The sequence below is a fragment of the Bartonella sp. AC70YNML genome, from assembly GCF_042196545.1.
Lineage (GTDB): Bacteria > Pseudomonadota > Alphaproteobacteria > Rhizobiales > Rhizobiaceae > Bartonella.
Genome location: NZ_JBHIQK010000006.1, coordinates 1 through 57,671 on the forward strand (window position 1 = coordinate 1; position 57,671 = coordinate 57,671).

At 35.9% G+C, this 57,671-nt stretch carries 46 protein-coding genes, 2 tRNA genes and 1 other RNA gene (1 of these 49 running past the window's edge); 30 read left to right on the top strand and 19 right to left on the bottom strand.

Features of this window, described 5'->3' with window-relative positions; genetic code table 11:
* Positions 1 to 192: 192 nt before the first annotated feature.
* Positions 193 to 269, bottom strand: a tRNA-Met gene (locus tag ACFIMU_RS05335).
* Positions 270 to 430: 161 nt separating this feature from the next.
* Here ACFIMU_RS05335 and ACFIMU_RS05340 point away from each other — a divergent pair.
* Together ACFIMU_RS05340 and ACFIMU_RS05345 are read left to right on the top strand one after the other, a co-directional pair.
* A complete protein-coding gene (locus tag ACFIMU_RS05340; RefSeq protein ID WP_375606925.1) occupies positions 431 to 1,387 on the top strand; it encodes a Gfo/Idh/MocA family protein in 957 nt (318 codons plus the stop codon).
* A 49-nt stretch (positions 1,388 to 1,436) separates the two neighbouring features.
* Positions 1,437 to 2,555 carry a DegT/DnrJ/EryC1/StrS family aminotransferase gene (locus ACFIMU_RS05345; protein ID WP_375606926.1) on the top strand — a complete coding sequence of 373 codons (1,119 nt, stop codon included), beginning with the start codon at positions 1,437 to 1,439 and terminating at the stop codon, positions 2,553 to 2,555.
* Positions 2,556 to 2,869: 314 nt separating this feature from the next.
* Here ACFIMU_RS05345 and ACFIMU_RS05350 read toward each other — a convergent pair whose 3' ends face one another.
* From ACFIMU_RS05350 to ACFIMU_RS05360, 3 genes are read right to left on the bottom strand one after another with little or no spacing between them, the layout of a single operon-like run.
* Entirely contained in the window at positions 2,870 to 3,136 is a 267-nt protein-coding gene (locus ACFIMU_RS05350; RefSeq protein ID WP_375696880.1) for a hypothetical protein, read from the bottom strand.
* Entirely contained in the window at positions 3,126 to 3,512 is a 387-nt protein-coding gene (locus tag ACFIMU_RS05355; RefSeq protein WP_375606928.1) for a hypothetical protein, read from the bottom strand. The genes ACFIMU_RS05350 and ACFIMU_RS05355 overlap by 11 nt, the downstream gene beginning before the upstream one ends.
* 27 nt (positions 3,513 to 3,539) lie before the next feature.
* On the bottom strand, positions 3,540 to 4,136 hold the full coding sequence (locus ACFIMU_RS05360; RefSeq protein ID WP_375606929.1) for a DUF1134 domain-containing protein: 597 nt from the start codon (positions 4,134 to 4,136) through the stop codon (positions 3,540 to 3,542).
* Positions 4,137 to 4,350: 214 nt separating this feature from the next.
* Between ACFIMU_RS05360 and chpT the strand changes: the two genes are divergently transcribed.
* Complete coding sequence (gene chpT / locus ACFIMU_RS05365) at positions 4,351 to 4,989, top strand: histidine phosphotransferase ChpT (protein ID WP_375608212.1); 639 nt, start codon at positions 4,351 to 4,353, stop codon at positions 4,987 to 4,989.
* A gap of 221 nt (positions 4,990 to 5,210) precedes the next feature.
* Here chpT and ctrA read toward each other — a convergent pair whose 3' ends face one another.
* A complete protein-coding gene (gene ctrA / locus ACFIMU_RS05370; RefSeq protein ID WP_375606931.1) occupies positions 5,211 to 5,912 on the bottom strand; it encodes a response regulator transcription factor CtrA in 702 nt (233 codons plus the stop codon).
* 563 nt (positions 5,913 to 6,475) lie between these two features.
* Here ctrA and ACFIMU_RS05375 point away from each other — a divergent pair.
* A complete protein-coding gene (locus tag ACFIMU_RS05375) occupies positions 6,476 to 6,862 on the top strand; it encodes a flagellar export protein FliJ (protein WP_375606932.1) in 387 nt (128 codons plus the stop codon).
* A gap of 139 nt (positions 6,863 to 7,001) precedes the next feature.
* Here ACFIMU_RS05375 and ACFIMU_RS05380 read toward each other — a convergent pair whose 3' ends face one another.
* The gene (locus ACFIMU_RS05380; RefSeq protein ID WP_273790817.1) at positions 7,002 to 7,277 is read right to left on the bottom strand and encodes a DUF1153 domain-containing protein; all 276 of its coding nucleotides are present in this window, start codon (positions 7,275 to 7,277) and stop codon (positions 7,002 to 7,004) included.
* A 404-nt stretch (positions 7,278 to 7,681) separates the two neighbouring features.
* On the opposite strand from ACFIMU_RS05380, the gene mnmA reads away from it, so the two are divergent.
* Positions 7,682 to 8,905 (top strand): tRNA 2-thiouridine(34) synthase MnmA, encoded by a 1,224-nt coding sequence (gene mnmA, locus ACFIMU_RS05385; RefSeq protein ID WP_375606934.1) that lies wholly within the window; start codon positions 7,682 to 7,684, stop codon positions 8,903 to 8,905.
* A gap of 280 nt (positions 8,906 to 9,185) precedes the next feature.
* Here mnmA and ACFIMU_RS05390 read toward each other — a convergent pair whose 3' ends face one another.
* Entirely contained in the window at positions 9,186 to 9,995 is an 810-nt protein-coding gene (locus ACFIMU_RS05390; RefSeq protein WP_375606935.1) for a TrmH family RNA methyltransferase, read from the bottom strand.
* Between the two features lie 754 nt (positions 9,996 to 10,749).
* Here ACFIMU_RS05390 and ACFIMU_RS05395 point away from each other — a divergent pair.
* Positions 10,750 to 11,658 carry a cation diffusion facilitator family transporter gene (locus ACFIMU_RS05395; RefSeq protein ID WP_375615069.1) on the top strand — a complete coding sequence of 303 codons (909 nt, stop codon included), beginning with the start codon at positions 10,750 to 10,752 and terminating at the stop codon, positions 11,656 to 11,658.
* Positions 11,659 to 12,951: 1,293 nt separating this feature from the next.
* Here ACFIMU_RS05395 and ACFIMU_RS05400 read toward each other — a convergent pair.
* Positions 12,952 to 13,791, bottom strand: a complete 840-nt coding sequence (locus ACFIMU_RS05400) for an N-acetylmuramoyl-L-alanine amidase-like domain-containing protein (protein ID WP_375606937.1) — start codon at positions 13,789 to 13,791, stop codon at positions 12,952 to 12,954.
* A 547-nt stretch (positions 13,792 to 14,338) separates the two neighbouring features.
* Here ACFIMU_RS05400 and ACFIMU_RS05405 point away from each other — a divergent pair.
* Positions 14,339 to 15,559: an MFS transporter gene (locus ACFIMU_RS05405; RefSeq protein WP_375606938.1), complete on the top strand. Its 1,221-nt coding sequence runs from the start codon at positions 14,339 to 14,341 to the stop codon at positions 15,557 to 15,559.
* Positions 15,560 to 16,415: 856 nt separating this feature from the next.
* On the opposite strand, the gene carA is transcribed toward ACFIMU_RS05405, so the two are convergent.
* Positions 16,416 to 17,612, bottom strand: a complete 1,197-nt coding sequence (gene carA / locus ACFIMU_RS05410; RefSeq protein WP_375608215.1) for a glutamine-hydrolyzing carbamoyl-phosphate synthase small subunit — start codon at positions 17,610 to 17,612, stop codon at positions 16,416 to 16,418.
* A 258-nt stretch (positions 17,613 to 17,870) separates the two neighbouring features.
* Between carA and ACFIMU_RS05415 the strand changes: the two genes are divergently transcribed.
* Positions 17,871 to 18,323, top strand: coding sequence for a GatB/YqeY domain-containing protein (locus tag ACFIMU_RS05415; RefSeq protein WP_375606940.1), 453 nt, complete (start codon positions 17,871 to 17,873; stop codon positions 18,321 to 18,323).
* Between the two features lie 676 nt (positions 18,324 to 18,999).
* On the opposite strand, the gene ubiC is transcribed toward ACFIMU_RS05415, so the two are convergent.
* From ubiC to ACFIMU_RS05435, 4 genes are all read right to left on the bottom strand, one after another.
* Positions 19,000 to 19,506 carry a chorismate lyase gene (gene ubiC, locus ACFIMU_RS05420; RefSeq protein WP_375606941.1) on the bottom strand — a complete coding sequence of 169 codons (507 nt, stop codon included), beginning with the start codon at positions 19,504 to 19,506 and terminating at the stop codon, positions 19,000 to 19,002.
* 1,153 nt (positions 19,507 to 20,659) lie between these two features.
* Positions 20,660 to 20,911: a GlsB/YeaQ/YmgE family stress response membrane protein gene (locus tag ACFIMU_RS05425; RefSeq protein ID WP_375606942.1), complete on the bottom strand. Its 252-nt coding sequence runs from the start codon at positions 20,909 to 20,911 to the stop codon at positions 20,660 to 20,662.
* Between the two features lie 869 nt (positions 20,912 to 21,780).
* Positions 21,781 to 23,472: a Na/Pi cotransporter family protein gene (locus tag ACFIMU_RS05430; protein WP_375608216.1), complete on the bottom strand. Its 1,692-nt coding sequence runs from the start codon at positions 23,470 to 23,472 to the stop codon at positions 21,781 to 21,783.
* Between the two features lie 69 nt (positions 23,473 to 23,541).
* Complete coding sequence (locus ACFIMU_RS05435; RefSeq protein ID WP_375606944.1) at positions 23,542 to 24,759, bottom strand: mechanosensitive ion channel family protein; 1,218 nt, start codon at positions 24,757 to 24,759, stop codon at positions 23,542 to 23,544.
* A 135-nt stretch (positions 24,760 to 24,894) separates the two neighbouring features.
* Between ACFIMU_RS05435 and dnaG the strand changes: the two genes are divergently transcribed.
* The 3 genes from dnaG (at position 24,895) to ACFIMU_RS05450 (ending at position 30,268) form a co-directional block, all read left to right on the top strand.
* Entirely contained in the window at positions 24,895 to 26,832 is a 1,938-nt protein-coding gene (dnaG, locus tag ACFIMU_RS05440; RefSeq protein WP_375696881.1) for a DNA primase, read from the top strand.
* Positions 26,833 to 27,185: 353 nt separating this feature from the next.
* Positions 27,186 to 29,201, top strand: a complete 2,016-nt coding sequence (gene rpoD / locus ACFIMU_RS05445; RefSeq protein WP_375606946.1) for an RNA polymerase sigma factor RpoD — start codon at positions 27,186 to 27,188, stop codon at positions 29,199 to 29,201.
* A gap of 605 nt (positions 29,202 to 29,806) precedes the next feature.
* Positions 29,807 to 30,268, top strand: a complete 462-nt coding sequence (locus ACFIMU_RS05450) for a YcgN family cysteine cluster protein (RefSeq protein WP_375606947.1) — start codon at positions 29,807 to 29,809, stop codon at positions 30,266 to 30,268.
* 28 nt (positions 30,269 to 30,296) lie between these two features.
* Here the strand turns inward: ACFIMU_RS05450 and ACFIMU_RS05455 are convergent, their stop codons facing one another.
* Entirely contained in the window at positions 30,297 to 31,034 is a 738-nt protein-coding gene (locus ACFIMU_RS05455) for an SIMPL domain-containing protein (protein WP_375606948.1), read from the bottom strand.
* 181 nt (positions 31,035 to 31,215) lie between these two features.
* Here ACFIMU_RS05455 and ACFIMU_RS05460 point away from each other — a divergent pair.
* Both ACFIMU_RS05460 and ACFIMU_RS05465 read left to right on the top strand, forming a co-directional pair.
* A tRNA-Ile gene (locus ACFIMU_RS05460) sits at positions 31,216 to 31,292 on the top strand.
* Positions 31,293 to 32,976: 1,684 nt separating this feature from the next.
* Positions 32,977 to 33,159 (top strand): hypothetical protein, encoded by a 183-nt coding sequence (locus tag ACFIMU_RS05465; protein ID WP_273790801.1) that lies wholly within the window; start codon positions 32,977 to 32,979, stop codon positions 33,157 to 33,159.
* Here the strand turns inward: ACFIMU_RS05465 and ACFIMU_RS05470 are convergent.
* Positions 33,083 to 33,397, bottom strand: coding sequence for a helix-turn-helix domain-containing protein (locus ACFIMU_RS05470; protein ID WP_007347852.1), 315 nt, complete (start codon positions 33,395 to 33,397; stop codon positions 33,083 to 33,085). The genes ACFIMU_RS05465 and ACFIMU_RS05470 overlap by 77 nt on opposite strands.
* A gap of 609 nt (positions 33,398 to 34,006) precedes the next feature.
* Here ACFIMU_RS05470 and ACFIMU_RS05475 point away from each other — a divergent pair.
* The gene (locus ACFIMU_RS05475) at positions 34,007 to 34,132 is read left to right on the top strand and encodes a hypothetical protein (RefSeq protein ID WP_375606949.1); all 126 of its coding nucleotides are present in this window, start codon (positions 34,007 to 34,009) and stop codon (positions 34,130 to 34,132) included.
* A gap of 576 nt (positions 34,133 to 34,708) precedes the next feature.
* Positions 34,709 to 35,020, top strand: coding sequence for a hypothetical protein (locus tag ACFIMU_RS05480; RefSeq protein WP_273790799.1), 312 nt, complete (start codon positions 34,709 to 34,711; stop codon positions 35,018 to 35,020).
* A gap of 753 nt (positions 35,021 to 35,773) precedes the next feature.
* Here the strand turns inward: ACFIMU_RS05480 and ACFIMU_RS05485 are convergent.
* Both ACFIMU_RS05485 and ACFIMU_RS05490 read right to left on the bottom strand, forming a co-directional pair.
* A complete protein-coding gene (locus ACFIMU_RS05485) occupies positions 35,774 to 35,953 on the bottom strand; it encodes a DUF1508 domain-containing protein (RefSeq protein WP_142416545.1) in 180 nt (59 codons plus the stop codon).
* A 391-nt stretch (positions 35,954 to 36,344) separates the two neighbouring features.
* Complete coding sequence (locus tag ACFIMU_RS05490; protein WP_375606950.1) at positions 36,345 to 36,884, bottom strand: helix-turn-helix domain-containing protein; 540 nt, start codon at positions 36,882 to 36,884, stop codon at positions 36,345 to 36,347.
* A 361-nt stretch (positions 36,885 to 37,245) separates the two neighbouring features.
* On the opposite strand from ACFIMU_RS05490, the gene ACFIMU_RS05495 reads away from it, so the two are divergent.
* Positions 37,246 to 38,298 (top strand): DUF475 domain-containing protein, encoded by a 1,053-nt coding sequence (locus tag ACFIMU_RS05495; RefSeq protein ID WP_375606951.1) that lies wholly within the window; start codon positions 37,246 to 37,248, stop codon positions 38,296 to 38,298.
* Between the two features lie 471 nt (positions 38,299 to 38,769).
* Here the strand turns inward: ACFIMU_RS05495 and pncA are convergent, their stop codons facing one another.
* Together pncA and ACFIMU_RS05505 are read right to left on the bottom strand one after the other, a co-directional pair.
* Positions 38,770 to 39,378 (bottom strand): bifunctional nicotinamidase/pyrazinamidase, encoded by a 609-nt coding sequence (gene pncA, locus ACFIMU_RS05500; protein WP_375606953.1) that lies wholly within the window; start codon positions 39,376 to 39,378, stop codon positions 38,770 to 38,772.
* A gap of 47 nt (positions 39,379 to 39,425) precedes the next feature.
* Entirely contained in the window at positions 39,426 to 39,962 is a 537-nt protein-coding gene (locus tag ACFIMU_RS05505; RefSeq protein WP_375606954.1) for a hypothetical protein, read from the bottom strand.
* A gap of 160 nt (positions 39,963 to 40,122) precedes the next feature.
* Between ACFIMU_RS05505 and ettA the strand changes: the two genes are divergently transcribed.
* From ettA to ACFIMU_RS05575, 14 genes are all read left to right on the top strand, one after another.
* The gene (gene ettA, locus ACFIMU_RS05510; protein ID WP_375606955.1) at positions 40,123 to 41,772 is read left to right on the top strand and encodes an energy-dependent translational throttle protein EttA; all 1,650 of its coding nucleotides are present in this window, start codon (positions 40,123 to 40,125) and stop codon (positions 41,770 to 41,772) included.
* A 672-nt stretch (positions 41,773 to 42,444) separates the two neighbouring features.
* Positions 42,445 to 43,383: an ArsR/SmtB family transcription factor gene (locus ACFIMU_RS05515; protein WP_375696882.1), complete on the top strand. Its 939-nt coding sequence runs from the start codon at positions 42,445 to 42,447 to the stop codon at positions 43,381 to 43,383.
* Positions 43,384 to 45,547: 2,164 nt separating this feature from the next.
* Positions 45,548 to 45,925, top strand: coding sequence for a hypothetical protein (locus ACFIMU_RS05520; protein WP_375615072.1), 378 nt, complete (start codon positions 45,548 to 45,550; stop codon positions 45,923 to 45,925).
* Positions 45,926 to 46,742: 817 nt separating this feature from the next.
* On the top strand, positions 46,743 to 46,934 hold the full coding sequence (locus tag ACFIMU_RS05525) for a hypothetical protein (protein WP_375606958.1): 192 nt from the start codon (positions 46,743 to 46,745) through the stop codon (positions 46,932 to 46,934).
* 350 nt (positions 46,935 to 47,284) lie between these two features.
* The gene (locus tag ACFIMU_RS05530) at positions 47,285 to 47,794 is read left to right on the top strand and encodes a lytic transglycosylase domain-containing protein (RefSeq protein WP_375606959.1); all 510 of its coding nucleotides are present in this window, start codon (positions 47,285 to 47,287) and stop codon (positions 47,792 to 47,794) included.
* Between the two features lie 83 nt (positions 47,795 to 47,877).
* Positions 47,878 to 48,268, top strand: an RNA gene (gene rnpB / locus ACFIMU_RS05535) — RNase P RNA component class A.
* Positions 48,269 to 48,528: 260 nt separating this feature from the next.
* The gene (gene rsmH / locus ACFIMU_RS05540; protein ID WP_375606960.1) at positions 48,529 to 49,527 is read left to right on the top strand and encodes a 16S rRNA (cytosine(1402)-N(4))-methyltransferase RsmH; all 999 of its coding nucleotides are present in this window, start codon (positions 48,529 to 48,531) and stop codon (positions 49,525 to 49,527) included.
* Positions 49,524 to 49,928: a hypothetical protein gene (locus ACFIMU_RS05545; protein ID WP_375606961.1), complete on the top strand. Its 405-nt coding sequence runs from the start codon at positions 49,524 to 49,526 to the stop codon at positions 49,926 to 49,928. The genes rsmH and ACFIMU_RS05545 overlap by 4 nt, the downstream gene beginning before the upstream one ends.
* Complete coding sequence (locus ACFIMU_RS05550) at positions 49,928 to 51,670, top strand: peptidoglycan D,D-transpeptidase FtsI family protein (protein ID WP_375696883.1); 1,743 nt, start codon at positions 49,928 to 49,930, stop codon at positions 51,668 to 51,670. The genes ACFIMU_RS05545 and ACFIMU_RS05550 overlap by 1 nt, the downstream gene beginning before the upstream one ends.
* 23 nt (positions 51,671 to 51,693) lie before the next feature.
* Positions 51,694 to 53,145 (top strand): UDP-N-acetylmuramoyl-L-alanyl-D-glutamate--2,6-diaminopimelate ligase, encoded by a 1,452-nt coding sequence (locus tag ACFIMU_RS05555; protein ID WP_375686624.1) that lies wholly within the window; start codon positions 51,694 to 51,696, stop codon positions 53,143 to 53,145.
* Positions 53,142 to 54,563 carry a UDP-N-acetylmuramoyl-tripeptide--D-alanyl-D-alanine ligase gene (murF, locus tag ACFIMU_RS05560; RefSeq protein ID WP_375686623.1) on the top strand — a complete coding sequence of 474 codons (1,422 nt, stop codon included), beginning with the start codon at positions 53,142 to 53,144 and terminating at the stop codon, positions 54,561 to 54,563. The genes ACFIMU_RS05555 and murF overlap by 4 nt, the downstream gene beginning before the upstream one ends.
* A 22-nt stretch (positions 54,564 to 54,585) precedes the next feature.
* Positions 54,586 to 55,656, top strand: coding sequence for a phospho-N-acetylmuramoyl-pentapeptide-transferase (mraY, locus tag ACFIMU_RS05565; protein ID WP_375606965.1), 1,071 nt, complete (start codon positions 54,586 to 54,588; stop codon positions 55,654 to 55,656).
* Positions 55,657 to 55,660: 4 nt separating this feature from the next.
* A complete protein-coding gene (gene murD, locus ACFIMU_RS05570) occupies positions 55,661 to 57,055 on the top strand; it encodes a UDP-N-acetylmuramoyl-L-alanine--D-glutamate ligase (RefSeq protein ID WP_375609265.1) in 1,395 nt (464 codons plus the stop codon).
* Between the two features lie 141 nt (positions 57,056 to 57,196).
* Positions 57,197 to 57,671, top strand: the 5' portion of a protein-coding gene (locus ACFIMU_RS05575) for an FtsW/RodA/SpoVE family cell cycle protein (RefSeq protein ID WP_375606967.1). 680 nt of this gene lie beyond the right edge of the window; 475 of the gene's 1,155 nt are visible here — the first part of the coding sequence; the start codon lies at positions 57,197 to 57,199; its stop codon lies beyond the right edge, outside the window.

Sequence of the window (57,671 nt, forward strand, 5' to 3'; positions counted from 1 at the left end):
CCCTTTGAGAACACCTTTAAAACTCTTTGAAAAAAAATGAATTGGTACAAAACCTAGTGGCAAAATATACAAAACCTGCTGGCTAGCTACAATGAATTGGTACAAAACCTAGTGGCAAAATATACAAAACCTGCTGGCTAGCTACACAAGCTACACTGGCAAGCTACAACAAAACCCGCTGGAAAGCTACAATGGTAGCGGAGGAGGGATTTGAACCCCCGACACAAGGATTATGATTCCTCTGCTCTAACCTACTGAGCTACTCCGCCAAAATAAGCAATCATAATTGTCAATAATTACATCTTTTGCGGATATAAGGGGTAGAATAGTAAGATGTCAAGCATCGTTTTGAAGCTTTTTTCTTGTCATTCTATTTTATCCTCGATATGTAAGTGTAGTTTTATATGATAAAGTAAGGTAAGGCGTAAAAATGGTGCCACGTGTAGCGGTTTTAGGATGCGGTCATTGGGGTGGAAATCATATAAAGACACTTCACTCTCTTGGGGCTTTAGCAGCAGTTTCTGATATTGATAGTGATCGTGCTGCCAGTTTTGCAACACTGTATGGTGTGGAGATTATTAAACCAGATGATCTTTTTGCTCATAGAGATATTGATGCACTGGTGTTGGCGCTGCCTCCACAATTTCACACGCAAAATGTGCTGCGTGCTGTTAAAAATGGTAAAGATGTTTTGGTGGAAAAACCAATAGCCTTGAATGTTTCTGATGCTAAACGCCAAGTTCAGGAGGCTGAGGCCTATGAGCGAGTTTTTATGGTGGGCCATATTTTGCGTTTTCATCCAGCTTTTGAAAAAATGTGTGAATTGGTGAAAAACGGAGATGTGGGAGATGTGCGATATATTTATTCTCATAGATTAGGCTTTGGAAAATTTCACACACACAGTGATGCTTTATGGGATCTTGCCCCTCATGATCTCTCAATGATTTTGGCGTTGACAGGATGTGAGCCTTCCGAAATTCGTGGTGAGGGCGCTGCTGTCGTTGATCAGATTTCTGATTTTTCTCATATTCATATGACTTTTCCAAATGGTGTGCGTAGTCATCTTTTTACTTCACGCTTGAGTTCTTATCGTGAGAGGCGTTTAATTGTTGTTGGAACAAAGGCTATACTCGTTTTTGATGATATGGAACCGTGGAGTCGTAAATTGGCAATGCACCATTTTGCCGTTTGGAAAGAAAATCAAGAGTGGGCTTTTAGCATGGATGAGCTGAATTACATTGATGTTTGTGAAGATTTGCCGCTTACTTGCGAATTACGGCATTTCCTTCATTGTATTGAAACGCGTCAATCGCCTCGTACAAATGGTGATGATGCTATTGCGGTTTTACGGATTTTAACAGCTGCTGATATCAATTATGATAGATAAAAGAGATAGGTAGCGCTTTTGCATTCTTGTGATGATCAATGGAGTTAATATGCAATTCATCGACCTTGGGGCGCAGCGTGCGCGTATTGAAGATAAAATTAATTCTGCAATTGCGCATGTAGTCGCTAGTGGTAAGTATATTTTGGGGCCAAAAGTAACAGAATTTGAAGAGAAATTGGCAGAATATCTTGGCGTTAAACATGTGATTGCATGTGCTAATGGAACAGATGCTTTGAAGATGCCTCTTATGGCTAAAAATATTGGTCCAGGGGATGCTGTTTTTTGTCCTAGTTTTACGTTTTCTGCAACGGCTGAAGTGGTTGCTTTGGTGGGGGCTAAACCTGTTTTTGTTGATGTTTTACCTGATACATTCAATATTGATGTTGAAAAACTTTCTCATGCAATTGAAATGGTAAAAAAAGAAGGACGTCTAAAGCCAAAAGCTCTTATTGCTGTTGATTTGTTTGGGCTGCCTGCTGACTATGTGCAAATTGCTCAAGTAGCAGCAAAGGAAAATCTTTTTGTGATTGAAGATGCTGCACAATCTATGGGCGGAAGAAGCGGTAATACTATGTGTGGTGCTTTTGGTGATGTAGCGGCCACAAGTTTTTATCCTGCAAAACCATTAGGATGTTATGGTGATGGAGGTGCTATGATGACCAATGATGATCATTTGGCAGAACTTTTACGTTCTATTTTGTTTCATGGTAAAGGTGAAACGCAATATGATAATGTCCGTATTGGTATGAATTCGCGCTTAGATAGCATTCAAGCTGCAATTTTATTAGAAAAGTTTGTTATCTTTGAAGATGAAATGCAAAAGCGTGTAGAAATTGCTCAACGTTATTCCGATGGCTTAAGAGATATTGTTACAGTTCCAGAAATAGGAGAAAATATTCGTTCTGCTTATGCACAATATACGATTAAGGTAAAAGAACGTGATAAACTAAAAGATTTTTTACAAAAAAATTATATTCCTACAATGGTTTATTATAAAACTCCTTTACATAAACAGCCTGCTTATAAACATTTTCCTTATGTCACAGATTCTCTTTCTGTTTCAGAGTCTTTAGGAGATTGTGTTTTAAGTTTACCCATGCATCCTTATTTAACGCAGAATGATCAGGATATGATTATTCAGAAAATAAAAGACTTTTATTATTCTTGAGAGAGTTCTTTTATCTTTAAAAATATGTAAAAGCTTTATGAATGGATCCATTTTAGAAAATATTTTTATTAGAGTGTGTGGCAAATGTTTTTAAGTATAATTGTCTGGACTCATGAAATGTTGTCTTTTAGGGCGGTGATATGATCAGCAAGGAGAACCAGCGAGACAAGAAGATGTTTTTTTTACAAAACGGCGTGGATTTAAGAAAATTTGTTCTTTCGTTTAGTGAGAAAGCCACGTTTAATAAAAAATATTTCGGTTATGAGAGCTCTTTGTTGATTTCACTCTTCATTTAAGGTGTTTTTAAAGACAACTTATTTAAGGGGGACTTGGGAGAGAAGCTTTATTTTTTGGCGAATACGTGATGCTAGGTCATTTTTGCTTTTGGATTTTTGAATCAATGTGTTGATGGGTGATGTATTCCCCTCTTGTAGTGCTATGTGAGCTGCCAATGTTGCTGCAAGTTCTTTTGTTTCTTCTCGGAGTTCTTCTAGCAATTGCTGGTTAGCGGTCGTGTCCAGCTCATGAGTTTGGATTTTTTGTAAGTGTTGCTGATAGTGTGCGACTTTTTCACGCATCATTTGTCTTTCCTTTGGAAGTGTGTAGTGTGGCGATATTTTGTTTGATTGCTATCGCTTCTTTGGTGAGAGTATCTTTTGTGGGGAGGCATAGCCGATAAAATTGTTCTGTTACTTGGCTCAGTTGTATTTTTTGTTGGACATATTTTTTTTGCAAAAATTCGTACTTTTTTTGGTTGTTTGCTAATTCTACAGCATGTTGTGCACGAAGAAAATCGTGATTTGCTTCTATTTCCGCGAGTGATAATGGCATTTTCGCACAAACATCTTTATACGCAAAATGAACGGCTTTACGCCAAATAAAAGGAGATAAAAGCACCAGTAACCAGGAAGTAAAAGCAACTCCAAGTATAAAAAAAAGAAATGATTGAATAAGCATAATACCCCTTTTCAAATAAGAAACCGTTTAAAACGGATTCCATGTCGGTTTAGGTGTTAATTTTAAATATCCTATATTGATACCAAGGCGAGCGCCGACTCCTGTACGTATTGGGATTAACAAGGTATTATGGTATTTGAGGACATGAAAACCAACACCTGCAATTAAATAGGCCGAACCTGAAATACCTCCATAGCGTCTCCATAAATTATTTATGCCATTAAGATTGTAAACTAAGATCATTAAACGGGAGCCTTGTCCGCCAAAATCCCATCCTACTGAGGGACCTTGCCAAAAAACTTTATGTTGACCATAGCTTTTGGTAAAAACCATTCCTTCGCCATAGGTTAATCCAGCAAAAAAGGCACCAGAAGCTTCTTCTCCTAAAATATAGGCATTGGGATAACCGTATTTTGAAAAAATATTTTGAATTGCAACAGCCAGACCACTGGCTGTTTTTCCAAAAAAAATATGACCAGAATCAATAATTTCTTGGAGTGAATAATGAGGTTCGTTTTGCTCTATTGGTTTTAGTCGAGCTTGTGTAGTGTTTATGGTGATGAATAAAAGGAAGATTAAAGATATAATATTTTTGTACCAGTATTTGAGCAGAGAGAGAGCCATAGAGTTTTCTCCTTTTATTAGTGATAAACAAAAAGATAATATTAGAATTTTCATTCTATTCAAATAAAAAATAAGATATAAGGTTATTTAAATTCTTGAATTTATTTCTAAATTTTTTAGCATGATTGTTAATGTTTCCTATTATGCATCAGATGTTAAGAGTTTTTCTTTAAAATAAAGTTTGTTTTTTTGAATCTAGGAGTTTTCAATCATTATGACGTTAGATATTTTTTTGAAGCCTATGGATCTTGCTGCTTTGCTTTGTAGTCGTATTTGCCATGATTTGATTTCACCTGTGGGGGCTATTCAAAATGCAATGGAGCTTTATGATGAAGGAGGAGCTGAAGAAGATGCTTTACAATTGGTGCGTTTATCCGTTGCGAGTGCTGCTGCACGTCTACAATTTGCGCGATTAGCTTTTGGTTTTGCTGGTGCAAGTGGAGGACAAATAGATACACGGGCTGCAGAGCAGGTTGCTCAGCAATATATGAAAGAAGAAAAAGCAACTTTAAAATGGCAAGCTTCTTCTTTATTGTTAGCAAAAGATGAAGTTAAACTTTTGCTTAATTTATTATTGATTGCAAACGCAACAGTTTCTCGTGGTGGTGAAATTGTTGTTATGATTTTGCAAGAAGAAAATAAACGTTCTTTTCGATTTGAGGTTTTCGGTAGAACTCTCCGTATACCCCCTCATTTTCTTGCGTTATTTCGTGGAGAAGTTCAAGAAGAGCTTATTGATGCACATGTCATCCAATTTTATTACACAATGTTACTTGCTCAGATGACAGAGATGAAAATAAATATTGATGAAAGTGATGGTTGTATTGTTTTAGAAAGTGTAAAAAAGCTTTGAATAAGAGAGAAGCGCTTAAGCTGTGTTGGGAAAAGTGGCTTCGATTGAACTTATGAGTGATAAGGTTATATGTGTAAATTGGGTGTGGTTACTTCTTAAGCTTTAAGCGCTTTCTATATGAGATTTTTTGTGTGCGAGTCTCTACTTTTAAAAGAGAAAAGATCTCGGAAAAAATCTCGGCCCGCTACACTCCGAGATTTTACAATGTGCATGTTCACTGCTTAAGCGGTTTTTCGTACGTTCTCTTCAACTGGATCACGTAATACATAACCACGTCCCCAAACTGTATCAATGTAATTTACACTGGAAGAGACTGCTTCCAATTTTTTCCGCAATTTACAGATAAAAACATCGATAATCTTTAGTTCTGGTTCATCCATTCCACCATAGAGATGATTGAGAAACATTTCCTTGGTAAGGGTGGTACCTTTGCGTAAAGAGAGAAGCTCTAACATTTGGTATTCTTTACCGGTTAAATGAACAGGGCGCCCTGCAACTTCGACAGTTTTTGTGTCAAGGTTAACGGTGAGATCTCCGGTAACAATAACCGATTGTGCATGCCCTTTTGAACGACGAACAACTGCATGGATACGTGCAATGAGCTCATCCTTATGAAAAGGCTTCGTCATATAGTCGTCTGCTCCAAAGCCAAAACCACGAACCTTGTCTTCAATGGCATTCATACCAGAAAGGATTAGGACAGGAGTTTTTATTTTTGCCAACCTTAGAGTCCGCAAGACATCATACCCTGACATGTCAGGCAAATTCAGATCAAGCAAAATGATATCATAATCATAGAGTTTTCCCAAATCGATACCTTCTTCACCCAGATCAGTGATATAAACATTAAAGTTAGCCGACTTTAACATCAACTCAATGCTTTGAGTAATTGCTCTATCATCTTCAATTAATAATACGCGCATTTTAGATCCCTCACTTTGCTCCTTCACGAATCATAAGGAGCATTTCTATTTTATATCAGTTAGCAAAACCACTGTTATAAAAACAATTCATTAAATCAAACACTTATAACAAAGCGTTTATGAACATTTCAGTAGTACGCGTAACAATCACTACTAAATTCCCCACTATCCATGATAGTGGTTAACAAAATATTTTTATTTTTGAAAGAGGCTACAAAATTATTTTAGAAAAATCCTATATTTTTTAACATAATAAAAAAGGAGGACTTTTTTATAAACTTTAACTTAAAAAAAAATTGTAAAAGAGCTTTATAAATTACTTTTTTACAATTTCAGTGTTTATTTACTGAGCTTTAAACCTCTTCAGTTTATAATGGGGGAAAAGTTAAAGAAATAGTTATTACTCTTTAAAGCAGATTGTATTTTCAGATGCTTTAATGAAAGGCAGAAATTATTATAATTTCAAGTTAATAGACTGTTTTTGTCGGATAGATATATAACTAAAAGATATTTATTGGGTGTAAATGCGAGTTTTGAGTTGGCGCAATCAAGGAGTAGTGAGTATGAAGCCACGAGAAAATATGGTGCGATTGAGGATGTTTCAAGTGCGTGGAAAGCGCCGTGAAATTGCACAGCTTGAGATGATGATCGCAGAATTTGAACGAATGGTGTTAGAGTTGGAAGCACAGATTACTCATGAAGAACGTAAATCTGGAAACAATGATGTTCACCATTTTGCTTATTCTGCTTTTGCGCGTGCAGCGCGGCAAAGACGTGATAATCTGATCAATTCAATTCGTGATTTAGAACTTCAAAAAACAAATGCTGAAATTGCTCTCCATGAAGCTAATACAGAGCTGCAACGTGCACAGCTTTTGGAAGCACGAGAAAAGAAGATTGCTGCGGATGATAAGGATATTTTGATTCAATCTAATTCAATGGTTGGCTAATTTAATGGCTGGATGATAAAAGCAATTATTGAAAAATCCATTCTTTCAGGTTTATCTTTTGGATATAGTATAAAACAGCCAAACTTTTATCAAGTTTAGCTGTTTTATGGATTGCTTTATGTTATTAATCAATGGCAACTTAATGCCTGTAGTGTTGAATCTTGGTCGTTCGTAATCCCGCTAAACCGTGTTCATCGATTAAACTTTGCCATGAAAGAAATTCTTCTACAGTCAAAGTATAACGGTGGCACGCTTCGTCAAGACTTAATAATCCACCTCTGACAGCCGCAACAACTTCAGCTTTGCGACGAATCACCCAGCGCCGTGTTGTTTGCGGCGGTAGGTCGGCAATTGTAAGCGGACTTCCATCTGGCCCAATAACATATTTCATTTGTGTTTTTATCAAGTTGCTCATTCGTATCCTCTACCTTTAGTCAAGGACTTGATTCGTTTATAGAGCATGAAATTTAAAAAAGAGCTAAAAGCGCTGAAAGAAAAAATTAATAAAGTGATTGGGTATGTAAAAAGAAGCTCAAGTTGAAGTGTTAGAAGAGATTCTTGCAATATTTTACTGGATTTTTCAAAAGAGAAAAAAGGTTTTCTAAAAGGATTTCTCCTAAACAATTACCATTATGCCTTATTTCCATCATTCTTTTTTTGTTTGCAGCAGCTTTTTAGAATGTGATGCTATGGTTGTGGAAAGGATAAAAAAACAATATAAAGAGCAATTAATAGTATAAAAGTGGCAAAGAACGCGCATCAGAATATTAATAATAGATGGGTATCCATTAAAGAGAGCATTAAATAGAGAATGAATACATGTTTTTAAACAGCCTTGATTTACCAGGACAACCTGAGGATTCTCGCATTGTTGTTGCAATGTCGGGGGGGGTTGATTCATCGGTTGTTGCAGGTCTTTTGAAAAAGGAAGGGTATAATGTTATTGGCATTACGTTGCAGCTTTATGATCATGGGGAAGCAACGCATCGGGTGGGGGCGTGTTGTGCAGGACAAGATATTGAAGATGCTCGCCGCGTCGCAGAAACACTAGGAATACCGCATTATGTTCTTGATTATGAAAAGCGCTTTCGCGAAGCTGTTATTGATCCTTTTGCAGAAAGTTATGCTCATGGAGAGACCCCAGTACCATGTATTGCATGTAATCAAACGGTTAAGTTTGCTGATTTATTAGCAACGGCACGCGAATTGGGGGCAGATGCTTTGGCTACGGGACATTATATTCGTTCGCGTTCCCACGGAGCGCATCGAGCACTCTTTCGTCCTCTCGATAATGATCGTGATCAGAGTTATTTTCTCTTTGCAACGACACAAGAACAGATTGATTATTTGCGTTTTCCACTTGGTGACCTTCCAAAAGCCCGCGTTCGTGAAATGGCAGCAGAAATGGGCTTTGTGGTTGCCAATAAGCATGATAGTCAGGATATTTGTTTTGTTCCACAAGGAAAATATTCAGATGTTATCGCAAAACTGCGTCCAGAAGCAGCTAATCCTGGCGTTATTGTCCATATTGATGGAAAGATTTTAGGTAAACATTCGGGAATTGTTAATTATACTGTTGGTCAACGTCGTGGTATTGGGGTGTCAACGGGTGAAGCGCTGTATGTGATTTATCTCGATGTGGAAAATGCACGTGTTATTGTTGGACCGCGTGAAATGTTAGAAACGCATAAGCTTTTTTTACGTGATGTGAATTGGCTTGGTGATGAACCGTTAGATAATTTCCCTTCTCAAGGTATTGAGGTGGCTGTAAAGGTGCGTTCAACGCGTCCTCCTCACCTTGCGCGCTTACATTATAAAGAAGGTATTTTTTCCGTTGATCTGTTGGAATGTGAAAATGGTGTGGCACCAGGGCAAGCTTGCGTTCTTTATGATGGAAATGGTCATGAGGCGCGTATTCTTGGGGGAGGATTTGTAACACATTCAGAACGTGCGGCCGATACTGAAATGATGTTGAAGCGCGTTTTATGCAATCTTGAAACAAAAGATTCTGTTTCCTCAGAACTAAAAACAACAGCTTTATAAAGCATAGTGAATTGATTTATAATGATATTTTTTAATCTTAAACTTGAATGAGAGACTTCCGGAAAATTTTCTCATTGAAAGTTTATTTTATGATTGAATCCATCAAAATTATATCTTCTGCATTTCATAAGCGGGGTTAGGGTGTGGAAAATGATTATAAAGAAAATGTGAAAATGTTTTTTATCAATGTTTTCAAAGGCTAGGGAACGGTAATATTATTGGAGACTGGTAGATAACACACAACATTGGATATGTTCTATAACTTGAAGTGTTATCATCTTTAGGGGTCAAAGTTAGTAAAATGGGCAAGTGCAATACCTGAGGCTGTGGCAACATTAAGGCTGTCAAAACCGTCAGTCATGGGAATACGTAAGGTGTTTGATTGTTGTAGTATATGGGGTGGTAAGCCATCGCCTTCTGTTCCAAAAATAAGTGCTATTCTTTTGGTTTTGTTGGCTTGTTTGAGAGTGTGTGAGGCAGAAGGGGAGAGTGCATAAAGATGAAAGTTTTCATCGTTTAGAGCAGCTATAATGTCATCTATATCAGCGTTTTGCGTATAGGGTACTTTTAAAGCAGCGCCGGCAGAAACTCTTATTGATTTGCGATAAAGTGGATCGCATGAGGTTTTGTCGACAATAATGCCATTACTGGCAAAGGCTGCTGCATTACGAAAAATTGATCCCATATTATCGTGATTCGAGATACCACATAAAACAAGAATCAAAGCTTTTTCTGGAAGATATTGTAAAAAACTTTGTAAGGATGGCAGTATTTTGCGTTTACCAATACCCAGAACACCACGATGAACATGGAAGCCGGTGATATTATCCATAACTTTTTGTGGAACGCAATAAATGGGACATAGGGGCTGTGTTTTTTCTAAAAGCGGTAGAAGTCCAGAGAGACGGTTTGCTACGATGAGCAGTGAGATGGCAGAAAACTCTTTTGAGTGTAGTAATGCGGACAATGTTACTTTGCCTTCAGCAATAAATTGATGTTGCCGTCCAACAAGATCTTTTTCACGGATATTATGATAGGCTTTTAGGCGTGGATCATCTGTTTCATTGATTGTTATGATATTCAAATGCATGGCGAGATTTTTAGTGCTTTTTTCTTATGATTTCCAGATGTTTGAATTTGTTTTATTTTAAAAAAAAGAGATAAAAAAATATTTTTAAAACTTATGGTAGAATTTGTATTGACAATATACAACCATAGGTATACAGTAAAAGTACTGATACGGAATCATATATTTTTCTTGTATCGGGTGCAGTGTCTTGGGTCCCCGCTATTTCCCAAGTTCTGTATGCCCTTAATTTCTAAGGGAAAAGAATCTGGGTCCCCAATGCCCAGATTCTTTTTTTTTGAGGGTAATCATTGTTCTTCTTTTTATATCTAAATTTTTTAGTAAATCATATTTTAAAATCCAGTTGACCTGTAAGGTTACCGTAGAGTGCTAAGATATTTTTTCTAAGGTGCAAAGATGGCTTATAATGCACATCATAAGACTAAAAAAATGCATGATTATGATAGATTTGAGCAAAAACAAGTTTTTCGTTTATGAGAAGTGAGATGGCTTTAAGTTATTCAGAAAACGATTAATAATGAAGGTTATGTGTTTGATTGCTCTTGGGAAAGCTCTTCTTTCTATTATTTTCTCTCTTCTTTATTTATTGGTGCTGTTCGTGTAACTGAGCAGTTTTTACGATAATAATGGTGAGCTGAAGCGTTTATTGTATGATGAAGCTTCTGTAATATTGAGGAAAGATCGTCGTTATGCCAAAAGTATAATGATATGGTTGAAAATATTAATTCCCTATTTCGTGAAGAAAAGGATGAGGTTCATGGATGTAAAAATCAATATACAAAGCTTAACTTTATACTCTATTTTTATTGCGTGTATTGTTTTTGCTTTGAAATATTGGGCATATCACATCACAGGTTCGGTTGCACTTTATTCTGATGCATTGGAATCAATCGTTAATATCCTTGCGTCATTGGCAGCATGGTGGGCTGTTAAAGTGAGTATGAAGCCAGCAGATCATGATCATCCCTTTGGGCATCATAAAGCGGAATATTTTTCCGCAATTCTTGAAGGGGTACTCATTATTATTGCGGCAATTGTTATTTTAAGAGAAGCATGGATAGCTCTTTCGACCGTTAAATTGTTGCAGAAACCTGGAATATGGCTTGCTATTCATCTTATTGCAACTGTCATAAACTGTATGTGGGGAATGGTTCTTATTGGGCAGGGAAAACTCCATCGCTCACCGGCTCTTAAAGCTGATGGAGTACATTTTATAACAGATGTTTTTACGTCGCTTGCAATTTTAATTGGTTTGATTGCCGGTTTTGTCGGAGGATGGGGAGCTTTAGATCCAATTTTAGCGATAATCGTTGCCGTTAATATTCTCTTACAGGGCTGGAAGGTGATTAGAAATGCTGTTCAGGGATTAATGGATGTTGGTGTTGAATTGAATGAAAGCATGCGGATTCGGGAGCTGATTTCTGCAAATGCATCGGGTGCGCTTGAGGTCCATGATTTGCGGACGCGTGTTGCTGGGAGGGTTACTTTTATAGAGTTTCATTTGGTTGTGCCTTCTGTAATGCAGGTAGGAGAAGCACATAAAATTTGTGATAAAATCGAAGCTGTTCTTCAAAAAGAATTTGATAATGTACGTATTTCTATTCATGTCGAGCCTGAAGATGAGGCAAAATTGCCTCCCGGTACAACGGTAATCCCTTTTATATAAAAAGATTTTTCAAATTGTCTGTTATGTTAGACTGTTTTTTTATGATGGGGTGATTCATATCTCTCGAAAATACAATGATGCTCTTTCGTTGATTTAATTTTTGCATTAATCAAGTATACAAGGTTAAACAGAGTATTTAAGGCAAGATTTATTCTATGTCGTTAAAACACTGCCATTTAAGGTGTGGTGAGATAAGGCATATAAAGTTTGATCTATTAAGTGTTTCTAGAGTATGGAGTAAATATTCAAAATAGGATTTGCCGGTGTATTCTTTTGTAAGTGAATCTCATGAAATGGTTAGCAGCTTAAATTCACTTAAGAAAACGGATTGTTTACAGACTGTCAGGAGTAGATGTTTCATTGCTTAGGGAGAAGAGGAGTGAAGCCTTCGTAATAAGTTTAATGAGATTTAATTGTAAATTTTATATAAAAGTTATGAATAGAATTTTAAAGTTTGTGATCATAGATTAATCATCATTATTGTTGCTAATAAATGTGTTGTTTTATCGATACAATGTGTTCTGTTTTGAGTGTTCTTTATTACATGAAGGATGGGGATACATTAAAGAATGAAAAAACAAAAAATAATGCTCATATCTCTACTCTTTAAAGGATATTATTGTCGTTGCTGTAGAAAATCGCAAAGCTGGACTAAAGAATGATGCTAAAGATAGAGACTGGTTTTTAATTGATACTTTCATATTTTTATTTCAATCTGGTATCAAAATTTTACAAGGACTCGTACAGTACTGGTGCATTTTGATCATAAATATGCTGCTATATCAGGGCTATTTTAATTTATAGACAACAACAAAAAGAAAAGACTTTATAAGGAAAACAATGCTATAAAGTCAAAAATTTATACGCAATAAATTAGAGAGGTAGATCGAATTTTTATAAAATACTTTATAGACAATAACCAAACATATCTGGCTTTACTTTTACTTATATTTACAAACATTCGTTTGTGTATTTTTCGTTATATTTGTAAAGATCAGATTAGCTGTAATCTATAGATAACTTTTGGTTGAGAATATGAAAAGAAAGCGTGATACTATAGTAGAGTTTTTTCTGTCTTTATCTTTCAATAAGTAAAAGTGATTACAAATTCGTAATTTCTCCAAAAATGATTTTGTCATACCTATAAACAAAGTTAGATCAAAATGACTTTTTTCTCTTAAAACTGTAAACAAATATATTGTATCCGGATAGCTTGAACGAAGTTAGATGTTTGTCGGAATAACGACAGTATATATTTTAAGAATAGAGAAGATATTCCATATCGCTATGATGTTATTCAAGGGCTCTTAAAACGACGATTCCTGGTGTTTTTGCAACATAATCCATAAAAGGGGTATCGACGACTTTTTCATTTTCTTTGTGTGAAGGAGCATGTCGTAACATTGGCCCTTTATCTGTCATGATAAAGAAACTTACATGTGTTACATCCAATCCAGCAAGTTTTGCATAAATGCCAATGAAATCCCCTGATTTTAAACGGCTTATAACCTCTTCATTAATAAAGTTACTTGGAATATACGTTATTGTGCGTTTCACAACTGGAAGTCCAGGAAGATAGCGTCTATCATCAGCTTTTTTATTGAGATATTTTTCTACGCTGACTGCATGAGGACTTATTTCAGCGGTAATATCAGTGGCGAGTTTATATTCTCTATAAGCCCAGTCTGTAAAAAAATGTTTTCGGTTTAAAAAGTGAACATTACCCTTAATGTAACGCGTTTTTATGATGTTATTTATGAATTCTTTTGGGGTTGTTGATTTGCGCAATGCTTCAATATAATCCATACAAATGAAGTTATCTAAGCTTCTAAAATCAATAATCAGTTTTTCTGGTGTATTTTCTGAGCCATGTAACATATGGGCTTTGTAAGGTGTTCCTAAAAAAGCTTCAGAAAGAAAGTCAATCATGGCTCCTTTTTCGTGATCATTTATTTCTGAACGTTTTTTGAGAAGAGCATTTAATTTATTTAAAGTATAGGGATCTAGCTCTACGCTGGTTGTTTGTTGTGTTTCTATTTTATTTTCTATCCCCCCCTCTTGTGAATAAGAATTTTCGACATCACGTCCTATCACTAACATTAAAGTGATAATTAATAGGGATATTTTTCGCATTTTATACACCATTTTTGAATTTAACAGTTTATGGACAACACGTACTAAAAGAACTGTTTTCTTATGCTTATTAGCATTTAAATGTAATAATAACATATAATCTTGATTTATTCAATAAATATAAACAATTTTTACAGTATTAATATATTTTTACTATGATTATTAAAGTTTTAAATTATTATATGGTATTGATGTATCTAATAGAGTTTATGTTTTAAAATTTAGCAGTATGAGAAGTGATAATAATGTATTATAAAATTAATCATAATATCTCCAAAGTTATTTTAATACTCTGTGTTTTACTATTAATTATTCATTATTTATTCTCATAAATATTTTTTCATTTAATATAAAAGATATTTTTATATTTTGATAATGATATATCAAGTAAAAAATAATTTTATATTTTTATCTTGACTCTTTTTGTAATTTTTACTTTGTTATTATATTATATGTGAAAAATATACGGTATAGAATACTTTTAAAAGGAAAAGGGAGTTAAAATAGAGCGGGGGAGTCATTGTATGCGTAAAATAGTGTGTATGTTATGCAAGACCAAATGCTCAATCCGAAATTTGTTCAGCGTGGGCTCATTTTAGTGTTCATCACTTTATTGTTAGATATTCTTTGTATTGCGATCATTTGTCCTGTTTTGCCTGAATATTTTTCTCAGTTAACTGGAAAAGATGTCAGTGCATCTTTTGTAGAAAGAGGAAAATTACTTGCTGCTTACTCAGTGATGCAGTTTTTGTTTGCTCCTGTTATTGGTAATCTCTCTGATCGTTATGGTCGTCGTCCTATTTTGCTTGTCTCTATTATCTGCTTTGCTCTTGATAATCTCATATGTGCTATAGCATGGAGCTATTCTATGTTATTTATCGGGCGTCTTTTATCGGGGATAAGTGGCGCTAGTTTTGCAACTTGTACAGCTTATCTTGCCGATATATCCGATGATAAAACCCGTACGCGCAATTTTGGTCTGTTAGGCGTTGCATCCGCATTGGGGTTTATTTTAGGATCGTTTATTGGTGGTTTTTTAGGTCAGTTTGGTCCGCGTATTCCGTTTTATTTTGCTGCTGGTTTTTCACTCATTAATTTTATTTTTTCTTGGGCTATGATTCCAGAAACTCTTTCTTTATGGAATAGGCGCTTTTTTGATATTAAGCGGGCAAATCCCTTAGGTGCTTTTTGGCACCTGAAACAATATCCGATGGTTCTTTGGGTATTATTGGTCTTTTTTCTTTATTGGTTTGCGGAATCTGTATGGTTAAGCATTTGGGCGTTCATTGCAAAAGAACGCTATGATTGGAGTTCTTTTTCTATTGGGATCTCCTATAGTGTTTTTGGAATAGGCCAATTTATTGTAGTCGCTCTCATTTTGCCTTATTTTTCTAAACGATGGAGTGATTGGCATATTGTTATAGTGGGGCTTTTGTTTGCCTCCGTTGCTATGCTGGGCTATACATTTGCGACGCAGGGGTGGATGGTTTATATGGTTTGTGCGTGCACAATGCTTGAATATCTTGTTCAGGCACCTATACGTGCTATTGCTTCAGCGCAGGTACCAACAAATGTACAAGGAGAACTGCAAGGAGCAATGACATCTGTTATTTCGTTAAGTTTAATATTTGGTTCTGTTTTTTATGTGTTTCTCTTTGAATGTTTTACAGATAAAAATGCACTGTTTTATTTTTCTGGTGCTCCTTTTATAGGAGGTTTTTTGCTTCTTGTCATTGCAACGGTCATTTTTGCCTTGCGGGTACGTTAATGTGTTGAGAGGGGTTGGTATGTACTATTTTGCTAGAGAATGCACAAGATAAACTTTATAGGAAGAAAGTTTTTGGGATGTTTGTTTTGCAAAGTGTTGTTAAAATATCGATATATCCTTTTCATTTAGTGAAAATAATTTTTTTATTTTGTCATATTGTTTGTATAGGGGAGCCCGTATTTTTTCTATTGCTTGCAAATTAATATTCAGTGCTAATGCAGCAGCATATTGAAAACAAAGATTAAAATGTATCTGAGTTAGATGTATCAGTATTGTATGAACAATTCCAAATTTTATAGGGCAAATTGGAAGTAAAATATTACTTATATTTGTTGGCATCACTTCTGGAATCAAAAGAAAATCTCATTTTGGAAGAATATAAAGTTGTAAAATTGAAAAGATTTTTTCTGTTTTGCTATTACTTTTTTATTCGGCTTTACAGTTTTCAAAACCATCTACGGCAATATCTTTTAAAAAGTAGAGATTTGTTGCATTGCCTCACAATTTAATTTTTTTATTCTTTAGTAGGAATTATACTTCTCATGCACAATATAATTCTTAAAATTGTATTGTGAATCCAATATTTATTTGAAGGTTAGACACTTTACTCTTTTTAAAAATAGTTTTTATCGACACACTTATCTTGCTTGGGGGGGAGAAGCCAATGATTTTGATGGATACGACCTTAAGAGAAGAGGAATGAGAAAAATTTAAGCTATTCAGTGCGCTCTTTTTAGTTTCAGAATGATAAATAAGAATATTTATTCAATAAGTTGTAGGTATAAAAATAATATAATTGTGCGTAGGAAGATAATATAATTTAAAGGAGAGAAGCTAAAAGGTGAGGCTTTTTATTTTAAGATATTTTTTTATAATTCATAATGAGATCACTAAAATGCTGAAAGAGGTAGTGGCTATCTTGTGGTCCCGGAGAAGCTTCGGGGTGGTATTGAACAGAAAAAACAGGTTTTCCAATGATTCGAATACCACAGTTTGAACCATCAAAGAGAGAAATATGTGTTTCTTGAACATGTTGTGGTAAAGAGGTAGAATCTATGGCAAAACCGTGATTCATCGATACAATCTCAACTTTTCCAGTGTTAAGGTCTTTAACTGGGTGGTTGGCACCATGATGTCCTTGGTGCATTTTCACGGTCTTTGCACCAACCGTAAGAGCGAGAAGTTGATGACCAAGACATATTCCAAAAACTGGTAAATTATGATCAATTAATGTTTTGATTGTTGGAACGGCATATTGAGCCGTAGCTGCGGGGTCTCCTGGTCCATTAGAAAGAAAAACGCCATCAGGGTTCATTGCCAGAATTTCTTTTGCAGTTGTGTGGGCAGGTACAACAGTAATGCGGGCTTTTTGTGTTGCCATAAGGCGAAGAATATTGCGTTTAATACCATAGTCAATGGCAATGATATGAAGATTGTGCACATTGTTTGTACCGTATCCTTTATTCCAACTCCATGTTTTTTCATCCCATTGCATTGATGATTGAGATGTCACATCTTTCGTAAGGTCAAGATTGACGAGACCATGCCATTTTTGCGCACGCCTCTTTAAAGAAGGAATATCAAAATTTCCATTAGCATCATGTGCAATGACAGCATTTTGTGCACCTTTTTCACGAATAAGAATTGTGAGCGCACGTGTGTCAATACCACAAAGTGCAATAATTTTACGCGTTTTAAGCCATTGATTAAGATTTTCATTGGCACGGTAATTTGAGGGATTTGTAATGTCTGCCTTGAAAATAGCGCCAACAGCACCATGACAATTGAGAGGAGAGAGATCTTCAATATCTTCGCTATTTGCCCCTACATTTCCTATATGAGGAAAAGTAAAATTAACGATTTGTTGTGTGTATGACGGGTCGGTGAGGATTTCTTCATAGCCTGTGATGGCGGTGTTAAAACACACTTCAGCTTCAGCGATACCTGTAGCACCTGCTCCTTTACCTTCAATAATGGTTCCATCTGCTAAGACTAAGAGGGCTGTAGGTTTTTTGATACTCCAAGGGTGGCTGGGTGAAGTTGTTTGTATCATAGTATGTATCCACAATTTATTCCCTGAAAGGTATAATGATCAACTTTACACAAAAATCATACCTTTAACAGATGCGGTGTATATTATTCTGGTAACGTTTCGCTTGAAGTAGGCAGTATAAGTACATTCAATGAAGAGGTAAAGTCTTGTTTTAGCTTTTCGAAGATCGAGTCCTTAATTATTTTTTTATCCTCCATTGCAAGATGGATAAAGATTGGTTAAAAGGCATCTTCTTCTTGAACAAAATTGGATAAACTTATGTTGCGTAACCAGATTGATGGGGCTCTTAGGGCTGCTTTGAAAGCGCAAGATAGTGCGCGTCTTGCTACACTTCGTTTAATGAATGCTGCAATTAGGGATCGTGATATTCTTTATTATGATGAAGGGAAGCTAGAAGTGGATGATCAGCAGATACAGTCTGTTTTCACTAAAATGCTTCAACAGCGTGAAGAATTGATGCGAGCCTATAAAGAGTCTGGTTGCTTGGAATTGGCAGAGAGAGGACAAGCAGAAATAGAAGTTATTCGTGAATTCCTTCCCTATCAACTTAAGGAGATGGAAGTAGAACAAGTTCTTTGTGAAGCTTTGGCACAAACAAAGGCTGAAAAATTACGCGATATCGGTAAGGTGATGGCATGGCTTAAGGAACGGTATGCGGGGCAAATGAATTTTTCTAAAGTGTGCAATAGTCTTCGTAAGAAATTGCAATAGATCTTGTTAATTCAAGGGGATTGGAAAATATTTTTTATTGTGCGTCGCCTTTGTAAGTTAGTAGGATGTTAATAAATTTCATTTATTTTGTACACACATACTATTATCAAAAAAATAACTTTTTGATATCAACTAAACTTTTTAGGCTCTCATAGAGCAATGAAACATCTTTTATGTATTATATTTTCTGTTTTTCAAAGCTTTTAGACCATTAAAAAACAAAAATATTATAGAGTTTTTACTTTTTTAAAAAGATCTATTGTCAGCACTGTTAAAAATTTCAAAATAGGATGATTAAGCTAATTGATACAGATTTCCAATTTTGGAGAGTGTATTATTGTCTTTTTTGCTGTTTCAAAGCATTTTTTTGATAAAGAGTTTCCGTATTTTAGAGTGGTGATTATTCAGCAAGAAATTTAAATATAGATGGTTTTATCAATATGGTGTGTATCTTTTTAATTCAAGTACTGGTTTTAATGATAAGAAAATCAAAACTTTAAAACGTTTTTTCTAGGTAAGAGATTTTTAAGTTGAGTTTATGAAATAAAAAGATCTTTTGAAAAGAAGCCTTTGTTTGTAATGTGTTCTTGAGATAATTTTGAAATTCTTTTCTCTGATTAAATCCCTTATAAGCTATATAAAATCTATAAATTATGCAGAATCAAATGAGTAACCTCTATTTGTGGGGATACAGTGGTGAATCTGTTAAAAATAGTTCAGTTAGCAACAATGGCTTATCCGTTAACCGCAAGCGGGAACGACGTGCCCATAGCGCACCTTGTTGACCAATATGAATGTAATCGCGGGTTAATTTGTCATTGTTAAATAAATAATGTCCTAGAGGTACAGTTCCCAAATGCATTAAGGCTTGATTGTGTAGGAGGGTTTCTTGTGGAATTACAGTGCGTCCAAGGAGCCAAGGTTTATTATCTCCCATTAATATGACTTCACGTAGCCAATAACGCGCACTTTCGGGGATATGCTCTGCTTCTTCTGTTAATTTATCTCGCGTAATAAAACATTCGCGTTGTGGTTGAACTTGGAGGCAGGTACAATATTTCTTTAATCGAAGCGTCATTGAGCCCGATTCCATGAGCCAATTGCGAACGTTTTCTGGTATTGGAGGACTTTGATCAGAAAACCACTTTAGAGGTGGTAAGATGGAATCTTCAAGATAAGACATCGTTTTACTCCACAGCTAAAGTCTTATTCCATATGTTATGTTGGGTTAAATAGATAGCTCTATTGTAATACAAGGAGTATAAAAGCAGCAAGATTTTAACAGGAAGATATCAAAGGGAAAATCGAAAGCAAAGGTCTTTAAAAGAAGATATGCAGGAAGTATATATTATAGGATTATTTTCATTTAAAAAAGTAAAATAAAGTATTATGTTTTGTTCAAGGCGCTTTCACAATGTGTTACGGAAATTTCTTTATCGCATGAGAGCAATGGGAAAAATGTTTCGTGTTTTAAAATTCGTTTGTAACACATATAAAGAAGAGCTAAAAATTCATCTATGCAAGATGATATAAAGAGGAAGTTTTAAGAGGAACAAAACTTTATTTTATACTTTAGAAAGTGAAGAGATATTCAAATCTTTTGAATTGAGATGTAAAGGTGATCGTATTCTTTATAATAAAGAAGTTTATATTAATGCATATATTTTTATAAAATTTAAAATATATTATATTGTTAAAATTTTGAAATATTACATCACATAATATGTAGTAATTCTATAATAAAGTTATATTAATATTATTCATGTTTACTTATATATTTTTATTATTAAAAATAAATTAAAAACAAATCATAATTTAAGTGTTATATTTATTTTAGATACTATTTTATTTCACAGATTAGGAAAAATTTCTTTATCATTTTGTTCTTGCCATCTCTCTTTATTTCTTAAGATGCAAAAAAGCTCTTCGAGTTTTTCGGTAAAAAGGGTATTGTTGATAAAGTGTATAGGTATTAAGCATTATACGGTAGAATCTTTAATCATCGTTAGTGATTTTTGTAACCTTATGAATTGTTATTACAGTGAGATAAGCTGGATTTGCGCACGTGGTACAAAAATAAGTTCGTATTTCGTTAAAGTAACGCAACATATCTCTCTTGATATGCGTAAGTTTATATAGGTATGAAATGGTGCGTTATAAAGTTCTTTACTGCATTTGGTTTTATAATACGGTGATGGTGTATGCCTAAAATCGCAGCTTAAGCATCTCACCATCATATCAAAATTAGTAACAACAAGTTACAGGGGAATATTTCAAACTCTGCTAGTTGTTTCCTAGTTTTGTATTGAATCCCCAAAAGTGTAAAAATAGATACTCTATGATCGAATTTTTTCTCCTATCCATATAAGAATACAGGCTCCTATAAAACCTGAAATAAGATAGCCAAGCCAACCAGCAAAACTTACACCTAAAAGACTAAAAAGAAAGCTCGCTAGCGCAGCGCCAATAATCCCTAAGATAATATTTAATAATATTCCTGTTTGGCTTTTCATAATATATTGTGCAGCCCAACCTGCAATCCCGCCGATAATAATAGCTGCAATCCAACCGATGTTTGCATTTTCCATGATACCCTCCTTTGCCTGAATTTAAATTGTAACTAGAGTAAACTTTGTAAAAATCAAGGTTTATTCTTTTTTTACCCAGTGGAAAGGATATTTCTGTTAGAGATTTTACTTATTAATTTCCTTTATATTAAAATAATACTCACATTTATATTATATATAATACTTAATAAGTATAAATTATATAATACATTTTAATTTATAAACAAATTAATTAATTGAGAAATATGAATAAAAGAAGAAAATATTAGTGAAAATGTTTTAAGAATTCATAAAGTGTATTTATAAGCTTTTTAAGCTCTCTCTTACATTTAAAAGACAATTGTGATTAAAGTAATAAGTAAAATGGATATTTAAAAGTTTGGAGCTTGCCAATTGATATCAATGATGTTTAAAATGAAAACTGTTTCGTTGACAGGTTATAGCGTGGCTGTATAGGTTGAACCTCTACCAATCTTGATATAAACATTGCATTTTTGTGAGGTTTTGTATTCCTTATAGAGTATTTCTGTTTCGTTGCTACTGTGAAGCGGTTCCCTTTTTACAAGGTGGGTTTAGATTGCAACTGTCATGCTCTTGACCATCTCTTTATGTTTTGAACAGTTTTGGCTTTGAGATGGTTAGGTATTTTGACGTCTTTCTTCAAGAGTTCTATTCTATATGCTACTTTGTTTGTAATGTGCAAGCAAATGACTTTGAGGAATTCATCATGAGTAGATTTTAAATGGAAGAAATTTACGATGAAGAAAATTCATTTAAAATGTCAAATAGATAAAATATTTTTACTAAATTGATATTTTGATCAAGGTATTTGAATGTTCAAAATTTAATGATAGATGAGATGCATTTCTTATTCAAGTTATTTTAAAATTTTAAGATTTTTCTGTTTGTTCTTCAACAGGGTTGCGTAGACGAGAACTTTGAAGAAGTCCCTGTTCTTCTAAAATGGGGTAGATCATTGAGGTCAAAAGAGAGTTGATTTGTTTGAGGTCGCGCACAGTGTCAAGATGAAGACTGGATGATTCTACATTTTTGAGATCCCCTTCACGCAGACGTTTAAAATGTTTTAAACTCATCTCTTTTTCTAAGTTTCGTAGTTGATCTTTTTTTTGTACCAATAGGTGTGCAGTGTGTGTATCACGTGAGACGAGAACGTTAAATGCTATATGCGCGTTGGCTAGTACAATGGCGTGGAAACGAAGGAGGTCACTCCAGCCCTCGCTGCTGAACTGTAAACCTTTTTGTTGTTTCTTTTTAACCAGCATCAACATATTGTGAATAATGATATCGCCTGCTTGGTCTAATTTTATACAGGCACCTAGAAGTTCTTGCGTTTGAAGAGCTTCTTCGTCAGATAATTTTTGTCCCGCTAATCGTGCAAGATAAAGTTTGATGGCGATATGTTTTTTGTCCAATATGGTGTTGAGTTGGTTGAGTTCACGAATAATATTGGGATCAGGCTTTTCATAAAGTCCCATAATTTTTTCTAGCATGATGTCTACAAGATCACAAATATGAATGACTTCACGCATGACATTCGAGAGGGCGAGAGTTGGGCGTTCAAGAACACTATCATCAAGAGCTGTTTGATCGGATAAATTGAGCGTTTTATCGGTTTGCGTTTTTTTTGCACTTATATTCACGATCTGAGTGGTTAATTTTAAAACCCACTTTGAAAGAGGTATTCCAGCAAGGAGAATGAAAACATTAAAAATGATATGGGCATTAATCACTTGAGTAGGGGCGTTATTGCCAAGCCATGTGATGGGTGGTTGAAAGGAGAGAAATAAGATAAGTATAAGGATTGACCCTGCTCCACGCATGAGTAAATTTCCTAAGGGAACGAGGCGAGTATTAGGAGAGGCGTTGCGCGTTAAAAGTGGTGCTATAAGAGAAGAGCCAAAGTTGACACCAAGAACCATGACAACACAGAGTTGCGTATGGATAAGATCGTAATTGGCAAAATTGACCAGCAAAATGATTCCTGCAATAGATGAATGTAAGAGGTAGGTTAAGCCAGCAGCCAACAAAAAAGTGGAAACAGGATCGGTTGAAAGATAACGAATGATGCTAGGCAAAATTTCGCTTTCACGTAAAGGCTCTGTCGCTGTACTTATCATTTCTAAAGATAAAATCAAAAGACCAATACCGATGATAATACGTCCTATTTGACGCCATTCACGTTTTTCTGTTGTCATGAAGATACAAGTGCCAATTAAAAGACAAAGGGGCACCACAAGTGTGAGATCATAGGTTAGGATTTTTACAACGATTGCTGATCCTAATTCTCCTCCGCGTACAGCCATAAGTCCTGCTACTCCAGAGACAAAACCAGATTCAACGAAAGAGCCAACGAGGAGTGTTATTGCTGTAGAGCTTTGTAAAATCATTGCTGTAAAAAGCCCAAAACTTACGGCAAACAATGGTTTTGAAACGACGTGGCACATTTTATATTTAAGTCTGTCACCATAGGCGCGTTCAACTCCTGTGCGCACCATGCGTGTGGCCCAGAGAAGTAAAGAAATAGCGCCGGCAAGATGAAGGAGTACCAATGAACCATTCATGATACTTTATTCTTTCTTTGTTGTTGTGAATGTGGTTGCCTCAAATTAATAAATTGAAGTTTATTGTTTTTATTTTACTTTTGCTTTTAATACTTGATTAAAATCATAACCGCTTGGATTTTGAAAAACCTTTAGACCGAAACAGGGCAGAATGGAATAAAGGTGATCAAAGATATCGCCTTGAATTTGTTCATAGTCTATCCAAACGGTGGTGTTCGTAAAGCAATAGATTTCTAAAGGTAAACCATTTTCTGTAGGAGGTAATTGTCGTGCCATGAGGGTCATATTAGGATTGATGTTTAGATGCTGTTGTAGATAAGCAAAAACATAAGCACGAAAAGTTCCAATGTTGGTTAAACGGCGTGTATTGGCTAAGACATCATGATTTTTATCTAATTGAGCATTCCATTGATCAATTTCTGCTACTTTTTGCGTGAAATAATTTTCTAATAAATTAAATCGGGAAAGATATTTTTGTTCTTCTTTTGTGAGAAAATGGATACTTGATTGATCAATAAAAAGAGAGCGTTTGATGCGTCTTCCACCCGATTCTTGCATTCCACGCCAATTTTTAAAAGGGTCGGTCACAAGTTTACGGATAGGAACTGAGGTGATGGTGTTGTCGAAATTTTGAACTTTAACAGTATGCAAGGCAATTTCAATAACATCACCATCGGCACCGAGATTGGGGATTTCAATCCAATCCCCAACACGCACCATATCAGTGGATGAAATTTGAATACCGGCAACGAGAGAAAGAAGCGTATCTTGAAAAATTAACATGAGAACCGCGGCCATTGCACCAAGACCGGAGAAGAGAATAAGAGGGGAGCGGTCAATTAATGTAGCGACCATTAAAATTGTTGCAACAGCAAAAAGTGCAATTTTAGCAATTTGAATATAACCTTTTATTGGTTTTAGTCGTGCTGTTGGTCGTTGTTCGTAAAGGATGTTAATGACATTGAGACAGGAAGAAATTGTCAGGACGACAAAGAAGATAATGAAGGCGTTGGCAACATTACCGATGACAGTGCTAAATGCATCGGGCAATGTTGAGATAAAATTAACACCAATTGAAAGAATAAAAGCTGAAATGATATCCGCTATGTATTGAATAGCATTATTAATATCGATCGTTGTATTTTTGGGGAGAAAAGAAGAGAGTTTTTTTGCTCCGTGAATAAGTAATTTTCGTCCTAGAAAGTTCACTAAAAGGGCAGCTATAGTAAGAATAACAAGCCAAGAAATAGCCTCTAACCACGGATATTGAGCAATAAATTCGATCACTTTTTATTCTCCATTTCTAAAAATATATGCAGTTGAGGGTTTAAAATTTTACAACTGCTTTAAGAGGAAGTATTGGAATTATGCTCTAAAGTCGTTAAATATGCAAAAAAGAATTTTTAAACTCTGTGAGAGATAATGCGTTTTCCGCCCGATTTCCTTAATGAACTGCGTACGAGACTCCCAATTTCAACAGTAATTGGTCAACGGGTGGATTTTGATCCTCGAAAAAGTAAGCCTTCACGGGGAGACTTTTGGTGTTGTTGTCCATTTCATGGTGAAAAAACGCCAAGTTTTCATTGTGATGATCATAAAGGGCGCTATTATTGTTTTGGTTGTGGTGTAAGTGGAGATATTTTTACCTTTTTGTGTGAGCTTGATGGACTGCACTTTTCAGAAAGTGTAGAGCGTTTGGCTGATTTTGCGGGAATGAAACTCCCTATTTTGGATTCACAAAGTCATCAGCGTCAACTGGAAAAAACTGACCTTTATGATGTGATGAAAATTGCTACAGATTTTTTTCAATATAATTTACGCGATAAAGGAGGTATGCAAGCACGTCGTTATCTGGATGCACGTGGTGTTACACCAGAGCTTGTAGAGCGTTTCCGCATTGGTTTTGCACCGGTAAGGCGTACAGCTTTGAAAGAAGCTTTGAGTGCACGTGGCATTTCAATCAAGCAAATGGAAGAATGTGGGCTTCTCTCAGTGCATGAGGAGAGCGTGGATTCTTATGACCGATTTAGAAATCGCATTATGTTTCCTATCGAAGATTTGCGCGGACGTGTGGTGGCTTTCGGAGGGCGTGCATTAGAGAAAGATACACGAGCAAAATATCTCAATAGCCCTGAAACAGTGCTGTTTCATAAAGGAAATATACTTTATAACGCGGCAGCAGCTCGCAAAAATAGTCGCTTTGTTGGCGATGAGAAAATTCATTCACTCCTTGTTGTTGAGGGGTATATGGATGTTATTGCATTGACTAAAGCTGGTTTTGAAGGAGTTGTAGCACCCTTAGGGACAGCATTAACGGAAGCGCAAATTGAGCTTTTATGGCAGATGGGGAAGGAGCCTATTTTGTGTTTTGATGGTGATGATGCTGGTTTAAAAGCTGCTTTTCGTGTTGCTGATCGTGTGTTGCCTCTTTTAAAGGCTGGGGTTTGTGTACGCTTTGTTTTGTTGCCACAAGGGAAAGATCCTGATGAAATTGTTTGTGCTGGTGGAGCACAGCTTTTTTCTTCTTTTTTGCAAAAAGCTATTCCTTTGAGTGAGCTTTTATGGTGGCGTGCTACCTATGGAAAGCATTTTGAAATTCCAGAGGCACGAGCAGCGCTAGAAAAACAACTAAAACAACAAATTTTTACGATTAAGGATGAAGATGTCCGTCGTTATTATTTGCAAGATATAAAAAAACGCCTTTTTGATTTTTTTCGTCCCTCTTTTTCAAAACAAAAGGGGGAAGGGCGATATGGTCAATCTTCACCAAATAGGACCTTTAAAGATCAAACCTTTTCTCTGTTAGCAAATTCTGAAATAGTACGAAATTCTTCGCAATCTATCCCTTTGCGTGAAGCAGTGATTTTACTTACTTTAGCTTACTATCCTGAGTTGTGGTATGAAAATTTTGAAATTCTTTCTGAGTTAGAATTAAAAAATACTCAATTGATAATTTTTCATCAAGCCATGTTGGAAATTCTTGGGGACCAACAGCTTCATGATAAAGAGACGATGGTTGCATTCTTAGAAAAAAGAGGACAAAAGGCTCTGTTAGAGCGTATGAAATATCTTGTGCAAAATATTGGTATGCGTATTATTCTTGGTGGATCTCCTATAGAAGATGCACGTGCTATATTAAAACAAGCTGTCTACTTGCATCTTCAAGAACACCACCTACATAAGAGGTTACAGGATATTGAAGAGCAACTTGTAGAAAATCCTAAGAGTGAGGTTTTTGATCTGCTTCGTGAGGTAAAAAATGAGCTGGAGCAGATGCAGGCAACAGAAGCGTTAATTGAAGGATTTGGAAGTTGGTTGGATGAAAAAATAGACGGGAATACACAAGATACGATAAAATGATTCGCTTTTTTAATGCGAATCAGTCACTTAAATTTTAGATGAGGAAGTTTATGTGGAGTGACATTCTTATAAAGATGACAATTAAATTTTAGGAAAAGCGGGCAAATTTTAGGAAAAGCGGGAAATTGGTTCTTACGATAGGGTACAGAGATTATCTCAGAAGGACTGAGAGGTGTCGGGGAAACTTCTGGAGTTTTCCCGCGTTTTTGGCTGAATGACAAGGTGTATACAAAATGTATTCTTTCTAATAGTAATCTCTTAAGAAATATATATAAGAAACTATTGGGTGATTGAAGTGAGAACAAAAAAGCTGGTCACATAGAAACTATGGCGTGATCGAGTGGAGTTATGGTATGGCAACAAAGGTTAAACAGAAAGATAATGCAGAAGTAAAAAGCCAAGCGAGTTTAGATGGCCCTCTTCTTGATTTTTCTGATGATGCCATCAAGAAAATGATTAAACTTGCCAAAAAAAATGGTTACGTAACGATGGATGAACTCAATGCAGTTCTTCCTTCTGACGAGGTTACATCCGAACAAATTGAAGATATCTTGGCGATGTTCTCTGAGATGGGGGTTAATGTTGTGGATGATGAGGATGAAGTTGAGTCTGAAAATTATGAAGAAGAAGTTACGGTAGAGGGGGGGGATTTAGTAGAAGCCTCTAGCCACGCAATTGCAACGACAACGAATAAACGCGAAGTAACAGATCGCACCGATGATCCGGTGCGTATGTATTTGCGTGAGATGGGAGCTGTTGAGCTTCTTTCGCGGGAAGGCGAAATTGCCATTGCTAAGCGTATTGAAGCAGGCCGTGAGACAATGATTGCCGGACTTTGTGAGAGCCCTTTGACTTTTCAGGCTCTTATTATTTGGCGTGACGAGTTAAAAGAACAGCGTATTCTTCTTCGCGAAATTATTGATCTTGAAACGACTTATGCTGGTCCAGAAGCAAAGCAGGCTCCTGTTATTGAGCGAAGTGAAGTTGATAAGACAGTAGAAGAAAAAATGTCTTCTGGTATACGTAATATGGGGGAGAGCGCAGGAGAGAGAAACATTGAAGACGATGATGAAGAAGACGAGGACGATGTTAACTTATCGCTTGCTGCAATGGAAAATGAACTTTGTCCTCAAGTTATGGAAACATTGGATTTTATTGCTCAAACCTATGTAAAATTACGAAAATTACAAGATCAGCATGTTGAAAGCAGTTTGGCAGAGCGTAAAGAGGGGGCCCTTACATCTTCTCAGAAGAAGAAATATATTCAATTAAAGGGTGAGTTGATTCAAGCAGTAAAATCTCTTTCTTTAAACCAAAATCGTATTGAAGCTTTAGTTGAACAGCTTTATGACATTAATAAGAGATTGATTCATAATGAAGGTAAGCTAAAACGGATTGCCAATAGCTATGGCATTGGCCATGAGGATTTTTTAAAAGAATACCAAGGGCGTGAATTGGACGCGGATTGGATGAATTATATTGCTGCTTTGCCTACACCTGGTTGGAAAGAGTTTTCGGTGCGTGAAGCAAAAGAAATCCATAAACTGCGAAGTGAGATACAAAATCTTGCGCAAGAAACGGCTATTTCGATTGGTGAATTTCGTCGGATTGTTATGCAGGTGCAGAAAGGTGAACGCGAATCAACAATTGCGAAAAAAGAGATGGTAGAATCTAATTTGCGTCTTGTCATTTCAATTGCAAAAAAATACACCAATCGTGGTTTGCAGTTTCTTGATCTTATTCAAGAGGGCAATATCGGTTTGATGAAGGCTGTGGATAAGTTTGAATATCGGCGCGGTTACAAGTTTTCAACTTATGCGACATGGTGGATTCGTCAGGCTATTACACGTTCAATTGCTGATCAGGCACGTACAATTCGTATCCCTGTTCATATGATTGAAACAATTAATAAAATCGTTCGTACCTCGCGTCAGATTCTCCATGAAATTGGACGAGAACCAACACCAGAAGAATTGTCTAGCAAGCTTTCTATGCCGTTAGAAAAAGTACGAAAAGTTCTTAAAATTGCAAAAGAGCCTATTTCACTCGAAACGCCTGTTGGTGATGAAGATGATTCCCATTTGGGTGATTTTATTGAGGATAGGAATGCGTTATTACCAATTGATGCTGCTATCCAAGCTAATCTGCGAGATACGACAACACGCGTTCTTGCTTCATTAACACCGCGGGAAGAGCGTGTTTTGCGTATGCGTTTTGGAATAGGGATGAATACAGATCACACGTTGGAAGAAGTAGGACAACAATTTTCAGTTACAAGAGAGCGTATTCGTCAGATCGAAGCAAAGGCACTTCGTAAATTAAAACATCCTAGCCGTTCACGAAAATTGCGCAGTTTTCTCGATTCTTAAATAAAGGAATTCGTGTGCATTTTAATAGCTTCCTTCTTCTTCTTCTTAATGAAGGGGGGGAGGTGCTTTATGTTGTACTTGGATACTTTTTTGAGAAAAACATAGGAAGAATTTGAATAATCTAGAAAGTTTACGATGTTTAATGTTTTTCTTATCTTTGGGGCTTTATACTATCTCAATAGATATAGGGCAAAGGGTGGTTATGGAGTAAAGAGTAGGGGGGCTTTCAAAAAATGAACGATAAAACATTACCTTGCGTATAGCACGGCTCGTTTTTTAAGAAATGAGATCTATTAGGAATAAACTTATATTGCAACATACGGACTTTTTGATGAAAATGTATATTCTTTGCGGAATTTTTCTATCATTTTAGGTGACGCATTTTATTCTTCGTTAAGTTTACAAAAAGATGTTTTAATAGGTTACGTTCATTTATATACGCTATTTTTTGAATATTCTCTTTTTATTCAGATGGATTTTAAGAACATGGTTTAAACTATACATTGAGTTTAATCTTTTTAAGAGACAAAAATAGATGAAATTATAGAAATTAAATGTTTCATTTTTTATAGATCGTCTTAATTTAAAAAGGTGTGTCTGAGTTTATGAGTGAAGAACTTCCCTTTTGGAAAGTAAAAAAATTAGAAGAGATTTCCATTTCTGAGTGGGAGAGCCTTTGTGATGGCTGTGGCCGTTGTTGTCTCCATAAAGTTGAGGACGACGATACGGGTGACCTTTATGCAACCAGTATTGCTTGTCGTCTTTTAGATGGGGAAACCTGCAGGTGTCGAGATTATGCTCATCGTAAATCAATTGTACCAGATTGTATATCGCTAGACATTACAACAGTTAAAACAGCCTGTTGGCTTCCAGAAAGTTGTGCTTATAGATTAATTTACGAGGGAAAAGATCTTCATTGGTGGCATCCATTGGTATCAGGAGATTGTCAGACGGTACATATCGCGCGTATTTCTGCACGCGAACAGATAGAGATTTACGAAGACGAATTATTATCTGAGGAAGATTATCTTTATCACATTACTGGTCTTCTACGTGAAGGCCAGTAATGTGATTTTTTATACAACAGTTGGTGACTTAATCGATCGCAAAGACTACAGTGACACTCACATTATAATTTAATTCACCACCTGCAAAATTTGTATTTGCGTAGCTTGCATCTGCTGCTCTACTCATGAGACGTGGTGCTGGATGGTAGTAATCATCCTTTTCATTGATTTCAATAATTTTTCCTAATTTTAAATCGGCAGCTTGTGCTATCGTTTGCGCTTTTTCAATGGCTTCAGTAATGGCTTTTTTACGTGCTTCTTGATAAAATGGCTTTGTATCTGCGTTGGTAAAAGTAATGCCGTTAACTGAATTAACACCTAGTGTCATCGCTTGATCAAAGATTTTACCAGCATTGGTAAGATCACGAATGCGCACGGTTAAAGAATTTGAAACATGATAGAGTTTTTCATTATTCTTTTTTTCGTGGTGGTTATCAGAGGTCGACTGATAAATGGATAAGCCTGATGTTTGCAAATCATTTGCTTGGATACCATTGTTTTTAAAAGCTTTTATAATATCATTGATGGATTGATTATTAGAAGCTAATGCCTTTTGGGCAGTTTTGTCATAGGTAACAACGGCTAGATTAATAATGGCCATATCCGGTGCTGCTTGACTTTCTCCGGTTGCAGTCACTGTGATTGTTGCATTTTTTATTTTGTTTGCTTCAGCATGCACAGTCAATGAAGTGGTTAAGAGTGTGAATGCTAATATAGCTGTTTTAACCAGAGACCCCTTCAGTGGTTGAATTTTCTTTTTTATCATATCTATTCCTTTAATATTTATCAGTTTATTACTTTCTCATTTTTGAGAGTTTTTGTAAAGAAATTAGAGCACTGGAAAAAAAACCAATAGAAAAGAGAAAAAAAGAGAAAAAGATGGGTTATAATCTTTGTCAGCTCTTGTATCATAGGGCATTTTAGTTTAGAGAGAAACAACCTATGTAGGGCCTGTAGCTCAATTGGTTAGAGCCAGCGGCTCATAACCGCTTGGTTGGGGGTTCGAGTCCCTCCGGGCCCACCAATAGGGAAATGTCCAATAGAAAAATAGATCGCTTAAAAGTTTTGAGATTCTACCTTTTTCGTTTTTTATTTATTTTCCTGTTTTTTTAGAATCTTTTAGTCGTTGTTTGTTGCAGTTTTTTCTCTCAGTCGCTTTAATATGATGGTATGTTTTCTTAGTTTCATCAAAGAAGTTCTCTCACTTGCAACCTTTTAGCATTTGGATTAACTGATATGTGTCCTATTTACTTTTTTAATTCATATACTGTTTTATAATTTTTCTGTATGGTGTTCTTCATAAAATAGAAGGCTAAAAGCTTCATTGGATAAGTTTATTTATACTTGTTCTGCAAATAAATAGACCTCAATAAAAGCAATTTTAAAGATTGTACCTGTTCAGAACAAATGGCTCAAAAAAAATTTAGTGTAAATTTGCTTTTTTCTAAGTGATGTTAATGTCTTTTAGACGTTCGAATAGCATCATCGTGATGAAAGGTTAGTGTATAAGAGAATGTGATCTATGGGCATTCATATGTATCATGGGGGCAACGATGATAACATTTGTTGATATTTTCTTTTTCACAAGAAAGGAATTCTATTTGATATTTTGAGAAATATTGTTCATAGTGACGGTGGCGTGTTCTCTGAAAGAATTTTATTAATTATTCTTTGAAAAATCAATTGAGTGATTGTTTCTATTGCTTTGCATCATCCAGATTCTATTGTAATAAGCATTTTATTATTCTGTAAGAAATGTTTTCTATGATATTGGAAAATTCATTAAAATACCATTTTGGACTTTGTGTATTTTCTGTTTAATGCTCAAAGTATAGCATGTAATTCGAATTGTTATTGAAGAACCAAAGGTCTTTTTTGATTTTATTCTCATCGGGGATTGATCGTATTTTGATAAACCTAGCTCTTTTTTGTATTGCTAAAATCTTCCTTGTATTGATTGTGAGGAGAGTTTGATCTTTGTTATGAGTTTCTTCTCTTATGAAAAATTATTGGCAGGGAGAGTGTTTTTTGGGAAAAGTATACTTCTTCTTCAAAGTCATACTTTGAAAATATAATTCTTCATTTGCATAAGGGAATTTCTCTCTTGTTGTAAATCTGTATCAAATTTACGTAAAAAGATTGTGCGTGGTGATTCGTTTTATTTTTTAATAGTATCATTTTTGCTTATGATAGAGACTTATATTAGTATTTACAAGGTGCGTTTAGAGGGGAGGTTACCTGTAAATGTGTTACAGAGTTTTAGGTAGTGAGGCTCTGTTTATAAGAATTTATTCCTATAACATTGTTATATTCTTGCTTTGCAATATTGTTAAAAAAACATAGATAGTGCTATGTAGAATAAATTGTGATGTATTTTTTTCAAAAAAGCTCTTTCGTGTTCTCTTATATAGAGTTCAGGAGTGTCTTCAGGGATATTTTCACATTAGTTTTTATTGGTCCGAATCGCAAGATCTGCGTAACATTATTCGCGTTTTTGATAGATTATACCAATTTTCATAAGAAGGTCTGGATCGTGTGATGCTTTCTGTTTCACCATGGTACATGACTAATAGAACTTCATCTGATTTTGTAAAATAAGTTTGTACACAATTGCTTCCATACTGCCTATTGCAAATATTTTTTTCTAAGGTATGAGATATATTTTAAACGCTTTAGCGTTATATAGTGTGACTACATGGAGTATGACTATGAAGAATGATAAAAAATTTGAAACAACTTTATCTGATATTATTGTGAAATGGGAGTCTTTATCGACGTCTCAAAAGCAAGCGATATTGGATAAAGTAGAAAATTCTACAGATTCTGCTCATTCAACAGAACATTTAAGGCTTCAATCTTCTTTTTATCTCCAGACGAAATCAAAGTTATGAGTTTTAAATCTTCATCGGAAATGTTGAAACCAGTTATTACATATATGGCACTAGCATTTCCCAGTGTATTCAAAATAGCCATGAGTTTATCTACAGAAGGCCTCTTGCCTCCATTTATCATTTGTTGGACGTAATTTTGTCCACAGCCTGCAGCTCTGCTTATTTCAATCATTGTTCGTCCGTCACTTTTTATCAATTCAACTAAGCGTTGGAACCAATCTTTTTCAGTCTTTGTCATTTTTAGACCTTTACATATTTACGCTATAGCGTTAATATTGCGTTGCGAATCCAGAATATATGATACAAGGAGCGTGAAAATATCCATGTGTAGCTCTTCGCTAAGGAAGCATATAGAGTTGTTTTTAACTAATAACAAAATGTCCCCATACACTTTCAGATTCGAATCAATAAAAATGGTTGCTTAGTTCCACGGTTGTGAAAAAGTAAATGTGTATACCAGAAAGGGCGATACACACTCGTATGTTTATGAGATTTCACTATGATAGTATACGTAGCAGCATTATAAATCAAGATATACCCCAACATCAGAATTTGTAAAAAAAATTCTGCGTTGAGGTAGTGTGTGAATATAACAAAGCTTTAGAGCCTTAAGAGATAGGATAATGGCTGTAGAAAAAATGTAAATTGCATAGACAAAGAATACTGATTTCTTCTTTATTGTAATAAATTAGATCACTATCAGATGGTATATCGTATATATGCGTAAAAAAATGGGAAATATTAAAAAAGTGATCTTGGATATTTTATTAAACAGGAAGGTAATCTGATCCACAAAGGTGGTTGTTTGGTAGAATTGCACATTCGATCAATGCCCTTATGGGGGTGAATGTGTTTTTATGATGCTGCGGTTTATAATGAAGTCTGTGTTTATAATGATATTGTTATTTATAACAATGCATTAACATATGGTTGTTTAGTCGTTCGTACGAGTTCGCATGTTTATGAAAAATAAGAACTTTATCGTTATTTAAATATGAGTGGAGATGCATATGTTTATGCTAATGCGGTCTTTTTTGATCAAGTTTTGAATGCTCAATGTATTGAACTTTGTGGTGATACTCGTGATTGTAGAAAGGCTCGAGTTTATAATGATGCTTTAGTTTGTGGTGATGTAAAGATTTGTGGGAAGGCAAAATTTTACAGAAATGCTGTGCTTTGTGACACTGAAGATTTTTGTAATAATGAAAAACTTTCATATATAGCCGCATTCCACATGGCGTAAAAAAGGAAGATAGGAACGATTTGGGCAAGGCTTGTATGATTGGATTGCGTCGTTAGTTTTATTTGACGTTCCTTATTTTTTGTATTTTGTGTCAATAAATGTGTCGCAAATAATTGGTGTGAGTGTAGATTTAGCCGCTTTCAGAGATTTTTTTGCGTCATTTATCAATGCTTTAATGGAGAAAATAAGAACGCCGAGAGTGACTGTTCACACTTGGAACATGCGGTTTATTGCATTCTTTTTTTGATTGAGGATGAAACAAATTGATCAAGATGATCACTTGAGCGACAATTAAGGGAGATCCAAATGAGTGTAAACGAAATTTTATTGGGAGCAATGGTTGTTGTTTTGTTATGCAGCGGGGTTATATTTCGGTTTTCTTTATATTATCGCAGTCAAGTGAAAATTTTAAAAGAGGAATCTAGAAGAATAAAGCATGAGTTTTTAAGAGATTCTATGAAGATGACTGAAGAACGAGATAGGGCTATTAGAGAGCAAAGTATGGTGATTAAAAGACGTGACCAAGCAATTGAAAAACTGAAAAAACAAATTAAGCAATATGAAAAAAATGAAAAGAAATATAAAAAAATGCTTAAATCTGAAGATGATAAAGAGTGATTGTATTCATATTTTGCATTAAAGGGTTTGGAAATGTGTTAGGAATATTGGAATGACGAGAGAGATAAACTTTAATGAAGCCAATTATGGTGCTGATGGAGAGATTGTATTGGAAGAGATATTCAGGTTTACTCTGATTTTATGACAACATTTAATTTTATAAGACAGAGCGTCGTTGATCATAAAATAAGAATTTATGATGATAAACTAGTTTATAGGTAGGCTGGTTATTAAAAAGCGTGTTTATACAATCCAGAAATTTTATATTATTGCTGGAAACAATTTTGCGCGTTCCTTTTAGATGTAAGGTATAAATGCCACGATAGTTTCAGCTAATAGGTATAAAAAATTGCATGATAATAGAAAGAAAGAGATATTTGCTTTTTATGAAGATGAAATCGGTAAGTCAGTTATGGTTATCAGATACAGAAGAGGAATATGAACGTAAAAGATATTAATATCTTGGAGAGTAAATATATTTCATCATTGATGATTTATCTTCTCTTCATGTTTGTTTATTTTTTATGAAAAATACAAAACTTAAGAGATTTTCTTTTTGATAAAGGCTATAGAGATTTGAGTATGATTAAAAATAAACATATAATCTGTAAGAATATGACTGTTATTTGTGAGTGTTAGAAATAACACAAGAACTTTCTCTCATTGAGGGGAAATCCATCACTTTTCATTTGTCACAAAAGTAACTACCATACCATTATACAAAATAAACGCTTGTTTTAATGGTAAAGAACGTTAGGACTGTAGTTCTCTAATAAGAGCCTTATGTGTAATTTCTTTTATTTGCTCAATATTGATTAGGATATCTTGTTTTGTTGGGTAACCTTTACTAGAAAAAGCAATTTTTTGTGCATCTCCTGAGATTAAACGCCAGTACCATTGATTGTGAACTCCTTGAAACACCTCAAAATACATGCTTCCCACCTCATAAAATAGCTGATAATTTTCAGGATAAATATTTAACTAATCCGCTTGTAAACATTAATCTATGTCTCTCTAGGAAGTCGTCAATATATGCCCCTTAAATTTTCTGACCTTAAAAAATAATTTCTATGAGAGCTATTATTCTTTTAACAAGAAAAAAATTATTGTCAATAAGATATGAATGAGAATTTTATACTATAAAATTATTTTTTTTAATTTAATGACACTATACTTTTATTTACAACGCAAATATTTTTTCTGTCGTTATAGAAACAAAGTTTATAAATTATATAAAATTTCACCAGCACGGATAAAGTAAAAAACACTTTTCTCCATACTGGTAGAGTTTAATCATTTCTTGTTTTTCTTTTTAAATAGACGTTTATTGATTAGCTATAACCTCTTTTTGGGATACGCTTCGAATGAGTAAATCAATGAATAAGCTAAGGGTATAAGAATTGGCCATTTTAGCTTTCATATCAATAAGAGAGGTTGTAGTTTTAGGGTTAAAACCATTTGATAAACCTTGTCTTGACAAATATTGCTGCAATTTTTCATAAGAACTGTCGATTTTTTCTTGATTTAGTTTTTCGTTACGATCACTATCGGAAAGTGTTTCTTCCAGTCCCTCGATTTTTTTAATAAAATAATTCCAGTCAAAATCACCTTTTGTATATTCGGTGTCAAACATTTTTCCTTGTCCAGTTAAAAGCCAATTAATATTGACACCATATAACGTGCGGTATGTTTGTAAGACACTAAGATTGGGTTCTCTCTCTCCACGCTCATAAAAAGCAATGGAATTTTTTGTCATGCTAAAACTTTTAGCTAAGGTTTCACGTGATGGATCGCCTAAAGCAAGACGTACATAACGTAAACGTTTTCCAAATATGGTTTTTGATTCAGTTTCAGGACGTGCCACGAATTATCTCCCTCGGTAAATCATCATGGTATAAATCATTAAATAATAAAAGCACACTATGTATTAATATTCTATGATATAATGTCAATATTATAGCTTTAATTTCTTGTTATTTTTTTATTTTCGTAGATAGAAAGCAATCTTTCATTTATTGTATTGACAATTGATATTTACTTCAAAACAAAATTCCTTGTTGCTACATTTGTCTCTTGCTTTTTTTTTGAGAGAATTTTCATGTAACCTTACCATATATATTCTATACACCCCTGCATTAATAGATGCAACTTTAAAGAGATGCAAGCTTTGGATTTATACTGTGTGTGCTGTAGTTGAATTAGAAAATAAACTTTGAGGAATGATCATGGCCCTATTACGCTATTTTGGGTGTGCTTTTTTTTTCACGATTATTGGTATTTTTTTAGGAGGGGCTATTGGTTGGTTCGAAACGGGAAGCATTACTGGTTTTCTTAAATATTTTTTTATTTGCTGTGTTTTAGGGATTTTGGAAATTTCTTTATCTTTTGATAATTCTATTATCAATGCGCGTATTCTTGGTAGAATGGATCCGTTATGGCGTCGCCGTTTTCTTATATGGGGCATTTTGATAGCTGTATTTGGGATGCGGATTGTTTTTCCGTTATTGGTGGTTGTCGTTGCTGTTGGGATTAATCCCATTGCGGCAGTCAAATTAGCGATATGGGAACCACATCGATATGCCGAAGTTTTAATCGATGCACATATGGGGATTGCCGCTTTTGGAGGAACTTTCCTTATGATGGTTGGCTTAAAATATTTTTTTGATTCTAAAAAAGAAGTGCATTGGCTTAATGTTATAGAGAGACCTGCTCAAAAGTTTGGGGCGCTTGTTGGAATTGATATTGCAATTGTTTTGATTTTGATCTTATTTGTTTCAGGTCAGATTGACGCAGAAAATAAAATAACTTTTTTATTGGCAGCACTTTATGGACTTTTGACCTTTATCGGTGTTGAAGTTGTCGGTCATCTCTTGGATACTCCTCAAAAGACTTTAACAACAGTAGCTCACGGGGGAGTAGGGGCGTTTCTTTATTTAGAAGTTCTTGATGCTAGTTTTTCTTTCGATGGCGTGGTTGGTGCTTTTGCCTTTTCACACAACCTTTTTATTATTGCGATAGGTCTTGGTATCGGAGCATTTTACGTTCGTTCTATGACAATTATGTTGGTTGAATCAGGAACATTATTGCATTATCGTTATTTAGAGCATGGTGCTTTTTATGCAATTCTAGTTCTTGCAGTGATTATGTATCTGCAAACGATTATATCGGTTCCTGAAGTTTTAACAGGACTTGTGGGAGTCTGTATTATTGGAATAGCATTGTATTCTTCGATTCGTTTTAAGCGTTGTCAATTGGATAAACAGGGCGTGTCTAAGTAATGAAAAATTCGTGTTTTCATCACGCTTTTGTTTATCGCATGTCTTTGAATAGAGAGAGGCTTTTTATGCAAAAAATGCCATGTTATTGCTTATTGATGTTTTTGTTTTAAAGTTGACACTCTTGCGCGATTTTCCTCCATGAGGTAAATAATGTATAATCTTTTGGATAACTTTTGACGTATAGAGGCTTTTTGACTTCAATATAAGGTGCAAGTTTACGCTATACTTTTTACCAGCTTTTAGTACCATAACTGCTTTTGCATTTAATGATTCATAAGAAGCATTTTGGCTGTTTTTTTTGCAAGATTTTTATTCATACATCAATCCTATTTATGATGTTTTAAGAGAATGGTATTGAAATAGGGGTGAAATGAGAGAATTTTACGATATTTGGGTTCCTTTCTTAAATAGGTAAAAAAATTTATTCATTATAAATCAGAATGTTATAATGGTAGATGAGAAAAGAATATTTTAGGAGAGCATTAACAGTTCTATACCTGCTTCGTTCATAGTTTTAAGCATAGTGTTTAGTGATCCGTTTACATCAATACCAGCACAAGCATTTAATGAAACACTGACTTTAAAACCGTATTGTATGGCGTGAAGAGCAGAGAATCCGACACAAAAATCAGTTGCTAAGCCGCACATAATGAGCTTGGTAAAACCATGTTCTTTGAGATAAACATGTAAACCTGTTGGTGTTTTTTGATCATTTTCAAGAAAGGCAGAATAACTATCCATTTTTGGATTATAGCCTTTTCTAAGGATAAGTTGTGCCTTTTCCACTCTAAGAGATGTATGAAACTCTGCTCCTTGTGTTCCTTGTATACAATGATCAGGCCAAAGTATTTGAGGACCATAGTCAAGAGTGACTGTATCATAGGTTTTTTTTTCAGGATAGCAGGAAGCAAAGCTGCAATGGTTTTTGGGATGCCAGTCTTGGGTTAAGATAACGTGATCAAAATGATTTATGAGATTATTGATGGCGGGTAAAATAGTATCACCTTGTGGTACTGCAAGTGCTCCACCAAGTAAGAAGTCATTTTGAACATCAATGACGATTAAGGCTTTTTTTTCCATAAATATATTCCTTATAGGAGACGCGCTTTTATCGTATTTTTAAAAAGCTATATTTCGCCTTGAAGTTTTGAAATGAGTTGCTGAATATTGATACTATTTTTACAGTTATCAAGCCAAAAGAGGGGAATGGATAAGTTTTTACAATTTGTTTTATAGTTTTTTACGAATTGTAACCACGTACCAATGGGGAGTGCACTGTAATCATTTGTTGCTACGTGTTGATGCAATGCCTTCATGATCATTGGGCTTGGGACGTCAGATCCCATAAGGCGGCAGTCATTTTGTAAACGTAATTTAAGCCACATCAAGGAAAGGGGTGAAGTCCATTGTTTTCCGTAACAAAAAATCGATGAAAAAAGGGAAGGATTTTTTACGGCGTAATATAAAGCCCATAAGGCAAAAAAAGAAGGCGCGTAGAGAATTGCTTTTCTTTCTGGTATCCTATCACATTGATAAGTTGGTTTAATACGATAAAAATACAAGGTTATATCTGGTATGGAAAAGATGGGCAATGTTTGATAACATGTTTCAGGGACAGCTAAAAAGATTTGCTTTTTGCTTTTTGAGGCGATGTTTTTTTGCATTCAGAACCATACTGGGGCTTGTGAGATTAGAAAAAATGTACCAATATAAAGCGAAAAGCTTTTGATACGGTGTAAGCACTATTTACTGTACAGTTTCAAAAAGCGAAAGCAATTTTTTCAAACCCTAATCTTTAATATCGCACAATATAAAGAGAAATTTATGGCACGTCAATTTATCTATCATATGGCTGGGCTCAACAAGTCTTACGGCAATAAAAAAATCTTAGAAAATATTCATTTGTCTTTCTATCCAGATGCGAAGATCGGTATTTTAGGGCCAAATGGTGCTGGTAAATCAACGATTTTACGTATTATGGCTGGGCTAGATAAGGAATATACAGGGGAAGCATGGCTTTGTGAAGGAGCGCGCTGTGGCTATCTACCACAAGAGCCTTTGCTTGATGCAAGCAAAGATGTGCGCGGCAATGTGATGGAAGGTGTTGCAGATAAACAGGCAATTCTTGAGCGTTATAACGAATTGATGATGAATTATAGCGAAGAAACGGCTGATGAAAGTGCACAGCTTCAGGATATTATTGATAGTCAGAATCTTTGGGATTTAGAAAGTCAAGTGGAAATGGCTATGGCTGCTCTTGGATGTCCGCCAGCCAATGGGGATGTCACAAAGCTTTCTGGTGGTGAGAAGCGGCGTGTTGCGCTTTGTAAATTACTTTTGTCAAAACCTGATTTATTACTTTTGGATGAACCGACAAACCATTTAGATGCTGAAACGACGGCTTGGCTTGAGAGGCATCTACGTGAATATCCTGGGGCTGTGCTTTTGATAACCCATGATCGTTATTTTCTCGACAATGTAACGGGTTGGATTTTAGAATTAGATCGCGGTAGAGGTATTCCTTATGAGGGGAACTATTCTGCTTATTTGGGGGCTAAAGCCAAGCGTTTGGCTCAGGAAGGCCGTGAAGAGGCAGCGCGTCAACGTGCTTTATCACGTGAGCAAGAATGGATCGCTTCTAGTCCAAAAGGGCGACAAGCAAAGTCAAAAGCTCGGATTAAGGCTTATGATGAGTTGGTTCAAGCAGCACGTGAGCGCCGTCCTGGAGAGGCGCAAATCATTATTCCTATTGGAGAAAGGTTAGGACAAGTTGTTATTGAGGTTGATAATCTCTCTAAAGCTTATGGTGAACGTGTATTGATTGATTCTCTTTCTTTTAAACTTCCTGCTGGCGGCATTGTCGGCGTTATCGGTGCCAATGGTATGGGAAAGTCGACCTTGTTTAAAATGTTAACGGGACAGGAAAATCCCGATTCAGGTCAGATACGTATCGGTGAAACAGTTCACATGAGTTATGTGGATCAGAGTCGCGATTCCTTGGTGGGGGATAAAACTGTTTGGGAGGAAATTTCTGGTGGAAATGACATTATTAAATTAGGCAAATATGAGATGAATAGCCGCGCTTATTGCGGGGCTTTTAATTTCAAGGGGGCAGATCAGCAGCAGAAGGTGGCAAATTTATCAGGAGGGCAGCGCAATCGCGTACATTTGGCGAAACTTCTAAAAGAGGGGGGGAATGTGCTTCTTCTTGATGAACCGACAAATGATCTTGACACTGAAACATTGGGTGCATTGGAAGATGCATTGGAAAATTTCGCTGGTTGTGCAGTTATCATATCGCATGATCGTATGTTTCTTGATCGATTGGCAACACATATTTTAGCCTTTGAAGGTGATGGTCATGTAGAATGGTTTGAAGGTAATTTTGCTGAATATGAGGCTGATAAAGTTCGTCGTCTTGGGGCGGAATCTCTTAATCCTAAGCATGCAAATTATAAACCTCTTACACGCTAGAATTTTTATCTTATCGCAACTTTGTTGGAATAATAGTGTATTTTATTGTGTTTGTTATTTCATAAATAAAGTGTGTGTGTGCTCTGTGGAAGTTTTTATTCATTGAAAAAAGTAAGAGACATCTTATGAAATTATGACCTAAATAGGGTTATTCTACTCATGATATATAACCGGTTATTGCTTGTAAAATTGCAATGAAAAGGAGGAGATGAAGAGTATAGTATTACTTCTACAAATGCTCTGGTCATTGAGCATTATCGTCTTTACTTAATAAAGATGCAAGCTGACACTATCATATTATTTATTTTTTCTCAATGGTATGCAGTTCTTGTTTTGAGGTGGGCATAAAAGGTATTTTTATCTATATGTTCCCTCCGTTTATGTGCTGTAAGAGAATGATTTGGATTGATTTATCATAAATAGATTTGAAATGAGAAAAATTTATGGTATTCCGGTTTTTTATTCAAGTTAAAATGAATGAATTATTATTATAAATCAATGTATTATCATTATAACGAGAAACAGATGGATAAGATCTGTTCGTTTTTTACATGAGCCTATTTTTTTCATAGTATGATAAAATAGAGAGCACAAAATAGATGAGAATATGCGTTGTATGCTTGACTTTTTTTCCTATAAACAAATGTTTATAGGAATGTTTAGGGGATAATTATGAAAAAAAGTACAAGTTTAGATGCAATAATTGAGCTGCTGAAAGCGGTTGCAGAAGTAAGCCATTTACGTGTTCTTACGCTCTTGCGTCATGAAGATTTAACAATCCCTGATTTTATTTTTATTCTTGATCAGTCGCAAGCATGTATATCACGATATTTACGTTTATTGTACGAAGCACGATTGATTGAGCGTTATCAGAAGGGGGATAGCCTTTATTTTAAGCTTTGTCATGATTTTGGGGGTAAAGACATTGTGATGGGTATTCTTTCGTCTTTACCAAAGAATGATGTGTTGTTAGCGCATGATTTAGAACGTTTGAAGGATGTTAAAAAGCAGCGTCAAAAAAGGAGGAAGAAGCATTTCTTACAAAATGCGTTGCAACGGGATGTATTACGGTCATCCTATATGGCAGATCATGGTGTAGAAAACTCTTTACTTGAAATCATTGGCGATAAACCATTTCAGATGATGCTGAATATTGGAAGAGGTGGAGACTCTATCTTAAAATTGTTTTCTAATCTTTATACGCATGCGGTTGAAGTTGTGCTTGATAGCGATGTTTTTCACTTGTCTGTTGGAGATACAACTTTTGATTTAGTTATTCTTCATTGGGTTTTACATTCTTTTGAAAATCCTGAAATGTTTCTTCATGAGATATCAAGTGTTTTGCGTCCCTATGGGCGTTTATTGATTGTGGATTTGGGTTATCATAAAGCTGATTCTTCACATTTTGATCAAGCATATATGCGTCTTGGATTTTCGACTTTACAAATAGAAAAGTGGCTAAAAAATGCCGGACTTATGCTAGAGCAAACAGTTTGTCTTACTCCTATACAAAATGAAAATAGTAAGGAGGGCATGGTTACACTTTGGCTTGCTCGTGATCCGCGTTTATTAGTTGACGATATCAAAGATAAACAAGTAGATTTTGCATAAATCGCGTTTGTTAACGCACTTTATTCTCTGATTTTTCTCAAGGAATAGCGTAGAGATAAAACTTTATTCAATCATTGATAAGCTATTGTTTTTTACATTTGTATTATGTTTTTATATGGGAGTATTGGTGTTTTATAGCGGCGTGTAGGCTGTATAATGAAACACCTTCTATAGAGTTAAGCCTATGAGGATCATTATTTAAGGTGTCCTGATATTATATTTTATTAGCCAATATATTGATTTTAAAAGATCATTGATTTTTTTAAACTCAATAAGAGGTTTGAATACAGGAATGTTGTCTCATTTCAAATTTCCTGTTTCAGAATCCGAAAGAGTCTGTTTGTCTGCTACAAAAGAAGGTATTTATCTTAATGATACCGTTTGTAAAAGAAAATACATCTTTCATACATTTTCTAAATGTGAGAGCGGCTGCAATATGATATAATGCCGCACAATATAATATAGTGAAGGCTCATACCTTTATAAATGTCAAAGATGGTGGTGCCCAATAGATCTTAAAATGTCTCTTTAAAACAGGTTTTTAGATAAGGAGTACCTTGGAACTTTTAGTGAGGGGTGCAAAAAGATGCTCTAAAAAGACGAAAAAGTAAAAGGGTAAGACAATGCATTATATTCATAAAATAAGATCTGCGATGATCTAGGGATAGTTTGTGGCTGAAAGTAGGAAAAAAAGCGTGATATTACACTAAAGTTTCGTATCTCATTTATCATGAGAAGTTATGAAGGTTATTAAATAAGTCCATTGTTTTTGCCAAAAGTATTTTCTTTCTTTTTATGTTTGCCGCTCATCTTATGACGCAGTCCGTGGGTATAGCGTAAAATTGATAGGGCACCATCGTCTTTAGTTTAAGTAAAAGTTGTAAGCAGGCATCATCGTTTTATGTTTTTTATCCATATGCTTCTTCTTGTTTGTGATGTGCGATAGTATGGCTATTCATTAATTCAATAGACGAAGATTGAAAATAAGGGAACCTTACGTTCTTGAGATCTCTCATGTAAATTGTAAAATGATGAGTTATGATTGTAAATCAATGAATTGTTTACGTTAGAAGAACAGACTATAAAAATTTTTGAGCATAGAAACTACTGTGTGTATTACTTTACGGGATCATTTAAATGATAGAGATTAAGAGAAAATGTCTGCGTTGATTTCGGTTTGTTATGTTAAAATGAGTTAGAGACTGTTGGTTATTGTAAAATGGTTTATCGTTACTTGGAATGACGATGGGGCGTGATTCGAAACAAATACCTTCAGAGTTCTCATTTTCTCATAAGATTAAGCTGTTTAAGTTCCTCATTGATTGTTACATGAAGGATGTAACAATATTTTAATGATCATTTACAGAAATTTTTTATAAATATAGATAAGATTTTATTTCTCTAATTTATTGTTTTATATGAATAATTCATAGCTTTCTTGCAAGAAGATGTTTTCCATTTTTTACGGTTATTTGTGTAAGATTTTAAAAATCTACGTTTTTCTTTTTGTGGTGATTGCTGTTGGAAAAGCGATTCTACTTTTACATAGTTTAATTTTTATAGGGTGGATACGTAGAAATTACTGTTTTTTAATATGATCATCAGAGTTATGAAAGAAACTATTTAAAAGTTATAATGATCGTAGATTCTAATTGATGCTTCTTGAAATAAAATTGCTTCAAATTGGGTCATTTTGAACTTTTTTTGCCTAAATTTAAACATTTTTAAATAATTTATAATTCTTTTATGTTTTTTTGCGTAGAAGATGATAAGAATTTCTTGTTGTTTAAAGAATTTTATTCCATAGCAAGAATATTGCATCGGCTATCTTAGTGGTTGATGTAAGAGGACAATCGGGGAACCTCCTCCCCCCCCCCCGCGTGGATCCCCTAGATTGTCTGGCCTGACTGAGGATTTCCTCAGTCAGGCTTTTTATAATTGTTTTAGGGGATGTGTAAGGTTTTATAGGGGGGAAGTGTAAGATCTGTTATTGTTTCGCCTATAGTACGTAAATATGTAGAGGGGGATGTCTTGTTAGGCGGATAGTGTTAGCGTATTTATTTTGAATAATTTGATTTTTCTTTATTGAGGCATTGTTGAATGCTATAAGGGAAATCGTAAAGGGAATCTATGTTTGTATTCTGTGATCTTTAGGTAAGAGATAATGGAATCTTTTTCGCATCGTATTATTTTTATTTTATTTGTGTTTTTTATTTTTGGCGCTGTCTTTTTTGCTTTTCAAAGTGGTGTTGTTTATCAGTTTTTTCCCGGTCACTCTTCTTTGTCTTCTCAGCAGCTTGATGTAACAGAGGAGGAGTTATTAGAGAGATTATCCGTATCTTTTCCAGATATCATCAAGCATCTTTCTAAAATGACCCCTCAACAGCAAGAGTTGTTTATTGCGCAGCTGCGTCGTGATGTAATTGCGCTTGCTTCTAAAAGTGGGCAGAGTCGTGAACAGGCTCAAAAATCTGGTGAAACTGTTGCTATGGCTCTCTCGAAAGCGATTTCTCGTCCTTCCATTGCTAATGCTTATTTTTAGCTATTTTTTTAATCGCGCTTTTGGGTTTTATTTTAAGGAGCAAGAGCTTTTCGTGAAGTCTTGAAAAGTGCGAGGAGATAATCAATTTGTAAGGTATTAACAAAATTTATCTCTCAAAAGGTAAGCAATTGGAGTATAAGGGTAATGTTGCAATCATTACAGGAGTGATAGAAAGTCTATCAAGGGTATTGGTCCAAGTTAATTGCATTATCAACCGCTACAATGACAAAAGCAGTATTGACTATAATAAAACACGTTAACCGCATTTTATATGCCGGTTATTTTTTTATTTGATATGAGAAAATAAAAAATTTTAAAGGATTTAAGCTTTTTTATTCTACGGATTTTAGGATATTTATCCACTTGTATGATTTCTGAAAATGAGGTGTAAGGCTGATAAGATGATAGTCTGTGACAAAGAAAAAATATTTGAATGAAGATGAGAGGTCTATTTTTATTTAAAAAGGCTTTAGGGGTATTGAGCTTTCTAACATTTTTCAAAAAAATAGACACAAGTAATTGTTAAGCTTTGTTGTAGGAAAAAACGGATATAACTTTTTTAGTATATTGTTTTATAATGATAATTTATCATTTTATATTGAATGAGAATCTTAAGAATTATAAAATCCTCTCATTTTAAATTTATCCATGGTGAAAAAATCAAAATCAGTTTCTTGTATACCACAAGTGGGAGGCTTGTGTGGATAAAAACTCTTTTAAAAAGGAATTAAAAAGCTTCTTTGAGATATCTTGAGAGCTAAAAGTCTGTTGCAATATTTTGAATTGGTAAATAGCGTATGATGGTTTTTGTATATCTATGGACTCCTTATGCACAGTGATGGAGGTAGGGGTTGATTTTAGTCAATGGTTTATTGGGGCCATAAAGAATGCTGCGCGTGTTTATTGGTTAGAAAGAAGCATCAATAACGGGTTTTATTTTTGTGAAACTTTTGCGATATCGAGGATCTTTGGTAAAGATGATCTCGTCTCTATTGCTTTGTGGGATTGATATCAATAAAAAATTTAATCATCGTATATAAAAAAATATCATATCTTTTTAAAGTGCTATTTTGTAATATAAAAATTGATTGATACAATAGATATAGCAGAACTTGATAGAATATATCATTTTAGTTAATATGATATAAGTTTAATTATAGGCTTTTAATTTTTTTATTTGATGATATAGAGAAGTCTATAATTTTTGTATAAAGAGTTTTTCTTTTTATACAGAACTTTATCTTGAAATTGTCTTAATATTTCCCTTTTCAAGCCGTTCTTTTGCTTTCTTTTTTTGTACAATGCATTCGAAAATTATTTGCGGTTAGAATTTGAGAATTTTTGAGTGAGAGAAAGAAAATGCAATTTTTGAAAATTTTGTTAAATACAGCGTGTGCTGTATTTTTTGTATTTGATATAAGTTGGGCTCATAGTGTTTTAAATGTTGCAGAAGCAAAAGAAGGCTTAGGGAGTGTTGCTTCTCAGATTTCTAATCGTCCTTATGAGTTTCTTATTCAGAAATTTGCAAATAAGTATAATATTCCGGTTAATTTAGCACATGCTGTTGTAAAAGTTGAAAGTAATTATAAGGCAGGTATAAAGGGGGCTGCTGGCGAAATAGGTTTGATGCAAATTAAACCCTCTACGGCACGAGGGTTGGGCTTTAGTGGTTCTGTACAGGATTTGTACGATCCTGCGACCAATCTTGAATATGGTATGCGTTATTTGGCACGGGCCTATAAACTCAGTGGTGGAAGTACGTGTGGTACAATCCTTAAATATAACGCAGGTCATGCTGCAAAAAAAATGAATTCCATTTCAGCGAAATATTGCGCAAAAGTAAAGACTTATCTGGCTTCATTAAAATAAAAACATCTGTTGAGAGAGGTTTGTCATAAAATATTTTAAGATGCTATTTTCACGGAGCAAAAAATGTTTTATAAATCAGTATGTCAGTCGGCTGGGCAGCCGCGCTTGTCCAATGCTGAAAGGCGGCAGGTGAGGAAAGTCCGGGCTCCATGGAAAGACGGTGCCGGGTAACACCCGGCGGGGGTGACCCTAGGGAAAGTGCCACAGAAAGTAAACCGCCTATTTTAATAGGTAAGGGTGAAAGGGTGGAGTAAGAGCCCACCGCGCATTCAGTAATGAATGTGGCAAGGTAAACCCCACCGGGAGCAAGACCAAATAGAAATGACGTGCAAAATTTAATTTGCAGCCGATTTCCGGGCGAGTCATTCGGGTAGGTTGCACGAGGCGGATGGTAACATCCGTCCCAGATGAATGGTTGCCATGTAAAGTGTAAGCTTTACTCTACAGAACCCGGCTTATAGGCCGACTGATATTTCATGATGATACGCGATATTTTATAAGATCAATTATATATGGTCTTTTATGGAGTCTATGTGTTTGAAATGGACACTTGAGCAAAGAGTGTTTTAAAAAATTATAACATTTCTTTAAGTATAATGCGTTAGGATCTGTTTTAGGATAACTTTAGTTTTTTCGTTCATTGTGATTAATGTGATGAAGGCCAGGTTATTCTAAGATCAGTTGCCATGAGAGAGCTGTTGATTTAAGACAGCATAACTTCAAGACGGATTATTTTGATAAAGCAGGATCAAAGAGCTGAACGCCATATTCCAGTGTTGTTACAGCCAGTTTTGGCTGGGCTTATGCCATTGGTTGGAGCAAAAGTGATTGATGGCACCTTTGGTGCTGGTGGTTACACGCGCGCTTTGTTAAAGGCAGGGGCACAGGTGATTGCTCTTGATCGTGATCCTCATGCTATCAGTGCAGGACAATCGCTTGTTGAAGAATTTTTTCCACGCCTTCGTTTGGTCCATATGGCGTTTTCACAGCTTGATCGTGTCGTTGAAGAGAAGGTGGATGCAGTTATTTTGGATATTGGTGTCTCTTCAATGCAGCTTGATGAAGCAGAAAGAGGTTTTTCTTTTCAAAAAGATGGGCCATTGGACATGCGAATGGCTCAGACTGGTTTTACAGCTAGCGATGTTGTCAATCATTTAAAAGCAAGAGATTTGGCACGTATTTTTAAGGTATTAGGAGAAGAGCGTTATGCGGGACGAATTGCACGGATGATTGAAACGCGTCGTGTTGTTCAGCCTTTTTTGCGTACGGGTGATTTGGCGTATGCTATCGAAACGTTGATAGGACGTAAACCGGGAGATCGTATTCATCCTGCAACACGTGTATTTCAGGCTCTTCGTATCTATGTTAATGATGAAATTGGTGAATTGGCGCGTGGTTTATTTGCTGCTGAACGCGTTTTAAAAGCTGGAGGCCGTTTGGGGGTTGTCAGTTTTCATTCTCTTGAAGATCGTATGGTCAAAAGATTTTTTTCGACTCGTTCTGGAGAACGTATGAGATCACGCTATCTGCCAGAAATAAAGGCTGCTCCAGCAACATTTTTTCCTTTGTTTAGAGGTGGGATCACGGCAACTAAAGAGGAGTTACAGAAAAATCCTCGTTCACGTTCTGCGCGGTTGCGTATTGGTGTACGGACTGAAGCAGAGGCTCTTACAGAAGATATGAAATTATTTAGTTTAGCAGAGATTGCCAGTTTTGAAGGCGGCAAGAAATGACAGTTTTTCGTACATTTGATATGATTTTAGTGATGATTATGATTTGTATGGCAGGTCTTACTTATAAGGTAAAATATGATGTTCAAAAACGAATGAATGAAGTTCTTCATCTTGAGCATGAAATTGCTGCAGCAAAAAATACGGTGAGTTTGCTTCATGCTGAGTGGGCTGTGATGATCAAGCCTTCGCGCATGCAAAAACTTGCGAAACGTTATCAAAAAGAACTTGGATTAGAAGTTATACAGCCGCGTCAAATCGTAGAATTTAAAGACATTCCGGTACGGGTACATGATCCAATTGAAGAATTGATTAAACAAAATATCTTGGAAGATAATCAAGATATTTTGGCAAATCGTCGGGATTCTCAGATGAATGGTGTTGTCCAAAAAGGCGTGCAGTGATGAAGTCGACTTTTTTATTCTTACAGAAGAAAAAGCACTTTAAGAATTCGTTGAATAATCATAATGTTTCTGTTCGTCGTCCCTATTCTAGTCGTCCACGTTTGCTTTTTTCGTTGTTCTGCTTTTTAGTTTTATATGGCATCATGGGGGCTTGCCTTATTTCTTATGGGTTGGAAGGTGGACAGATTGAAGAAGCAAAGGGGCCAGGAGTTCTTCAACTGACGGCGCGGCCTGATATTGTTGATCGTAATGGTCGTTTATTGGCAACAGATATTAAAACTTATTCACTTTTTGCTGAGCCACGACGTATTATTGATGTGGATGAAACCATTGAATTGCTCTCAACAGTTTTGCCTGATCTTAATTGGCAGGAAACCTATAAGCGCTTAAAAAGAAAAACTGGTTTTTCTTGGATACAGCGTGGGTTAACACCAATGCAGAAGACACAAATTATGGCCCTTGGTATTCCAGGAATTGGTTTTCGGACTGAAATTCGTCGTTTTTATCCCGATGGACCTGTAACTTCCCATATTCTCGGCATGGTGAATGTTGATAATCAAGGCATTGCAGGTATGGAAAAATATATTGATGATGCGGGTTTGAGTGCTCTGCGTGCTGCTGGTCTTGCCATGGAAGAATCATTAAAACAAGTTCAGCTTTCGATTGATGTGCGACTTCAGGCAATTGTCCATGATGAACTTATTCAGGCTATGAAGCGTTATAAGGCAATTGCTGCAGGAGCTGTTATTTTAAATATACATACGGGGGAAGTTTTGGCGTTGGCATCTCTACCAGATTTTGATCCTGGAAATCCTATTGAAGCTTTAAAAAGTGATCGTCTCAATCGGATGACGGCCGGAACATTTGAAATGGGATCGATTATTAAAAGTTTTACGACTGCCATGGCACTTGATTCCAATATTTTTCATTTAAACAGTATTATTGATGCTTCAAAGCCCATAAAAGCAAGTAGTGGATATATTATTCATGATTTTCACGGAAAAAATCGTCCCTTAACGTTATGGGAGGTTTTTGTTTATTCTTCCAATATTGGTTCTGCTAAAGAAGCATTGGCGATAGGAATTGATAAACATCGTGATTTTTTGCAAAAACTTGGGCTACTGGATCGACTCGCAACAGAGTTGCCTGAAGTTGCTCATCCTATTGTACCACATCATTGGAAGGATATCCAATCTATGACGATTGCTTTTGGGCATGGTATGGCAACAACTCCCTTGCAAACAGCTGTTGGGGCTGCTGCTTTAATGAATGGTGGTTGGTTAATTGCTCCGACATTTTTAAAACGGACAAAAGAACAAACTTTGCACCATGCAAAACGGGTTTTGCATGCTAAAACAAGTCAAAATATGCGTTACCTTTATCAATTAAATAGTGAGATTGGGTCTGGACGTAATGCAAAAGTAGAAGGTTATCGTGTAGGTGGTAAGACAGGAACAGCTGAGAAAGTTGAAAATGGAAAATATTCTAAAACAAAAAATTTCAATAGTTTTCTTGCTGCTTTTCCTATTGATGATCCTGCTTATGTTGTTTTAACAATTATCGATGAACCAAAGCCTGCAGAGGGACAGCGTTCAGCAACAGCGGCGATGAATGCTGGACCAATGCTTGCTAATATTGTTCGTCGCACAGCTAGTTTTCTTGGTGTAAAACCCGATTTTAAAAAAGAATATGAGCCTCTTTTAAGTAAAAAGAGCAATTCAAGTTTCGTTAAACAACGGTAAAATAAATATAAAGGTGCGTTATCATGTTGTTGGGAACAGTTTTTACAGAATGTGTTGAAGATGAAAGCCTTTCTTCAATAGAAATAACAGGAATAAGTGTGGATTCTCGGCAAGTTTTGCCGGGCTATGTTTTTGTTGCTGTTCAAGGGAAAAAAAGTGATGGAAGACACTATATAGATGACGCGATAAAGCGTGGCGCACGAGCAATCGTTACAGACTGTCATGCTGTTCTTGAGGATTTATCTGTTCCCATTTTACGTGTTTCTAATGTTCGTCATAGTTTAGCGTTGGCAGCTGCACGTTTTTACGGTTCTCAGCCGGAAACAGTTGTTGCTGTGACTGGTACAAGTGGTAAAACATCTGTTGTCTCTTTTCTTCGGCAAATTTGGACTCATGTTGGATTTTGTGCAGCGAGTATAGGAACGGTTGGTGTTGTTTCTCCTAAACGGAATGTTTATGGTTCTCTCACAACACCTGATCCGGTCGTCTTGCACCGTCTTCTTTGTGAAATTTCTCATGAAGGTGTGACGCATGCTGCTCTTGAAGCTTCTTCGCATGGGCTTGATCAAGGACGACTTGATGGAGTCCGTTTAACGGCTGGTGCCTTTACTAATTTAGGGCGAGATCACATGGATTATCACACGGGGGTAGAGGATTATTTGCGGGCTAAAATGAGGTTGTTTGATACACTTTTGCCTGTATCTGCTCCTGCTTTGATTTTTGCTGATGATGTTTATTCACAAAAGGTTATTGATGTTGTTACACAAGCGCGCCGCCGTGTCTTGACAATTGGTCGTAAGGGGCAATTTATCACGATTAATCGTGTCGAACATCAACGCTCCAAACAGTGTATTGAGTGTCGTGTGGAAAACAATATTTATACATTTGATTTGCCTTTAGCTGGAGATTTTCAGGTAGCTAATGCGCTTATGGCAGCGGGGTTAGCCATTGCAACGGGCGTTTCACCTCGTAAGGTTTTTCCTGCGCTTGAAACTTTGCAGGGGGCACCTGGGCGGTTAGAGTTTGTGGGAAAGACAGAAAATAATGCGCTTGTTTATATTGATTATGCTCATAAACCAGAAGCTTTGGAGCAGGTTTTGCTTTCTGTTCGTCCCTTTACGCAAGGACGCTTGATCGTTGTTTTTGGTTGTGGAGGAGATCGTGATCAAGGAAAAAGACCTTTGATGGGAAAAATTGCGGCGGATAAAGCGGACATTGTTATTGTAACAGATGATAATCCTCGAACAGAAATGCCAGAAAAAATACGTAAAGATATTTTACAGGCGGTGCCAACAGCAATAGAGATAGAAGATCGTGGTGAAGCTATTTCTTACGCGGTGGAGCTTTTGAAAGCTGGTGATACACTCATCATTGCTGGAAAAGGTCATGAGGATGGCCAAATTATAGGGCAGACAACTTATCCTTTTTCAGATCGTCTGAAAGCGATAGAAGCTTTAGAGGACCGAAAGAAATGACAGCTTTATGGGATAAGCAAGCACTTGTTGCTGCAATTAATGGTGTTGTAATGGGAAGCTTGCCAGAAACTTTTTCTGGGGTTTCCATTGATAGTCGTACTCTTGCGGAAGGGGATGTTTTTTTCTGCATTAAAGGGCACCATCTTGATGGTCATGATTTTGCTGCGCAAGCTTATGAACGAGGTGCAGGCGTTCTTATCGTTGCGGAACACCGTTTGAGGGATATGAAAAAGATATTGGCTCCACTCATTGTCGTTCCTGATGTTTTGCAAGCCTTAGAACAACTTGCACAAGCTGCACGCAAACGTTCAAGAGCTAAGATTATCGCGATAACAGGATCGGTGGGAAAAACGACGACAAAAGAAGCTTTGAAACAAGCACTTGCAACGGCTGGGAATGTTCATGCGAATCTCGCTTCTTTAAACAATTGCTGGGGGGTTCCACTCACTTTAGCGCGGATGCCTATGGAGAGTGATTATGGTATCTTTGAAATTGGCATGAATCATAGAGATGAAATTCGCCCTCTGGTCAAACTGGTTTGTCCGCATATTGCTCTCATTACGCATATTTGTGCAGGACATATGGGATTTTTCAAAGATCTTGAAGAAATAGCAAAGGCAAAAGCTGAAATTTTTGAAGGATTGGATGAAGAAGGCATTGCCATTTTAAATGCGGATAGTGATTTTTTTTCTTATCTCGTTCAAAAAGCAAAGAAATGCGGTGTAAAGAAGATCTTAAGCTTTGGTGGGACTAAAGATGCTGATTATCAAGCGCGAGATATACGTCTTCTAACCGATAGTTCTTCTATGATTGTGCGTATTGGGGGGCGGGATAAGGAGGTTCAAATTGGGGCTCCGGGACGCCATATTGTGCAAAATAGTTTAGGGGTTATTGCTGCTTGTGATGCTATGGGGGTTGAGTTAGAGCCTGTTTTTCTTTCTTTTCGCCATTTTTCTTCTCAAAAGGGGCGAGGTGTTCGTTATCGACTGTCTTTATCAAATGGGGGTGAATTTTATCTCATTGATGAAAGCTATAATGCAAATCCTGCTTCTATGCGTGCTGCACTTGAGCTTCTTGCTACAGGACCTGTAGGAAAAGGGGGGCGGCGAATTGCTATTTTAGGGGATATGCTAGAGTTAGGGGAGCATAGTGAAAAGCTTCATCGTGATTTAATAAAACCAATACGTCTTTCCGGTGCTAATCCGGTTTTTCTATTTGGTGAGGCGATGAAATCTTTAGTCAGTGATTTGTCTGCTGGTGTTAAGGTTCATTATGCTGAAAATATTGAGAAAATTTTACCGCTTCTTTTAGCAGAAATTTCTCCTGGCGACCTACTTATGATTAAATCATCCAATAGCCTTTGTTCATCAAATATTGTGACTGCATTGCTTGATCGCTATAAAGCAGTTTCTTCATAGTTTTAAGAGGTTTTTTTGTTCCATGATGCTGTTTTTTTCTTCGTTTAGTGATTGGCTTCCGGGTGTAAATGTTTTTCGTTATATTACTTTTCGCACGATAGCAGCTATGCTTACTTCGGGGCTTATCGTCTTTTTGTTTGGACCTAGCATCATTGCTTCTCTTAAATTGCGGCAAGGTAAGGGGCAACCGATTCGTGCTAATGGACCTCAAACACATTTTAAAAAGGCTGGAACACCTACAATGGGTGGATTAATGATTTTAATCGGCATTGTGGTATCGGCATTTTTATGGGGTAATTTATCGAATATTTACTTTTGGGTATCGCTATTGGTTATGCTTTCTTTTGGGGTAATTGGGTTTTATGATGATTATCTTAAGGTCACAAAACAAACAGACAAAGGATTTTCTGGGAAAGCACGGTTAAGCTTGGAATTTTGTGTTGCGGCGATTGCTGCTTTTGCCATTCTGCAAATTGGCTCATCTGGATTAGCTTTGCCTTTTTTGAAAGATTATCTTATCAATTTGGGCTGGTTTTTTATTCCTTTTTCTGCTTTCGTCATTGTCGCGACGGGTAATGCGGTTAATTTGACGGATGGACTCGATGGGCTTGCTATTGTTCCTGTGATGGTTGCAGCCTTATCTTTTGCTCTGATTGCTTATCTTTCTGGTAATATGAATTTTGCTGATTATCTCCAAATCCATTATGTATCGGGAACAGGTGAATTGGCTGTTTTATTGGGAGCTGTTGTTGGGGCAGGGCTTGGATTTTTATGGTTTAATGCACCACCTGCAGCTATTTTTATGGGAGATACTGGATCGTTGGCTCTTGGAGGACTCTTAGGGACTGTTGCGGTTGCTACGAAGCACGAAATTGTTTTGGTTCTTATTGGTGGACTTTTTGTTGTGGAAGCTTTTTCGGTCGTTATTCAGGTTGGTTATTTCAAATTAACAAGAAAACGCGTGTTTCTTATGGCACCGATACATCATCATTTTGAGAAAAAAGGTTGGACTGAAAGCCAAGTGGTGATACGCTTTTGGATTATTTCGATTGTTCTCGCTCTCATAGGTCTTTCAACACTTAAATTGCGGTGAGAATGTGATTTCTGTTACGTGTTATAAAGGTCAAAAAGTTGCTCTGTTTGGATTGGGGCAGTCTGGACTAGCAACGGCACAAGCATTAATGTGTGGTGGTGCAGAAGTGGTGGCGTGGGATGATAGTCCTTCAAGCGTGCAGATGGCTTGTCGGCAAAATATTCCAACAAGAGATCTCCACGATGAGGACTGGTCAGAATTTGTTGCATTGATTCTCGCTCCTGGAGTTCCTTTAAATTATCCTCAACCGCATTGGGTTGTTGAAAAGGCACGAAAAAAAAATATAGAAATTATTGGTGATATTGAATTGTTTGTTCGTGCACGCCATGATTTTTTACAGCATTATGGTTTTTGTGACCAAGATGTTCCGTTTATTGCGATTACGGGGACGAATGGAAAGTCGACAACAACGGCTTTGCTTACGCATTTATTGGAAAAAATGGGCTATGATGTGCAGATGGGGGGAAATATTGGAAAGGCAATATTGACGCTTAAGCCATTTGTTAAAAAACGTATTTATGTGATTGAATGTTCATCATTTCAAATTGATCTTACTCCCTCTCTTCAGCCAACCATTGGACTTTTATTGAATTTGACATCTGATCATATTGATCGACATGGAAGTTTTGCCTGTTATGTGCAAACCAAAAGGCATCTGATTGCTCAGGCTTCTCAGGCTTTTATTTCAGTTGATGATGCAGCTTGTCAGGTTTTATATCAACAGTTACTTCATGATGGGAAGCAAATTGAGGCAATTTCCAAGAATCATTTTGTTGAAAATGGTTTTTATGCAGATGGAACCAAGCTTTTTTCTGTTCGTCAAGGACAGCGTCATATGCTTGCAGATCTTGCTCCTATGGCGGTGTTACGTGGGAGTCATAATGCGCAAAATGCTCTTATGGCATTGGCAACATTGCAGGCTTTAAAAATAACAGATCCCTCTATAAAAAAGCATTTAGCAAGTTATAAAGGGTTGGATCATCGTATGCAGCAGGTGCGTAAAATGGGGGCGGTTTTGTTTATCAATGATAGCAAGGCGACTAATGCAGATGCAACAGCTCCTGCTCTTTCCACCTTTAATGATATTTTTTGGATTGTTGGGGGACAGGCGAAAAAGGGAGGAATAGAGTCTCTTAGAGAATTTTTTCCTAAAATTCGTAAAGCCTATTTGATTGGGAGTGCGGCGGAAGAATTTGCTCGCATTATTGGATCTGCTTTTCCCTTTTCTATGAGCTTAACTTTGAAAAATGCGGTGCGTGAAGCAGCTGTTGACGCAATAGGTTGTAAGGCAAAAGAGGTGACGGTTCTTTTGTCACCTGCTTGTGCAAGTTATGACCAATTTAAAAATTATGAAGAACGGGGCGAAGCATTTGTCTCTTTTGTGATGCAGTTACAATAAAAAGCATCAGTTATAAAAAAATATTTTTGCGTTAAGACTCCAGAATCTTTTTTTGTGTAATTTAGTTTTTAAAGTGTTTGTTAAACAGGCGGGGAACCATATCACTTTGAAACAATTTATAAAACGGATAAGGCGGATATCATGGTTACGCGTGCAGATAGAGACCCAATTGCTAATTGGTGGTGGACGATTGACCGCTCTGTCTTTGCAGCTTGTTTAATTTTAATGGGGATTGGCATTATGTTGTCTTTTGCTGCCAGCCCCACGATTGCAAAAAAAATCGGAATTGCTGATAGTTTTTATTTTGTTCGGTGGCATATCATTTTCAGCATTTCAGCATTTTTTACGATGGTGACCATTTCTTTTTTTTCAATTCCTAATATTCGTCGTTTATGTGCTCTTTTGCTTATTGTAACGCTTGCTCTTATGGTTGCAACCTTATTTTGGGGTCCAGAATTAAAGGGAGCACGGCGGTGGATTGTGCTCTTTGGTTTTTCTGTACAGGCTTCAGAGTTTATGAAGCCAGCTTTTGTGGTTATGTCCGCTTGGCTTTTTTCGGAACAGATACGCAGGAGGGGAATTCTAGGTTATACGTTAGCGATTGTACTTTATGGCA

What these genes read in the sequence shown, in the direction of transcription:
- ACFIMU_RS05425 (WP_375606942.1), bottom strand. Translation starts at nt 20,911, where the DNA reads ATGGAAAATGCAAACATCGGTTGGATTGCAGCTATTATTATCGGCGGG.
- ACFIMU_RS05470 (WP_007347852.1), bottom strand. Translation starts at nt 33,397, where the DNA reads ATGACAAAGACTGAAAAAGATTGGTTCCAACGCTTAGTTGAATTGATA.
- carA (WP_375608215.1), bottom strand. Translation starts at nt 17,612, where the DNA reads ATGATACAAACAACTTCACCCAGCCACCCTTGGAGTATCAAAAAACCT.
- rpoD (WP_375606946.1), top strand. Translation starts at nt 27,186, where the DNA reads ATGGCAACAAAGGTTAAACAGAAAGATAATGCAGAAGTAAAAAGCCAA.
- dnaG (WP_375696881.1), top strand. Translation starts at nt 24,895, where the DNA reads ATGCGTTTTCCGCCCGATTTCCTTAATGAACTGCGTACGAGACTCCCA.
- ACFIMU_RS05355 (WP_375606928.1), bottom strand. Translation starts at nt 3,512, where the DNA reads ATGCTTATTCAATCATTTCTTTTTTTTATACTTGGAGTTGCTTTTACT.
- ubiC (WP_375606941.1), bottom strand. Translation starts at nt 19,506, where the DNA reads ATGTCTTATCTTGAAGATTCCATCTTACCACCTCTAAAGTGGTTTTCT.
- ACFIMU_RS05375 (WP_375606932.1), top strand. Translation starts at nt 6,476, where the DNA reads ATGAAGCCACGAGAAAATATGGTGCGATTGAGGATGTTTCAAGTGCGT.
- ACFIMU_RS05390 (WP_375606935.1), bottom strand. Translation starts at nt 9,995, where the DNA reads ATGCATTTGAATATCATAACAATCAATGAAACAGATGATCCACGCCTA.
- ACFIMU_RS05520 (WP_375615072.1), top strand. Translation starts at nt 45,548, where the DNA reads ATGGAATCTTTTTCGCATCGTATTATTTTTATTTTATTTGTGTTTTTT.
- murF (WP_375686623.1), top strand. Translation starts at nt 53,142, where the DNA reads ATGACAGCTTTATGGGATAAGCAAGCACTTGTTGCTGCAATTAATGGT.
- ACFIMU_RS05450 (WP_375606947.1), top strand. Translation starts at nt 29,807, where the DNA reads ATGAGTGAAGAACTTCCCTTTTGGAAAGTAAAAAAATTAGAAGAGATT.
- ACFIMU_RS05480 (WP_273790799.1), top strand. Translation starts at nt 34,709, where the DNA reads ATGAGTGTAAACGAAATTTTATTGGGAGCAATGGTTGTTGTTTTGTTA.
- ACFIMU_RS05485 (WP_142416545.1), bottom strand. Translation starts at nt 35,953, where the DNA reads ATGTATTTTGAGGTGTTTCAAGGAGTTCACAATCAATGGTACTGGCGT.
- ACFIMU_RS05350 (WP_375696880.1), bottom strand. Translation starts at nt 3,136, where the DNA reads ATGATGCGTGAAAAAGTCGCACACTATCAGCAACACTTACAAAAAATC.
- ACFIMU_RS05340 (WP_375606925.1), top strand. Translation starts at nt 431, where the DNA reads ATGGTGCCACGTGTAGCGGTTTTAGGATGCGGTCATTGGGGTGGAAAT.
- mraY (WP_375606965.1), top strand. Translation starts at nt 54,586, where the DNA reads ATGATGCTGTTTTTTTCTTCGTTTAGTGATTGGCTTCCGGGTGTAAAT.
- pncA (WP_375606953.1), bottom strand. Translation starts at nt 39,378, where the DNA reads ATGGAAAAAAAAGCCTTAATCGTCATTGATGTTCAAAATGACTTCTTA.
- ACFIMU_RS05545 (WP_375606961.1), top strand. Translation starts at nt 49,524, where the DNA reads ATGACAGTTTTTCGTACATTTGATATGATTTTAGTGATGATTATGATT.
- ACFIMU_RS05345 (WP_375606926.1), top strand. Translation starts at nt 1,437, where the DNA reads ATGCAATTCATCGACCTTGGGGCGCAGCGTGCGCGTATTGAAGATAAA.
- ACFIMU_RS05515 (WP_375696882.1), top strand. Translation starts at nt 42,445, where the DNA reads ATGAAAAAAAGTACAAGTTTAGATGCAATAATTGAGCTGCTGAAAGCG.
- ACFIMU_RS05430 (WP_375608216.1), bottom strand. Translation starts at nt 23,472, where the DNA reads ATGAATGGTTCATTGGTACTCCTTCATCTTGCCGGCGCTATTTCTTTA.
- ACFIMU_RS05555 (WP_375686624.1), top strand. Translation starts at nt 51,694, where the DNA reads ATGTTGTTGGGAACAGTTTTTACAGAATGTGTTGAAGATGAAAGCCTT.
- ACFIMU_RS05525 (WP_375606958.1), top strand. Translation starts at nt 46,743, where the DNA reads ATGGACTCCTTATGCACAGTGATGGAGGTAGGGGTTGATTTTAGTCAA.
- ACFIMU_RS05505 (WP_375606954.1), bottom strand. Translation starts at nt 39,962, where the DNA reads ATGCAAAAAAACATCGCCTCAAAAAGCAAAAAGCAAATCTTTTTAGCT.
- ACFIMU_RS05550 (WP_375696883.1), top strand. Translation starts at nt 49,928, where the DNA reads ATGAAGTCGACTTTTTTATTCTTACAGAAGAAAAAGCACTTTAAGAAT.
- ACFIMU_RS05360 (WP_375606929.1), bottom strand. Translation starts at nt 4,136, where the DNA reads ATGGCTCTCTCTCTGCTCAAATACTGGTACAAAAATATTATATCTTTA.
- ctrA (WP_375606931.1), bottom strand. Translation starts at nt 5,912, where the DNA reads ATGCGCGTATTATTAATTGAAGATGATAGAGCAATTACTCAAAGCATT.
- ACFIMU_RS05405 (WP_375606938.1), top strand. Translation starts at nt 14,339, where the DNA reads ATGCAAGACCAAATGCTCAATCCGAAATTTGTTCAGCGTGGGCTCATT.
- ACFIMU_RS05400 (WP_375606937.1), bottom strand. Translation starts at nt 13,791, where the DNA reads ATGCGAAAAATATCCCTATTAATTATCACTTTAATGTTAGTGATAGGA.
- ACFIMU_RS05530 (WP_375606959.1), top strand. Translation starts at nt 47,285, where the DNA reads ATGCAATTTTTGAAAATTTTGTTAAATACAGCGTGTGCTGTATTTTTT.
- ACFIMU_RS05475 (WP_375606949.1), top strand. Translation starts at nt 34,007, where the DNA reads ATGTGTTTTTATGATGCTGCGGTTTATAATGAAGTCTGTGTTTATAAT.
- ACFIMU_RS05495 (WP_375606951.1), top strand. Translation starts at nt 37,246, where the DNA reads ATGGCCCTATTACGCTATTTTGGGTGTGCTTTTTTTTTCACGATTATT.
- ettA (WP_375606955.1), top strand. Translation starts at nt 40,123, where the DNA reads ATGGCACGTCAATTTATCTATCATATGGCTGGGCTCAACAAGTCTTAC.
- chpT (WP_375608212.1), top strand. Translation starts at nt 4,351, where the DNA reads ATGACGTTAGATATTTTTTTGAAGCCTATGGATCTTGCTGCTTTGCTT.
- ACFIMU_RS05465 (WP_273790801.1), top strand. Translation starts at nt 32,977, where the DNA reads ATGAAGAATGATAAAAAATTTGAAACAACTTTATCTGATATTATTGTG.
- ACFIMU_RS05395 (WP_375615069.1), top strand. Translation starts at nt 10,750, where the DNA reads ATGGATGTAAAAATCAATATACAAAGCTTAACTTTATACTCTATTTTT.
- ACFIMU_RS05455 (WP_375606948.1), bottom strand. Translation starts at nt 31,034, where the DNA reads ATGATAAAAAAGAAAATTCAACCACTGAAGGGGTCTCTGGTTAAAACA.
- ACFIMU_RS05415 (WP_375606940.1), top strand. Translation starts at nt 17,871, where the DNA reads ATGTTGCGTAACCAGATTGATGGGGCTCTTAGGGCTGCTTTGAAAGCG.
- mnmA (WP_375606934.1), top strand. Translation starts at nt 7,682, where the DNA reads ATGTTTTTAAACAGCCTTGATTTACCAGGACAACCTGAGGATTCTCGC.
- ACFIMU_RS05380 (WP_273790817.1), bottom strand. Translation starts at nt 7,277, where the DNA reads ATGAGCAACTTGATAAAAACACAAATGAAATATGTTATTGGGCCAGAT.